Annotated in this window: 56 protein-coding genes, 3 tRNA genes, 1 other RNA gene and 1 riboswitch (1 of these 61 running past the window's edge); of the genes, 46 read left to right on the top strand and 14 right to left on the bottom strand. The window is 46.0% G+C overall.

Going from position 1 to position 57,671, the window contains the following annotated elements:
- Nucleotides 1–1,960 carry the 5' portion of a PAS domain S-box protein gene (locus L7E55_RS12205; RefSeq protein WP_277444543.1) on the bottom strand. The gene continues 1,145 nt to the left of window position 1, outside the view, so only the first 1,960 of its 3,105 coding nucleotides appear in the window; it begins with the start codon at nucleotides 1,958–1,960; its stop codon lies off the left edge, out of view.
- Between the two features lie 311 nt (nucleotides 1,961–2,271).
- Nucleotides 2,272–2,357: riboswitch (cyclic di-GMP riboswitch) on the top strand.
- A 195-nt stretch (nucleotides 2,358–2,552) separates the two neighbouring features.
- Here L7E55_RS12205 and L7E55_RS12200 point away from each other — a divergent pair.
- From L7E55_RS12200 to L7E55_RS12175, 6 genes are all read left to right on the top strand, one after another.
- Nucleotides 2,553–2,837, top strand: a complete 285-nt coding sequence (locus L7E55_RS12200) for a response regulator (RefSeq protein WP_277444540.1) — start codon at nucleotides 2,553–2,555, stop codon at nucleotides 2,835–2,837.
- A 47-nt stretch (nucleotides 2,838–2,884) separates the two neighbouring features.
- A complete protein-coding gene (locus L7E55_RS12195) occupies nucleotides 2,885–3,616 on the top strand; it encodes an HD-GYP domain-containing protein (RefSeq protein ID WP_277444538.1) in 732 nt (243 codons plus the stop codon).
- A 440-nt stretch (nucleotides 3,617–4,056) separates the two neighbouring features.
- A complete protein-coding gene (locus L7E55_RS12190) occupies nucleotides 4,057–4,983 on the top strand; it encodes an N-acetylmuramoyl-L-alanine amidase family protein (RefSeq protein WP_277444536.1) in 927 nt (308 codons plus the stop codon).
- Complete coding sequence (locus tag L7E55_RS12185) at nucleotides 4,980–5,630, top strand: coenzyme F420-0:L-glutamate ligase (RefSeq protein WP_277444534.1); 651 nt, start codon at nucleotides 4,980–4,982, stop codon at nucleotides 5,628–5,630. The genes L7E55_RS12190 and L7E55_RS12185 overlap by 4 nt, the downstream gene beginning before the upstream one ends.
- 36 nt (nucleotides 5,631–5,666) lie before the next feature.
- Nucleotides 5,667–7,112 (top strand): aminotransferase class I/II-fold pyridoxal phosphate-dependent enzyme, encoded by a 1,446-nt coding sequence (locus L7E55_RS12180; protein WP_338091221.1) that lies wholly within the window; start codon nucleotides 5,667–5,669, stop codon nucleotides 7,110–7,112.
- A gap of 70 nt (nucleotides 7,113–7,182) precedes the next feature.
- On the top strand, nucleotides 7,183–7,629 hold the full coding sequence (locus L7E55_RS12175) for an Hsp20/alpha crystallin family protein (RefSeq protein WP_277444530.1): 447 nt from the start codon (nucleotides 7,183–7,185) through the stop codon (nucleotides 7,627–7,629).
- Nucleotides 7,630–7,726: 97 nt separating this feature from the next.
- On the opposite strand, the gene L7E55_RS12170 is transcribed toward L7E55_RS12175, so the two are convergent.
- Nucleotides 7,727–8,734, bottom strand: a complete 1,008-nt coding sequence (locus tag L7E55_RS12170; protein WP_277444529.1) for an aldo/keto reductase — start codon at nucleotides 8,732–8,734, stop codon at nucleotides 7,727–7,729.
- Nucleotides 8,735–8,866: 132 nt separating this feature from the next.
- Here L7E55_RS12170 and L7E55_RS12165 point away from each other — a divergent pair, with 132 nt between their 5' ends.
- The 6 genes from L7E55_RS12165 (at nucleotide 8,867) to L7E55_RS12140 (ending at nucleotide 13,741) form a co-directional block, all read left to right on the top strand.
- Nucleotides 8,867–9,559: a tRNA (adenine(22)-N(1))-methyltransferase gene (locus tag L7E55_RS12165; RefSeq protein ID WP_277444528.1), complete on the top strand. Its 693-nt coding sequence runs from the start codon at nucleotides 8,867–8,869 to the stop codon at nucleotides 9,557–9,559.
- Nucleotides 9,550–10,668, top strand: a complete 1,119-nt coding sequence (locus L7E55_RS12160; RefSeq protein ID WP_277444527.1) for a Nif3-like dinuclear metal center hexameric protein — start codon at nucleotides 9,550–9,552, stop codon at nucleotides 10,666–10,668. Before L7E55_RS12165 ends, L7E55_RS12160 begins: the two co-directional genes overlap by 10 nt.
- An 84-nt stretch (nucleotides 10,669–10,752) precedes the next feature.
- Nucleotides 10,753–11,107, top strand: an RNA gene (rnpB, locus tag L7E55_RS12155) — RNase P RNA component class A.
- 226 nt (nucleotides 11,108–11,333) lie between these two features.
- The gene (gene trhA / locus L7E55_RS12150; protein ID WP_277444524.1) at nucleotides 11,334–11,984 is read left to right on the top strand and encodes a PAQR family membrane homeostasis protein TrhA; all 651 of its coding nucleotides are present in this window, start codon (nucleotides 11,334–11,336) and stop codon (nucleotides 11,982–11,984) included.
- Between the two features lie 80 nt (nucleotides 11,985–12,064).
- On the top strand, nucleotides 12,065–13,099 hold the full coding sequence (locus tag L7E55_RS12145) for an inorganic phosphate transporter (RefSeq protein ID WP_277444522.1): 1,035 nt from the start codon (nucleotides 12,065–12,067) through the stop codon (nucleotides 13,097–13,099).
- An 18-nt stretch (nucleotides 13,100–13,117) separates the two neighbouring features.
- Nucleotides 13,118–13,741 carry a DUF47 domain-containing protein gene (locus L7E55_RS12140; RefSeq protein ID WP_277444521.1) on the top strand — a complete coding sequence of 208 codons (624 nt, stop codon included), beginning with the start codon at nucleotides 13,118–13,120 and terminating at the stop codon, nucleotides 13,739–13,741.
- A 96-nt stretch (nucleotides 13,742–13,837) separates the two neighbouring features.
- On the opposite strand, the gene comA is transcribed toward L7E55_RS12140, so the two are convergent.
- Both comA and L7E55_RS12130 read right to left on the bottom strand, forming a co-directional pair.
- A complete protein-coding gene (gene comA, locus L7E55_RS12135) occupies nucleotides 13,838–14,638 on the bottom strand; it encodes a phosphosulfolactate synthase (RefSeq protein ID WP_277444519.1) in 801 nt (266 codons plus the stop codon).
- 76 nt (nucleotides 14,639–14,714) lie between these two features.
- A complete protein-coding gene (locus tag L7E55_RS12130) occupies nucleotides 14,715–16,013 on the bottom strand; it encodes an MFS transporter (protein WP_277444518.1) in 1,299 nt (432 codons plus the stop codon).
- An 81-nt stretch (nucleotides 16,014–16,094) separates the two neighbouring features.
- Here L7E55_RS12130 and L7E55_RS12125 point away from each other — a divergent pair, with 81 nt between their 5' ends.
- The 4 genes from L7E55_RS12125 to L7E55_RS12110 all read left to right on the top strand — a co-directional run bounded on the left by L7E55_RS12125 (nucleotide 16,095) and on the right by L7E55_RS12110 (nucleotide 21,442).
- Nucleotides 16,095–17,198: a Gfo/Idh/MocA family protein gene (locus L7E55_RS12125; protein ID WP_277444517.1), complete on the top strand. Its 1,104-nt coding sequence runs from the start codon at nucleotides 16,095–16,097 to the stop codon at nucleotides 17,196–17,198.
- A gap of 139 nt (nucleotides 17,199–17,337) precedes the next feature.
- Nucleotides 17,338–17,973, top strand: coding sequence for a methionine synthase (locus L7E55_RS12120; protein ID WP_277444516.1), 636 nt, complete (start codon nucleotides 17,338–17,340; stop codon nucleotides 17,971–17,973).
- Nucleotides 17,966–20,383, top strand: a complete 2,418-nt coding sequence (locus tag L7E55_RS12115) for a homocysteine S-methyltransferase family protein (protein WP_277444515.1) — start codon at nucleotides 17,966–17,968, stop codon at nucleotides 20,381–20,383. Before L7E55_RS12120 ends, L7E55_RS12115 begins: the two co-directional genes overlap by 8 nt.
- 15 nt (nucleotides 20,384–20,398) lie before the next feature.
- The gene (locus tag L7E55_RS12110) at nucleotides 20,399–21,442 is read left to right on the top strand and encodes a hypothetical protein (RefSeq protein ID WP_277444514.1); all 1,044 of its coding nucleotides are present in this window, start codon (nucleotides 20,399–20,401) and stop codon (nucleotides 21,440–21,442) included.
- Nucleotides 21,443–21,511: 69 nt separating this feature from the next.
- Here the strand turns inward: L7E55_RS12110 and L7E55_RS12105 are convergent, their stop codons facing one another.
- Nucleotides 21,512–22,066: a hypothetical protein gene (locus L7E55_RS12105; protein ID WP_277444512.1), complete on the bottom strand. Its 555-nt coding sequence runs from the start codon at nucleotides 22,064–22,066 to the stop codon at nucleotides 21,512–21,514.
- A gap of 195 nt (nucleotides 22,067–22,261) precedes the next feature.
- On the opposite strand from L7E55_RS12105, the gene L7E55_RS12100 reads away from it, so the two are divergent.
- A complete protein-coding gene (locus L7E55_RS12100) occupies nucleotides 22,262–24,427 on the top strand; it encodes a transglycosylase domain-containing protein (protein WP_277444511.1) in 2,166 nt (721 codons plus the stop codon).
- A gap of 160 nt (nucleotides 24,428–24,587) precedes the next feature.
- On the opposite strand, the gene L7E55_RS12095 is transcribed toward L7E55_RS12100, so the two are convergent.
- On the bottom strand, nucleotides 24,588–25,289 hold the full coding sequence (locus tag L7E55_RS12095) for a metal-dependent hydrolase (RefSeq protein ID WP_277444510.1): 702 nt from the start codon (nucleotides 25,287–25,289) through the stop codon (nucleotides 24,588–24,590).
- A 168-nt stretch (nucleotides 25,290–25,457) separates the two neighbouring features.
- Here L7E55_RS12095 and L7E55_RS12090 point away from each other — a divergent pair, with 168 nt between their 5' ends.
- From L7E55_RS12090 to L7E55_RS17750, 10 genes are all read left to right on the top strand, one after another.
- Nucleotides 25,458–26,714 carry a nickel pincer cofactor-dependent isomerase, group 22 gene (locus L7E55_RS12090; RefSeq protein ID WP_277444509.1) on the top strand — a complete coding sequence of 419 codons (1,257 nt, stop codon included), beginning with the start codon at nucleotides 25,458–25,460 and terminating at the stop codon, nucleotides 26,712–26,714.
- Nucleotides 26,715–26,830: 116 nt separating this feature from the next.
- Nucleotides 26,831–28,126, top strand: coding sequence for a glutamate-5-semialdehyde dehydrogenase (locus L7E55_RS12085; protein WP_277444508.1), 1,296 nt, complete (start codon nucleotides 26,831–26,833; stop codon nucleotides 28,124–28,126).
- A 16-nt stretch (nucleotides 28,127–28,142) separates the two neighbouring features.
- Nucleotides 28,143–28,931 carry an enoyl-CoA hydratase/isomerase family protein gene (locus tag L7E55_RS12080; RefSeq protein WP_277444507.1) on the top strand — a complete coding sequence of 263 codons (789 nt, stop codon included), beginning with the start codon at nucleotides 28,143–28,145 and terminating at the stop codon, nucleotides 28,929–28,931.
- 6 nt (nucleotides 28,932–28,937) lie between these two features.
- Nucleotides 28,938–29,825: an MBL fold metallo-hydrolase gene (locus L7E55_RS12075; RefSeq protein ID WP_277444506.1), complete on the top strand. Its 888-nt coding sequence runs from the start codon at nucleotides 28,938–28,940 to the stop codon at nucleotides 29,823–29,825.
- Between the two features lie 133 nt (nucleotides 29,826–29,958).
- A complete protein-coding gene (gene gltX, locus L7E55_RS12070) occupies nucleotides 29,959–31,440 on the top strand; it encodes a glutamate--tRNA ligase (RefSeq protein ID WP_277444505.1) in 1,482 nt (493 codons plus the stop codon).
- 71 nt (nucleotides 31,441–31,511) lie between these two features.
- A tRNA-Gln gene (locus L7E55_RS12065) sits at nucleotides 31,512–31,585 on the top strand.
- Between the two features lies 1 nt (nucleotide 31,586).
- Nucleotides 31,587–31,661 (top strand) — tRNA-Glu (locus L7E55_RS12060).
- 148 nt (nucleotides 31,662–31,809) lie between these two features.
- Nucleotides 31,810–32,256 (top strand): CGGC domain-containing protein, encoded by a 447-nt coding sequence (locus L7E55_RS12055; RefSeq protein WP_277444504.1) that lies wholly within the window; start codon nucleotides 31,810–31,812, stop codon nucleotides 32,254–32,256.
- 71 nt (nucleotides 32,257–32,327) lie between these two features.
- Nucleotides 32,328–32,570, top strand: a complete 243-nt coding sequence (locus tag L7E55_RS12050; protein ID WP_277444503.1) for a DUF3795 domain-containing protein — start codon at nucleotides 32,328–32,330, stop codon at nucleotides 32,568–32,570.
- On the top strand, nucleotides 32,530–32,910 hold the full coding sequence (locus L7E55_RS17750; RefSeq protein WP_420852043.1) for a DUF7670 domain-containing protein: 381 nt from the start codon (nucleotides 32,530–32,532) through the stop codon (nucleotides 32,908–32,910). Before L7E55_RS12050 ends, L7E55_RS17750 begins: the two co-directional genes overlap by 41 nt.
- A 16-nt stretch (nucleotides 32,911–32,926) precedes the next feature.
- On the opposite strand, the gene L7E55_RS12045 is transcribed toward L7E55_RS17750, so the two are convergent.
- Nucleotides 32,927–34,060, bottom strand: coding sequence for a radical SAM protein (locus L7E55_RS12045; protein ID WP_277444502.1), 1,134 nt, complete (start codon nucleotides 34,058–34,060; stop codon nucleotides 32,927–32,929).
- Nucleotides 34,061–34,221: 161 nt separating this feature from the next.
- Here L7E55_RS12045 and L7E55_RS12040 point away from each other — a divergent pair, with 161 nt between their 5' ends.
- Genes L7E55_RS12040 through L7E55_RS12020 form a run of 4 tightly spaced genes read left to right on the top strand, consistent with a single transcriptional unit; the run spans nucleotide 34,222 to nucleotide 36,526 of the window.
- Nucleotides 34,222–34,575 (top strand): hypothetical protein, encoded by a 354-nt coding sequence (locus L7E55_RS12040; protein WP_277444501.1) that lies wholly within the window; start codon nucleotides 34,222–34,224, stop codon nucleotides 34,573–34,575.
- A complete protein-coding gene (locus L7E55_RS17605; protein WP_338091220.1) occupies nucleotides 34,568–35,428 on the top strand; it encodes a CBS domain-containing protein in 861 nt (286 codons plus the stop codon). Before L7E55_RS12040 ends, L7E55_RS17605 begins: the two co-directional genes overlap by 8 nt.
- An 8-nt stretch (nucleotides 35,429–35,436) precedes the next feature.
- The gene (locus L7E55_RS12025) at nucleotides 35,437–35,778 is read left to right on the top strand and encodes a DRTGG domain-containing protein (RefSeq protein WP_277444500.1); all 342 of its coding nucleotides are present in this window, start codon (nucleotides 35,437–35,439) and stop codon (nucleotides 35,776–35,778) included.
- A gap of 4 nt (nucleotides 35,779–35,782) precedes the next feature.
- Entirely contained in the window at nucleotides 35,783–36,526 is a 744-nt protein-coding gene (locus tag L7E55_RS12020; RefSeq protein WP_277444499.1) for a PHP domain-containing protein, read from the top strand.
- 43 nt (nucleotides 36,527–36,569) lie between these two features.
- Here the strand turns inward: L7E55_RS12020 and L7E55_RS12015 are convergent, their stop codons facing one another.
- From L7E55_RS12015 to L7E55_RS12005, 3 genes are all read right to left on the bottom strand, one after another.
- Complete coding sequence (locus tag L7E55_RS12015; protein WP_420852042.1) at nucleotides 36,570–36,734, bottom strand: asparagine synthase; 165 nt, start codon at nucleotides 36,732–36,734, stop codon at nucleotides 36,570–36,572.
- Nucleotides 36,735–36,811: 77 nt separating this feature from the next.
- Nucleotides 36,812–37,402 (bottom strand): aldolase, encoded by a 591-nt coding sequence (locus L7E55_RS12010; protein ID WP_277444497.1) that lies wholly within the window; start codon nucleotides 37,400–37,402, stop codon nucleotides 36,812–36,814.
- Nucleotides 37,396–39,189: an aldehyde ferredoxin oxidoreductase family protein gene (locus L7E55_RS12005; RefSeq protein ID WP_277444496.1), complete on the bottom strand. Its 1,794-nt coding sequence runs from the start codon at nucleotides 39,187–39,189 to the stop codon at nucleotides 37,396–37,398. Before L7E55_RS12005 ends, L7E55_RS12010 begins: the two co-directional genes overlap by 7 nt.
- A 235-nt stretch (nucleotides 39,190–39,424) precedes the next feature.
- Here L7E55_RS12005 and murI point away from each other — a divergent pair, with 235 nt between their 5' ends.
- The 4 genes from murI to fni all read left to right on the top strand — a co-directional run bounded on the left by murI (nucleotide 39,425) and on the right by fni (nucleotide 44,463).
- Nucleotides 39,425–40,240, top strand: coding sequence for a glutamate racemase (gene murI / locus L7E55_RS12000; protein WP_338091219.1), 816 nt, complete (start codon nucleotides 39,425–39,427; stop codon nucleotides 40,238–40,240).
- Between the two features lie 78 nt (nucleotides 40,241–40,318).
- On the top strand, nucleotides 40,319–42,154 hold the full coding sequence (locus tag L7E55_RS11995; RefSeq protein WP_277444494.1) for a polysaccharide deacetylase family protein: 1,836 nt from the start codon (nucleotides 40,319–40,321) through the stop codon (nucleotides 42,152–42,154).
- A gap of 103 nt (nucleotides 42,155–42,257) precedes the next feature.
- Nucleotides 42,258–43,358 carry a redox-regulated ATPase YchF gene (gene ychF, locus L7E55_RS11990; protein WP_277444493.1) on the top strand — a complete coding sequence of 367 codons (1,101 nt, stop codon included), beginning with the start codon at nucleotides 42,258–42,260 and terminating at the stop codon, nucleotides 43,356–43,358.
- Nucleotides 43,359–43,404: 46 nt separating this feature from the next.
- A complete protein-coding gene (gene fni / locus L7E55_RS11985; RefSeq protein ID WP_277444492.1) occupies nucleotides 43,405–44,463 on the top strand; it encodes a type 2 isopentenyl-diphosphate Delta-isomerase in 1,059 nt (352 codons plus the stop codon).
- A gap of 100 nt (nucleotides 44,464–44,563) precedes the next feature.
- Here fni and fbp read toward each other — a convergent pair whose 3' ends face one another.
- Nucleotides 44,564–45,658, bottom strand: coding sequence for a fructose-1,6-bisphosphate aldolase/phosphatase (gene fbp, locus L7E55_RS11980; protein WP_277444491.1), 1,095 nt, complete (start codon nucleotides 45,656–45,658; stop codon nucleotides 44,564–44,566).
- A 269-nt stretch (nucleotides 45,659–45,927) separates the two neighbouring features.
- Here fbp and L7E55_RS11975 point away from each other — a divergent pair.
- Nucleotides 45,928–46,003: transfer RNA gene (locus L7E55_RS11975), tRNA-Ala, on the top strand.
- A 135-nt stretch (nucleotides 46,004–46,138) separates the two neighbouring features.
- Here the strand turns inward: L7E55_RS11975 and L7E55_RS11970 are convergent.
- Together L7E55_RS11970 and L7E55_RS11965 are read right to left on the bottom strand one after the other, a co-directional pair.
- A complete protein-coding gene (locus L7E55_RS11970) occupies nucleotides 46,139–47,323 on the bottom strand; it encodes a tyrosine-type recombinase/integrase (RefSeq protein WP_277444490.1) in 1,185 nt (394 codons plus the stop codon).
- A gap of 32 nt (nucleotides 47,324–47,355) precedes the next feature.
- Nucleotides 47,356–48,273 (bottom strand): hypothetical protein, encoded by a 918-nt coding sequence (locus tag L7E55_RS11965; protein WP_277444489.1) that lies wholly within the window; start codon nucleotides 48,271–48,273, stop codon nucleotides 47,356–47,358.
- Between the two features lie 148 nt (nucleotides 48,274–48,421).
- Between L7E55_RS11965 and L7E55_RS11960 the strand changes: the two genes are divergently transcribed.
- The 10 genes from L7E55_RS11960 (at nucleotide 48,422) to L7E55_RS11915 (ending at nucleotide 56,583) form a co-directional block, all read left to right on the top strand.
- Nucleotides 48,422–48,628 carry a helix-turn-helix domain-containing protein gene (locus L7E55_RS11960; protein ID WP_277444487.1) on the top strand — a complete coding sequence of 69 codons (207 nt, stop codon included), beginning with the start codon at nucleotides 48,422–48,424 and terminating at the stop codon, nucleotides 48,626–48,628.
- Nucleotides 48,629–48,776: 148 nt separating this feature from the next.
- Nucleotides 48,777–51,197, top strand: coding sequence for a DNA primase family protein (locus tag L7E55_RS11955; protein ID WP_277444485.1), 2,421 nt, complete (start codon nucleotides 48,777–48,779; stop codon nucleotides 51,195–51,197).
- Nucleotides 51,197–51,697: a hypothetical protein gene (locus L7E55_RS11950; RefSeq protein ID WP_277444484.1), complete on the top strand. Its 501-nt coding sequence runs from the start codon at nucleotides 51,197–51,199 to the stop codon at nucleotides 51,695–51,697. Before L7E55_RS11955 ends, L7E55_RS11950 begins: the two co-directional genes overlap by 1 nt.
- 559 nt (nucleotides 51,698–52,256) lie before the next feature.
- Nucleotides 52,257–52,661 (top strand): hypothetical protein, encoded by a 405-nt coding sequence (locus L7E55_RS11945; protein WP_277444482.1) that lies wholly within the window; start codon nucleotides 52,257–52,259, stop codon nucleotides 52,659–52,661.
- A 136-nt stretch (nucleotides 52,662–52,797) separates the two neighbouring features.
- Nucleotides 52,798–53,292 (top strand): hypothetical protein, encoded by a 495-nt coding sequence (locus L7E55_RS11940; protein WP_277444481.1) that lies wholly within the window; start codon nucleotides 52,798–52,800, stop codon nucleotides 53,290–53,292.
- Between the two features lie 190 nt (nucleotides 53,293–53,482).
- Nucleotides 53,483–53,959 (top strand): helix-turn-helix domain-containing protein, encoded by a 477-nt coding sequence (locus L7E55_RS11935; RefSeq protein WP_277444480.1) that lies wholly within the window; start codon nucleotides 53,483–53,485, stop codon nucleotides 53,957–53,959.
- 2 nt (nucleotides 53,960–53,961) lie between these two features.
- Complete coding sequence (locus L7E55_RS11930; protein ID WP_277444479.1) at nucleotides 53,962–54,219, top strand: hypothetical protein; 258 nt, start codon at nucleotides 53,962–53,964, stop codon at nucleotides 54,217–54,219.
- A gap of 129 nt (nucleotides 54,220–54,348) precedes the next feature.
- Entirely contained in the window at nucleotides 54,349–54,606 is a 258-nt protein-coding gene (locus L7E55_RS11925) for a hypothetical protein (protein WP_277444478.1), read from the top strand.
- Nucleotides 54,607–54,718: 112 nt separating this feature from the next.
- Nucleotides 54,719–55,423: a hypothetical protein gene (locus tag L7E55_RS11920; protein WP_277444477.1), complete on the top strand. Its 705-nt coding sequence runs from the start codon at nucleotides 54,719–54,721 to the stop codon at nucleotides 55,421–55,423.
- Nucleotides 55,420–56,583 carry a hypothetical protein gene (locus L7E55_RS11915; protein WP_277444476.1) on the top strand — a complete coding sequence of 388 codons (1,164 nt, stop codon included), beginning with the start codon at nucleotides 55,420–55,422 and terminating at the stop codon, nucleotides 56,581–56,583. The genes L7E55_RS11920 and L7E55_RS11915 overlap by 4 nt, the downstream gene beginning before the upstream one ends.
- 27 nt (nucleotides 56,584–56,610) lie before the next feature.
- Here L7E55_RS11915 and L7E55_RS11910 read toward each other — a convergent pair whose 3' ends face one another.
- Nucleotides 56,611–57,537 (bottom strand): copper amine oxidase N-terminal domain-containing protein, encoded by a 927-nt coding sequence (locus L7E55_RS11910; protein ID WP_277444475.1) that lies wholly within the window; start codon nucleotides 57,535–57,537, stop codon nucleotides 56,611–56,613.
- Between the last annotated feature and the right edge of the window lie 134 nt (nucleotides 57,538–57,671).

Genomic DNA, 57,671 nt, shown 5'->3' with positions numbered 1-57,671 from the left:
TTAATAATGGCCGTGACTCTCCGTAAATCTTAACAGCGAAAGTGCTGTCATCCTTACCAAGAACCTCTGCTTTGCTAATCCCCGTGCACTCTTCAATAGCTTTGTTCCAGGCGATTATTTTTTTCTCCTTGTCGACTACAAAGATTTGATCGGGAAGAAACTCAATAACGGCTTTGAGTTGCTGATGAGCTTCGCGTAACTTCTCTTCGGCCAGCTTGCGCCCCGTTATATCCCGTTTAATCATGATAGCGCCGGTAGCCTCGCCGTATTCATTAAAAAGAACGTTTCCCGTGGTCTCAAGCCAGATATAATGGCCATCAGCGTGTCTTAAGCGGTACTCCGCTTTGCCCGATGATGATAGTTTTATCAAAGTCTCGTAGGTAGTCATTACTCTGTCTAAATCATCAGGATGAATTAATTCAAAAGCGGATCTTTCCAATCTTTCCTCAGGAGCATACCCTGTGATATTTTTAATAGACGGGCTTAGATATTCAAACTTCCCGCTCTTACCTATTTTGGCAATTGCGTCCTGTGAATTTTCAATAATTAGGCGTAACTGTTCTTCGCTTTCTTTGAGAGCGTTTTCTGTCTTTTTTCGCAATGTGATATCCGTTAACATGCCTAAGTCGCCTATGAAACATCCGTCATGGTCATATAAACGTGATGACGATATAATAACCCATAATTCCGTACCATCTTTGCGCTGATATTTCGCTTCGGTGATTTTAGATTGACTATTGCCATCTTCAATCTCTCGCTTGATTTTATATCGGTATTCGTCGTCCATAAGAGATTTTATCGATCGGCCAATCATTTCTTCGTTGGTATATCCGAACAATTCATTTAACTTTTTATTTGTAAAGGTTATTTCTTCGTTAGAATCTATAATCCAAATGCCTTCGTTGGCAGTTTCAACTATTTGTTGGTAGCGCTCCTCTGTTAGCTGTAATGCAGTAAAAAGTTCTTTTCTTTCAACCTCGATTAAGTCTTTTACCAGTCTTCGCTCCGTAATATCTGTAGCGATTTCCAGACGGACCATTCGACCGTCTATCCATCTGATCGCCTGATTACGGCATTCAATCCATTTACCGCTAATCGTGTTTTGAAATTCCCAGATGTGTAGTCCGGTGGGTTCACCTTCGGGTGTAAGCAATTTATTATTAGTGCAGAAATCACATGGTCCGGATTGACCAGCATTAATACTTTTCCAACATATTTCTCCTTCAACAGCGCCCAGGTGCTTTCTAGTATATTCATTGGTGAAAATAATCTCATGGGTTTCTATATCAATAACATAAACTCCTGTATCAAGGCTGTCCAATACAGTCACAAATCTATCGTGAGATTCTTTCAACGCTTTCTCTGCTTGTTTACGCTCGGTGATATCGCGGACGACTGCTAATATTTTGGGTTTACCTTGAAAAGTTAAAGGAGCAGTCATGACTTCTATATCTATAACTGTACCATCAAACTGAATTAGCTTTTCTTCTTTTGAGGGGACTCTTTTTCCCTCTTCTTGCACCAGCCTCCACTTTTCGCTAACGATTTCCCGGTAGTCTGGTTCAATTAAATCAATCATTGGCATACCGATAGCTTCTTCAGGGCTTTCCGCACCTATAAGCTTTGCTGCCGCTTCGTTTATAAAGTCAAGCCTGTCTTTGCTGTGAAGAAAAATTGCATCGGGTGAAAGCTCAACAAGTTGCCGGTAGCGTTCTTCACTCTCACGTAAAGCTTCCTCTATCTGCTTCCGCTCAGTAATTTCCTGTTGAAGACGTTCATTGGTCGTTCTTAATTCTATTACCAGTTTCTCAAGGTGGTTACGGTATTGTCTTATTTCCTGCTCCTCATGCTTATGTTTAGTAATATCACGAATGGATTTGATAGCTCCAACCAGATTACCATCGTTGTCATCAACCGACTCATTGATTAGTTCTTTTTTTGTTTTAATTATGGTGTCCATTCTGTTCACCTCGGATGATCGTTAATAAAAAATATGTTATCTAAATGGTTTGAATATTAAAATAATTTTATAATACGACACAAGCAATAATTATCCTTTGATAATTACTGGAAATTAGTATAGTATTTATTTATTAACTTTCTCAACAATAGGCAATTCTGTAAAGCATGTGTTAACTTAACTCAAATATTTTTGCAGATATCTGAATAAGTTGTCGAGGCGGCTAGAAATGGGACGTTGGTCCTATTTGAATTTAGGACCATGAAGTATATAATCAAAAAAACCTAATATTCTGACATTGTCTGCTATAATCTTATATTTGGCAAAGTATCCGAAAGGATACTTACGCAAAGCCACGGGTCTAAGGTAAGTTTACTATGACAGCCGGGTTGCCACGATAACAATATTGGTTCGTGTTAAAACCCGCTGATTTATTAGCGGGTTTTAGTTTTATAATAACTCACATTTTATATAGTGAGTAAATTTATTCAGTTAATTGGAAATCGTAGAATACATAAAAAAATGGATATTTCCTAAATAGATTTCCTGAACAGCCATTATATATATCAATTATCAGCCGAAAGGAGAAGCTATGGGAAAAAACATAAGTATATTAGTGGTAGAAGACAGTCCGGTTCAAGCTTTGAAACTAAAAAATGTCCTTCAAAAAAATAATTATCACGTTGCTGTCGCCAATAGTGGCGAGGAAGCGCTGAACTATTTATATAACAGCAAGCCAAATATTGTTATTAGTGACATCATTATGCCCGGTATGGACGGCTATCAACTTTGCCGGCAAATAAAAATTAATGAAAGTCTTAAAGACATACCAGTAATACTGTTAACCCAGCTTTCAACTCCAATCATCTTACTTTAGAAAATAAGCAAATTCTTGATTTTCTTCTTTCTACCTATGAAAACGCTGTGCAGAAAAACCTTGATCTGCTAAAAGCGCGTGATGAATTAAGAAATTTAAATAAGAACTTAGAAACAATCGTGCGGGAAAGAACATTTTCTCTCCAAACAGAAGTCAAGGAACGTAAGTCAATAGAGGAAGATCTCAAAAAAAGCTTCAATAAATTAAAGAGGACTATGGAGGGAACCGTAAAGGCTATCGCTTTGATGATAGAGATGAGAGACCCTTACACAGCTGGTCACGAGCGACGTGTAGCAAAACTTGCTACTGCTATTGCTAATGAAATGGGTCTTTCCAAAGAGCAAATTGATGAAATCCGTATGGCGGGCTTTCTGCATGATATTGGCAAAATAGTTGTACCAGCTGAGATCCTATGCAAACCGGGTTGTTTGAATGAAAACGAGTTTGGAATTATTAAGACCCATCCACGGCTTGGCTATGAGATTATTAAAGATATAGAATTTCCCTGCACAGTTGCTAAAGCTATCTTGCAACATCATGAGCGGCTGGATGGAACAGGCTACCCGGGAGGTCTAATGGGTGAAGATATCATCCTGGAAGCTAAAATTATTTCCGTTGCTGATGTTGTGGAAGCAATATCTTCTCACCGGCCTTACCGGCCGGCTATGGGTTTTAAAAATGCTATTAGCGAGATCATTGAGAAGAAAAACGTTCTTTATGATCCGCATGTAGTTGATGCTTGTGTAAGACTTATTAACGAAAAAAACTTCCAATTGTAAAGCAACGGTAAAACTTATTTCATTGCATATACGAATTGACTTAAGGCTTCAAGCACGTTGTTATCGACAAAAGATATATGAGCAATAGGAGGATGAGATTTTGATGGGTCGCCTTTGACGGGCGGCCCTTTTTTAGCGCCTTCTCTCATATATTGCAGGAAATACCCTTCCTCTTGCCGAATATTTTTTATTCGAAGGGTGCTATATTAATGGACAAGAATAAAGTTACAATTGTTACTTAAATAAGAAAAATATGGAGTAAGCAACTATTAACTCTGTTAATTTAATGGGTGGCGGAAGAATAGTTGTCAAGGATTCGGACGCGGAGAGAGCAAAAACAATTATTCAATAAACAGGAAAACTACTTTGATTAAAGAATCTTATTAGGTGGTAGTTGGTTAAATGGTTCTGGTTCCAAAATGTGGCGAGGAGGGGCCATTTTGTCTAAACAAAAAGCACCGAGAATAACCAACATGTGGTCAAAAATTGTAGATGAAGAAAAAGGCGAATGGCTTACCAAAGTGGTTCTCGAGTCGACGAAGCCATATAAGCATGGTGCCAGAAATGCTGACGGAAGGGTTATTTTCGAAGGTGAAGGCGTTATTTTGAATATGCCGGGGGGAACGACAGAGGTAAACGACGGACTTTTACGCGAGTTAATTGTAAAGCAGAACGGTAAAAAAACTGTTTCAGTGGAAATGATGCTGGAACACCCGGCGGAGTTTAGGTTGACAGATCTTAAAGGTTTTCCCTTCCGGGTGGAAATCGCTTTGAACCGCTCGTCTATTACCAAATTGTTCAGCGGGAAAAAGATTGTTATTGACCCCGGTCACGGAGGTGAAGACACCGGTGGGAAAGGACCTGTAAGCCTTCAGGAAAAAGACGTGGTTATACCCATCGCAAAAAAACTGGAAAACATTCTGCGCCGGGTAAACGCAGATGTTGTGCTTACCAGGAACGGTGATGAAAATATTACCAGGGAAAAAAGATTTGCTCTGGTTAAACAAACAGGCGCCGACGTATACATCGGCGTCCACAATCGCTCCTGTGACGATAGTAATGAAGACGGAGTTGCCACGCTATATGCTCCCGCTAATAAACAGAGCGCTATTTTAGCGCGTTACGTCCAGGAAGGTTTGGTCAATAAGCTCAAGGCCGCTGACAGAGGGACGGCGGAACAGGCGGAGTTGGCCGCGATTGGTGGAGTACCGGCGATAGAGGCGGAAGTGCTGACAATAACCAACTTAGTGGAGGAAGTATTCCTGCGCGGCCTGACAGTTCAAAAGAGAGCCGCGGAAGGGATTTTCAACGGTCTAATAAAATACTTTGCCCAAAACGGCGCGAATTCTAAAGGTGATTATTCATGATATCCGGAAAAATATCAATTAAAACACACATTATTACAGAGAAAGACGATATTGTGGATGTGTCGAAAAAATACGTCGGTGAGATAGTCTCCCCGGGCGATATTATTGCCGTGGCTGAAAGTGTGGTAGCCATTAGTCAGGGACGAGCCATCCGGCCGGAAACGGTGAAGCCAGGTTTGCTTGCTCGCATCTTAAGCAACTTCCCCGGTAAAGAAGGTAGCCTCGCCGCTCCGCCATCCATGCAGGTAGCCATACAAGAGACCGGTCTGCCGCGTTTTCTCCTGGGTGTGTTGGCAGCGGGACTGGGCAGGCTGGTTGGGCGAAGGGGAGATTTCTACCGGGTGGCCGGCCGGCATCTAGCCCAGATAGACGACTTTGCAGGTACGATGTATCCCTTTGACAGGCATATCGTTCTCGGTCCGAAGGACCCGCAAAAAGTCGTGGACAGGATCAAGCAGGCAACCGGAGCCGAGGCGGTTATTACAGATGTGAACGATATTGGGAAGGTAGACATTCTGGCTGCCACCGACGGAGTCGCCCAGGATATGTTGTTTGATTATCTTAAAGATAACCCGCATGGCAATGACGACCAGCAGACACCGATCGTGGTGCTGATAGCTGAACAAAATATGAGACATTTTGCTTGAAACGCGGTAATGTCAATAGAAGGATGGGAAAAGTTATTGGATCAGTTTAGAACGCCTCTTTTTGACGCTGTTAAATATCACGTGAAAAGAAATGCTGTTCCGTTGCAGATACCGGGCCATAAACATGGAAACGGACTGGTAGAATATAAGGAATTTGTCGGCGAGAATGTATTAAGAATGGACTTGAACCAAACAAGGGGCATCGATATAATTTGGGACCCGACTTCTGTAATTACAGAGGCTGAAAAACTTCTTGCCGAGACATTTCAAGCGAGTGCCGCTTATTTCTTGATCAACGGCACTACATCGGGTGTTCAAACAATGATTATGAGCACCTGCAAACCCGGAGACCAGATAATACTGCCTAGAAACGTCCATAAATCGATTTTTAACGCTCTTATACTAAGCGGTGCGAAACCAGTCTACGTACTCCCTGAGATAAGCAGCGAACTTGGTATCGTGCTTAGTATCACGGAAAGCAATCTCCGTATTGTCGTGGAAAAGAATCCCACTGCTAAAGCGGTTCTGGCGATAAATCCTTCCTATTATGGAGTAACATCAAACCTCAAGTCAATTGTGGAAGCGGCACATCACAACGGTATGCCGGTATTAGTAGACGAAGCCCATGGTACCCACATGCACTTCCATGACCATTTTCCGGTATCCGCTATGGAAGCCGGGGCTGATATAAGCGCGGTCAGTCTTCATAAGACGGGTGGCTCAATGACCCAGAGTTCGGCGCTTCTGATCGGGAACAGCGGCATTGATCCGCTCTACATAAAGCAAGTGCTCAATCTCGCATATACTACCAGTCCGTCTTATATACTTCTGTGCTCCCTGGATGTCGCCAGAAAGCAACTGGCTACCAGGGGCAGGCAAATACTGGATCAGCTCTTGGAATTGTTGAAATGGTCCAGAGAAGAGATTAACAAAATTGGCGGGTACTTCGCACCGGACAAAGTATTTTTTGAGGAATCCGGGAACTTTAGTTTTGACGAAACAAAGTTGTTGATAAATGTCCGGAAAATCGGGCTTACCGGTTACGAAGTCGAAGAAATGCTGGCCAGAGATTACAACATACTTATAGAGCTTGCCGATATGTATAATATCCTGGCTATTACCGGTTTGGGAGAACGAAAGGAATACCTGGAAGCTCTGATTAATGCCCTGACAGATATTGCCCGGCACACCGATAGAAGTGAAATTAAAAAAATTGATGCCATACAATTTAATCCGGAAATTGTCATGCAACCAAGAGAAGCTTTCTATAGCCCCAAAAGATCCGTTCCCCTTGAACAGTGCGCCGGAGAAATATCAGGTGAAATGATTATGGTTTATCCTCCGGGAATTCCCCTGGTCAGCATGGGAGAAGTTATAACTCATGAAATTATCGAATACGTAAAACAACTCAAACTTGAAAAGTGCACGCTGCAGGGCACTTCTGACCCATGTGTCAATTTTGTGATGGTTTTGGATAGATAATCAGTAAAAGCCGATGCATAATAATGTCACCTCCAGGTAAACTAATTTTAAAAAGGAGGTGTTATTTATTATGGATCTTGTTAAGTGGGATCCTTTTCATGAACTGACAGGATTGCAGTCATCTATCAACAGGCTTTTTGATGAAAACTTTCGATATCCGAGGATGTACCCGGGTACACTTGCGCACGGTTGGGCGTTTCCGGTAGACATCAAGGATACTCCCAACGCTGTTTTGGTCAAAGCGGAAATTCCAGGCGCCAACAAGGAAGATATTCAAGTTACTTTTAACGACAATCTTCTGACCATCCGCGGTGAGCGCAGAAAAGAGGAGAAAGAGGAAGGGGCTAATTTCCTCAGGACTGAACGCAGTTACGGCTCTTTTAGCAGGTCTTTCACCGTGGATGTACCGGTGAAACAAGATGAGATGAAAGCGCGCTACCGGGACGGCATCCTGGAAATTGTCCTGCCCAAGGACACGGATGCGAAAAGAATGGGAAGAAACATCGAGATACAATAGTGAGCCGAAAATGAGCCGCGTTATATGCCCAAAGGTCACATAAGGCGAATTTGCTCATAACCGTGGCACCTGTAAAAATGGTGCCACAGTTTGCATATCAAGCCATTCTGGCAGCGGCGTTCTTAAGCATCTTACGTATGGGCAGGCTATAGGGGCACTTCTCTTCGCATTCACCGCACTCTAAGCAAGAATCCGCCTTCACCGGCAAGCCCCGGTAACGTTCCTTGGCCCAGCCCGGCAAATCGTATCTGGTAAAATAGCCGTCTAACAAAAAAATTGAGGGGATATCGATACCTTGGTGACAGGGCAAGCAGTACTCACAGCGGCGGCAAAAAACCGCGCCCAGTTTTGCAGCTTCTTCTTCCAAAATACGCATTTCATCGGCCGATAATGAATAAGGATTATTTCCCGCGGAGGCATTTTCCTCTACTTGTTCGAGAAAATCCATACCTGGTATAACGGTGGAAACAGGATATCCCAGGATATAACGTAAAGCCAGGCCGGCATTTTTTAAAACGCCCCCGGCAAGCGGCTTCATTATAATGACGCCGGCACCCGTTCTCTCTGTCTCGTTTAATAATACTTTAACTCCCGTTGTTTCAACCGCGTTAAAAGGAAACTGCACAGTTTCTATTTCTTCAGTTTTAATCGCTTCCAACAAATGGCTCTTAATATGCCCCGTTATTCCTATGTGCCCTATTAAACCGTCATTTTTTGCCTCAATTAAGGCGGCAAGAGCGCCATTCTCACTTAATACTTGCTCTAACGTTATTTCATCCTTGACATTATGCATCTGGTATATGTCTATGAAATCTGTTCTCAACGTTTCCAGGCTTTTTTGAATGTCCGCGGCCATGCCTTCCTTGGTCCTGGACAAGGATTTAGTCGCAATTACCGCTTCTTTTCTCCTCTTTTTTAAAGCGGCGCCCAATTTTGCTTCACTGTCGGTATATCCCCTGGCTGTGTCAAAAAAATTTATTCCGAGGTTTAATGCCTTGTCTACGATTATACAGGCGTCTTCTCCTGAAACCCGCTGGATGGGGATGCCCCCAAAACCAATAACAGACACTTTTATTCCTGTCCTGCCAAGTTTTCTGTATTTCACGAACCTCACCTCAGGAAACATTATAACATTAGAGTGAATTATTAATAAAATGCTTGCGTATTATGGATCGTTTGTCTTTTCGTGAAAAGTAAATTATACTGGTTTTTGATAGAAAAAAGCGGGAGGTGTGCCATGGGACTGGCAAAACGCCTGGCCGCCCTGGCCGCGTATGTGCCGGCGGGTGGTGTCGTGGCCGACATCGGGACCGATCATGCCTACCTGCCTATTTTTCTGATTGAGGCGGGTATTAGTAAGAAAGTTATTGCCTCTGATTTGCGTCCCGGTCCGCTTGAATCCGCGACGCGGGCGGTTGAGGAGCGCCATCTAAAAGACCGCATAGACCTCCGCCTCGGAGACGGCTTGCAGACACTGGGACCGGGTGAGGCTGAAGTTTTGGTGCTGGCCGGTATTGGTGGCAATACAATAAAAGAGATCCTGGCCGCTAAGCCGGATGTTCTTAAAAGTGTGAACAGGCTGATTATGCAACCGATGGCGGATGCCGGTGACTTAAGAATCTGGCTTGCCGGAAACGGCTGGAAAATTATCAGCGAGAGATTGATTAATGAAGACGGCAGGTTATACCAGATAGTTGTTGCCGAGCCCGGCCGGGAATTGTTTGATGATGAACTATACCTTGAACTGGGTCCCCGCTTAATTGAGAGGAGAGACCCGTTGCTCAACGTTTATCTTGGTAGAATAATTGATCAGTACGAGCGGGCGCTTAACGGAGTGGCTGCCGGGAAGAACAATGCCGCCCGTGAAAAAGCAAGGCGGCTCAAGGCCAAACTTGAGCGCGTCAGGGAGGTGGCGAAAAGATGTCTGTAAAATGCCGGGATATATTTAACCTTATTGAAAAACTGGCGCCAACATCCATAGCCGAGGGATGGGACAACCCCGGTTTGCAGGTTGGTGACCCGCATGCGGAAATTGAAACGGTTATGTTGACTTTAGATATTAATATCGATGTCGTTAAGGAAGCAAAGTTAAAAGGCGCCGGATTGATTATCAGCCATCACCCTTTGATTTTTAAACCGCTTAAATCACTGCGCCTTGATCAACCCAGCGGAAAACTTGTGGAGTATATCATAAAAAACAACATTACAGTGTATGCCGCCCATACCAACCTGGACGTCGCGTCAGGCGGGGTCAACTCTGTTTTAGCGGAAAAACTGGGGCTGAGTGAAACTACAGTTCTGGAACCGGCCGGCCGGGAACAGTACGTGAAGCTTGTGGTATTTATTCCGGCCGGACATGTGGAAGATGTGCATCAAGCCATATCCGGAGCCGGGGCCGGGTGGATCGGCAACTACAGCCATTGCGCTTTTCAGACCGAAGGGACAGGAATGTTTCAACCCCTTGCCGGTACAAAACCATACATTGGCGAACAAGGCAAGTTGGAGCAGGTCAAGGAGGTAAGGCTGGAAACAATTGTGCCGACAAACAGATTAGATGCCGTCATCCAGGCCATGTTAAAAACTCATCCTTACGAGGAAGTGGCTTATGACCTGTATTCACTGGAAAACCCCGGCCCGGCTTACGGGTTGGGAAGAGTAGGCGGCTTGGCCTGTCCGGTATCTTTCCTTGAATTTGCGCAGGCAGTAAAGAAAGCGCTTGGCCTGCCGGCGGTCAGACTGGGTGGCGAAGCTGAAAGCAAGGTCAAAAAAGTCGCTGTCTGCGGGGGAGCGGGAGCCAAACTTTGGCCCGCGGCCCTCCGCGCCGGCGCGGACACATTTGTCACCGGGGATATCAATCATCATGAAGCCCAGGATATGTTGGCAGCCGGCCTGAATTTTATTGACGCGGGGCATCATGGCAGCGAATCAGTGGTTTTGCCTGCGCTTAAAGAATACCTCGAAAGACAATGCATCTCAAGCGGGTTGAATGTCAAAGTGACTTTGTCTGATATTAATACCAATCCTTTTTCCTTTATTTGAAACTCGAAATTGCCTTGAAGTATTGTAATAGCGTTTCTTTGCATATTGTTCGTCCGGATGTTATAATGGATACAGTTAATTAAGTGAGTAAATCAGGTGGTCGCGGGCGCCAGGCCGAAAGGTGGCGTCTGAGGAAAGTCCGAGCTCCGCAGGGCAGGGTGCTGGGTAATACCCAGTGGGGGCGACCCTAAGGAAAGTGCCACAGAAATGTAGACCGCCACTTCTCAAGTGGTAAGGATGGAACGGTGCGGTAAGAGCGCACCAGCGGCCGGGTGACCGGCCGGCTAGGTAAACCCCACCCGGAGCAAGACCGAATAGGGGAACATTTGCGGCGGCCCGTCGTTGATTCCCGGGTAAGGTCGCTTGAGGCGCGCTGGCAACAGCCGTCCCAGATAGATGATCATCCACGACAGAACTCGGCTTACGATTTGCTCACTAATCAGTTCAAAATTGGCTTTGGTTAGCTCATTGGGTAAAATTGCAGTTACTCAATGAGCTAAACTTTTCTCATCTTGTTGCTTTGTGTTTTTGGTGCTAAAATATTGGTAACTTATTAAATCAGCGCCTGCCTGAAGGCGTTTTTTTGTAGGGCCGAACACGCGCCGCGTTATATGCCTAAAGGTTATCAAAGTTGAGTTTGTTATAGTTATAAGGTGGTAGTGTTTATGAAGGATTTTTTCAAAATGAGGGAACCGGTGAACGCTTGCACGCATTTTGTAACTTTCATCGCGGCTCTGGCGGGCTTGGTGCTGCTCATAATTTTAGCCAAGAATAACGTCTCAAAGTTGGTCACCCTGACGATTTACGGAATCAGCGTGATTATGTTATATGGAGCAAGCTCTTTGTATCATTGGATAAAAACGGCGCCGCGCAAAATTTTGATGCTGAAAAAAGTAGATCACGTGGCGATATACTTGCTGATAGCGGGATCATATACCCCGGTGCTTTATTACGGGCTGACGGGAGCATGGAGATTGGTAATGCTCATCGCAGTCTGGGTACTGGCAATAGCCGGTATTCTTCTGAAAATGTGGTTCATTCTGGCGCCCCGTTATATATCAGCGGCTTTTTACCTGCTGTTAGGCTGGATAGCCTTAATTCCGATGATCCAACTGTTGATTAATCTCCCGTCCGGCGCGATTGTGTTAATGTTTACAGGTGGAATACTCTATACCATAGGGGCAATCATCTATGCCGTCAAATGCTTTGACTTTTTCCCGAACCTTTTTGGGTTTCATGAGATTTTTCATTTGTTTATCATGGCCGGGAGCATCGTCCACTTTGTTATGATAGTGCGATACATTGTGCCGCTGTAAATTACCCGGTGCGGTTATTTGATTATTAAGCAATCATTGGTTATTCTTAAAGTAGTGGATTACAGGAGTATACTAATGTTATGCCTTCAGACATTATTATTTTAGTAATCGTGGTAGTTGTGGCGGCGCTTGTTTTCGCGCTGACAAATGGTTTGCATGACGCAAGCTCGGTTGTGGCTACGTTTATCGCCTGCGGCGCGGGGACGCCTTTACAGGCCGTGGGATTGGCGTCCGTCTGTGGCTTGCTGGGCGCGCTGTTTAGCGGCAGCGCGGTCGCGGATACTGTCGCCAAGATTGTCAGCCTGCCGGTTCAGCCACAATTGCTTGGCGTGCTTATGGCAGCTTTATTAGGCGCGGTTGTATGGAATCTAATCACTTGGTATCTCGGCCTGCCGTCCAGTTCCACACATGCTCTGGTGGGGGGGATCGTCGGCGCGGTTTGGGTTTCAAGCGGTTATGAACATATCTTGTGGGGGTGGAGGGAACTTATTTACACACATCAGTTGACTGGAATTGTGAAAGTATTTACAGCTCTGTTAATTTCACCTCTTCTGGGTTTTGCTATAGCTTATTGCTTGCAAAAAACAGTTAGCTTTTCATTGAGAAACGCCAAGTTTACCGTCAACAAACACCTGAAAAGGCTGCAATGGCTCATGGCTGCCTTGCTGGCATATAGCCATGGCGCTAATGACACCCAAAAAATTATGGGACTAATCACACTGGCTTTAATGGCCGGCAATCTGCTGCAGCAGCAGATTACCCCCGAATGGGTAAAATTAGCCGGTGGGATGGTCATGTTTGCAGGTACAATGTTCGGCGGCTGGTCCATTATGAAAACATTAGGGCAGGGTATCTTCGTTATCCGGCCTATTCATAGTTTAAATTCACAAGTATCTTCAGGCGGGGCGATTATGCTCGCAACCGTGCTAGGAGTACCCATATCAACCACGCATGTGGTCGCGGGCAGCGTAATCGGCGTGGGGGCGGCAGACGAATATCGCATGGTTAACTGGAATATCGGCAAGGAAATGATCGCCGCCTGGTTTGTGACAATCCCAGCTTCAGCTGTTGTAGCAGCGATGTTGTATTACCCGATAAACTGGTTGGCTGGATAATTGAAGGGGAGATGTGACATGCGAAAAAAGAACTTTTTAGACAGGTTGTTTCCCGCTAAGTACGATTTTTATGGAATGCTGCGCGAACAGGCCGAAGTAACGGCGCGGGGAGTTAAAACTATATTAGCCTGGCTGGAAGACCCTTCAACTAAAAATTTCGATCAGGTTATTAATTTGACCCGGCAAGCAGATACAATCCGCATGGGAATGGAAGAAAAACTAATTGAGGCTTTCACCACGCCCTTTGACAGGCAGGATATCTATTATATTTCAGTTCGCATGGACCGGATTATCGAACATGCCCGGCTTGCCCTGCAATCTATGAAAGAATATGACGTTCAGCCGGATGAGTTAATTGTTAAAATGGTACAGGAATTAAGTGAAGGAACATTTACATTTGCGCGGGCGGTGGCTTTATTGGAATGCGATCCGATTCAGGCACAAAATCAGATACAGATGATACGTATTGCTCATACGGCTGTGGAAGATTATTTCCATAAGGGTATGGTTGCTATATTTAAAACGGCAGATACTATGAACGCGATAAAACATTACGAAATAAACTGTCAGCTGAGAGACGCGGCGAATTATTTAAGCCATTCTGTGGACATTTTGCACCGGATCGTCGTGCGCTTGGCATAAATAATCAGCAGATCCCGGCGACGTGACCGGGCAAATCGCAACAAACCGTGGCACCCGGAATCTTTGTATTCCGATCGCCACGGTTTATTGATAAATTTATATTACCGACCTCAAAGTGTCGCCCCGCAAGCCAACGCGCAGCGCTTCCAGCGCTATTACCTCGCGGGGGGGGATGTTTCCCAGATTGACGTTGGGACCGAAGCGTAGGATCAGTTCTTGTTGCTGTTCTTTTAACGGCGCTTCCCAGATCAACAATTCCGGGTTGTCCACGGCGGACAGGATCAGGTCCAAATGTTCTTTTGTGAAATGTCCGTCATTATCGTAAAACCCGGTATTTTTACCGGATTCCCTGCCTTCGACAATTACCTTGTAAGCGCCGTTTTTTAAGTCAAGTTGAATTTGTTTAACAGATTCTTCGATAGGTACTCTGTCCAGAGGGTTCTTTTTGCCGATTTCAGTTAAGACTTTAAAACCTTTTTCCGCAGCCAGGGAAATCGTACGGGCTCTCACCTCCGGAGAAATATTCAACGTGCCGTCCGAGACTTCAACCGCCGTATACCCCAAAACTTTCGCCAACATCAAAAATTCCTTCAGCTTATCCTGCATAATGGCAATTTCCAGGAAAGTCCCACCGGGATAAATATCTACGTCGAATTGTTTAGCCAGGCTGATTTTTTCTTCAAGCGCCTTTTGTGGATACAATGCTGAAGTGCCGAAACCTAGCTTTAAAAAATCAATGTAATCACCCGCTGCTTGGAACAAGTCCTTTGTTTCCTCCTGCCCCAGGCCTTTATCCAGGAGCATGGTCAGACCTTTTTGACGCGGTTTTTTGCTGCGGCCGCCGAGGGGGAAACGCAGTATTTCCATCCATGCGTTACTAGTGGAATGCTCGCCCATAATTTCACTCCTTTTAGGTCATATATGCTCTTCTATAGTATTCTTGCGGAGTGAAAAGGTTCTCTTAAGTGAGCGCTTATTTCACCGGTTTTTTTGCAGGACTTATTTTTAAGCCGATAGTTTCCCGAAAGCTTTTTTTAGCTTTGGGGGCGGCTTGTTTTTGGGTTTCCGCGCTGCCCGTGTCTTTGATAAAAATCAGAGTTGTCACGGCAGTCAGCAGGGCAAGCGCGGCTGAACTCCAAAACATCAAATTGGTGCTCTTAGCCATCAGAAAACCGTAAAGGGGAGGTCCGAAAGCCACCCCGAAAAACCGCACGCTGCCGTAAAGCGAAGTGACCAGGCCGCGCTCTTCCATAGAAGCGGCACTAGTAATCAAGTTGTTCAGACACGGGAGCGCCATACCGGTACTGAGGCCGACAATGGAAATGGCGACGAAATAGATGATCACTCCTTTGGCCAGCGGCAGGAACGCGAGCGCGGCGGCCATTATCGCCAGGCCGGCTACCACCAGGAACTTCATTAGTTTCTTCTTCTTTTTGATAATAAAGCCGGTCGCGAATGAAGCGGCGCTCATAAACAATACCGGAATGGCCAGGGCGAGGCCTTTCATTATCCCATCCAAGCCAAACTGTTGCTCCAGGTATTCAGAAAGGTAGAATAGAATTCCGAAGAGAACTATCAGCACGACCGCTCCGGCCAGGTAGGACGACAAAAGTAAGCTTGCCTTGTTATTAAAAACTTTCTTTACGGAGTTTAAGTATTCCGACAGTTTTTGTTGCGCGCGGTTGGCCGCAGGTTCTTTAACCAACAGCCACATCCCGATAACAACCGGTACGACAATAATGGGAAAGAAAATAAAAGCGGCGTACCAGGCAATCAAACCGACAGCCGAACCAAGGACGGGGCTGATTACTTTGCCCAGGCCGTTGGAAGACTCGATAGCCCCCAGAGAGCGGCTGCGTTCATTTCCCTGGAAAAGGTCGCTGCAAAGAGCCATGGCTATCGGCGCGGTTCCGGCCGCCCCGGCCCCCTGCAATATTCTCCCCGCCAGGATGACGGAAAAAGCTTGCTGTTTCAAAAAAATGGAGGCAAGGGCGGCAATTAGCCCTCCAAGTCCATAAATGATCATAGCGGGAATGATCACCACTTTTCTGCCGTAACGGTCCGACAAAAAGCCGGCTGCCGGAATAATTATGCCGGCCGGTAATGAAAACAGGGTGATTAATAAACTGGCGCTGACAGTAGTCAAATTTAAAGCGTTCCTGATGTCGGGCAAGACAGGAATAAGCATTGAATTGCCCAGGACCATGATAAACGGTACACCTGCCAGCGCTGTGACAGAAAGCCAAAAATTATTTCCCGTATTGTTTGCCAAGAGAGTCCCTCCCAAATGTTTTAATATGATTTTATTGTTGGGGAACAATAATAATTGAGACTAACAAACGAGGTGGTTAATATGAAAAAAATAAGAGTCGGGATTATCGGCGCCGGGATGGCTTTTGAACAGCTGCATTACCCGGCTTACCGGGAACTTTCGGATAAATTCGAAATAGCCGCCATATGTGATCTGGATCCCCAAAAGGCTAATTATTGGGTGAAAAAATTGAATCTCGTTCAACAAAAAGATTACTCCGAATACCGGAGCATGGTAGTCAGGGACGATCTTGATGTCATTGATATTATGGTCCCGATCGAGCTAAATTATAAAATTACTGAGGAAGTCGCGTCATTGATAACCGGTTCCCGGAAGTGGATTATTTGTGAAAAACCGCTTGCCGCAACCCCTGAGGAAGCCAAATCGGCCATGCAGTTGCCGGAAAAATACCATGTGCCAATCATGATTACAGAGAACTATAGATATAATGAGGAGATTAATATAATCAGGGATTATATTAACGGGGGAAGAATTGGCGATGTTTTATATTTCATGCAAAACAGGGTGGTTAATTTTCTGGAAGATATGAATATGAACAAGTTCCCCGCCACAGAATGGCGTCAGCACCCGGAATTTCCCGGCGGCGCCATCTTGGATACCGGTGTTCATGATATCGCCGCGTTAAGACATATTTTGGGCGCGATTGAAAAGGTGCAGGGGTTTGGAGTTCCCCAGGAATATGATTTTTCTCCTTATTCAGTTATTTGTGTCAATATGCTTTTTAAGAGTGGTCTGATTGGCCAGTTTTCGTTTTTCTGTAGGGGAAAGGAAATGCAAAGACCATGGTTAGGGTTGCGGATATTTGGCACCAAAGGAATGATTTATTTAGAGGAAAGAGATTGCGGAACAGTAAATATCGCTTATAACGATGGCCATGTGGAACAAATACCGTACCGGAAGCAGCGGGGTTATTACAACGAACTCCTTAATTTGTACCAAGCTATAACTGGAAATGAACCGATTTCTGTCACACCCGAACTGGAATTCGGCGATACTTACACGATATTCCAAATTCTTGAAGCAATTCGCGAAGGCGAAACAATGTTTGTCGACCGGCAAGCCGATTTTATCCCGTCCTATGACCATGAACGCAAAATGCATGCGGACTATAACCTTTATCATTAGAACAGGCGGATACCTTTTTAACTCTCCAACTGATTATTTTTAACATTATTGCCATAGTTGAATATTGATTATAGCAGGAAAATTGGATTAAGGCTGCGAAATATACAACATTATTATAAACGGTGGTGTAAGTATATATTTGAAAGCCCCGGACGTTAAATATTTTGAACATATTCCTGTTGAGCCCAACCGGAATTTAATACTTGCCAGGTTAGGATACAGGAAAGGAATAACAGCAATCAGTGAAAAAGATAACATGTTCATAGATGCTGCGGTAAAAAGAGCGCTCCTTCTATGTAATGCGAGGGGAGCTTTTTGCCGTAGCAAAATTAATAAGCGTTCAGCGAATAAGGTCGTATTAGAAAACGGCATTGAACTAATCAGTGAAAAGCTATCGGCTTTTTTATATCATAGTAGTGAAGTTGTTTTTATGTCATCCACCTTGGGGAGAGAAATCAGCGATACAATTACCGGAGCGATGAATAACGGCAACGCGTCTTCGGGCCTTGTCTTTGACGCGGTGGCATCCCAGGTTGTGGATACGGCCTTAGACTGGATGATGAGCTTTATAAACAAAACAATAAAAATAAAAGGGAAAGCCCTGACAAAACGCAGGTTCAGCCCTGGTTACGGAGATTTAAACCTTTATCATCAAAAGGTTATTTACGATATTCTAGATCTTAAAAGAATTGATATTTCTATAACAGAAAAATTTATGCTTGAACCGGAAAAATCAGTTATAGCGATTGCGGGGATTGAGGTGTCATATGAATAAAGATTCATTCAGACAAATGGTGGAAGGGAAAATTGTATTATTAGACGGCGCGACGGGAACCGAGCTTCATAAAAGAGGTATACCGAAGGAGGCGTGCCCCGAACAGTGGGTGTTGGAACATCCTGATGTCCTTAGAGAAATTCAGAGTGAATATATTGCGGCGGGCGCTGATATCATTCTGGCCTGCACCTTCGGCGGAAACAGGATTAAATTAAAAGAATTCGGACTTCAGGACAGGGTTTTGGAATTTAACAGGGAACTTGCCAGGATATCTAAAGAAACAGCCGGCGCAAAATGTTTGGTCGCGGGTGACCTCGCGCCGACAGGACAATTTGTGGAGCCATTTGGCGATGTGAAATTTAATGATATTGTGGATGTCTATAAAGAGCAGGTTCAGGGGCTGTTGGAAGGCGGCGTTGATCTTTTTGTTATCGAAACCATGATCGATCTGCAAGAAACCAGGGCCGCCGTGCTGGCTGTCAAGGAAACTTGTGACCTGCCGGTTATCGCCAGCATGACTTTTGATACCAGTGCCAAAACCCTGACTGAGAGCGATCCTGTTACGGTGCTTATTACTCTGCAAAGCTTGGGCGCCGATGCCGTTGGCGCTAATTGCTCTACCGGGCCCAAGGATATGTTGAAGGTAGTTGAGCTCATGATGCCGTACGCAAAGGTTCCGATTATGGTGAAACCCAACGCGGGATTGCCGAAACTGGTGGACGGGTGCACGGTTTTTGACATGGAACCTGCGGAATTCGGCCAATATGCGGTTGATTTCGTCGCTAAAGGAGCGGGGTTGATCGGGGGATGCTGCGGGACCACTCCCCAGCATATAAAAAGAGCAAAAGAAAATATTGCGGGGCTAAAGCCCGTCGGGCGGGAGCCTAAACCTTACCGGGCGCTGACTTCTTCCAGAAGAACTGTTTTTTTTGGAGAAACTTATCCGGTGACGGTTGTGGGAGAAAGGATCAATCCAACCGGCAAAAAGAAGCTCAGTGAAGAGCTGCGGAACGGCAAGTATACCGAAGTCAGGCGTTTAGCCGCGGAGCAGGTGGAAAACGGCGCGGAGATCCTGGATGTTAACGTGGGAATGCCCGGCATTGACGAGAAAAAAACCATGGTGGAAGTTGTCAAGTTATTGAGCAATGTTGTGGAGTGCCCTTTATGTCTGGATTCTTCCTCTCCCGACGTTCTCGAGGCCGCCCTGAGAATATATCCCGGCAGAGCTTTGATTAATTCGATATCGGCGGAAAAATCGAAGATCCAACGAATGCTGCCTATCGCGCGCAAATATGGAGCCATGTTTATATTGCTTCCTTTAAACGACGAGGGTGTTCCGGAGCAAGCGCGGGAAAGGTATGAAATAATTCAAAACATTATCAGTGAAGCTAAAAAGTATGACTTTGAAAATAGTGACATCGTGGTGGATGGACTGGTTATGTCGGTTTCTTCAAATCAGAACGCGGCGGAAGAAACATTAAAAGTTATCAGGTGGTGTGCCGGGACGCTTGGTTGCGCCACCATCGCCGGGCTGTCCAACGTTTCCTTTGGTTTGCCTGAGAGAGGTTACATCAACTCGGCATTTCTAGCCATGGGGATTGGTAATGGATTATCTATGGCCATAGCTAATCCCTCCAGTGAAATGATTATGGGTATTAAGGCGGCTAGCGACGTTTTAACCGCTCGGGATAAAAACAGCTTGACATATATTGGCAGGTACAGTGACGGCAGCGTGGAAAAGCCAAAAAAAGTCGAGCCAAAAAACAATTTGAAAACAGTGGATAAAATCAATCAGTCCATACTTGAGGGAGACAGGGAGAATATTGTTGATTTAATCAAGGAGGCGCTGGCGGAAGGCGCCAAACCCGGCACGATCATTGATGGCTATATGATACCTGCCATTACCAGGGTGGGTCATCTTTACGAAGAGAGAAAATATTTCCTGCCGCAGCTTATCCAAAGCGCCGAGGCGATGAAAACAGCTTTTGACTACTTGGCGCCCTTCCTTGCCGGAGACCGGGAGAGCAGCGGCAAAAACAGTCCGGTTATCGTTCTCGCGACAGTAAAAGGTGACATTCATGATATCGGGAAAAACATCGTGGGGTTGATGCTGAGAAACAATGGGTTTACGGTGCATGATTTGGGTAAGAATGTGAGCGCCGAAAGGATTATCAGCGAGTCAAGAGATTTGAAGGCGCAAATCATCGGACTTTCCGCCTTGCTGACAACCACCATGGTTGAAATGAGAACTGTGGTGGAGCTTGCCAGGAGTGAAGGGCTGGACGTGAAATTTATGATTGGCGGAGCGGTGGTCAATGATAGTTACGCGAGGGAAATCGGGGCGGACGGCTACGCGAAGGACGCTTATGAGGCGGTTAAGCTCGCGAAAAAATTAACCGGGCAGGAATAAGAGAGGGGGATCGGGGTGGCCTCAAAAATTGCTTTTCAAATTACTAATGTGGAAAACACATTCCTTGACCCGCGCGCGGATTTTCAGCCAACAACAATAAAATCACAGGTGCGTATTGATCCTCTTACCGGTAGAACGGGTCACTTTTCGCACTTTGGGGCGATAAAGCCGCAGAAACTGGATATAGAAAAATACTTGGAGCCGCAGATTAAAGGCTTTTGTCCATTTTGTGGCGACAAGAAGAACCATGTCACACCCATGTTCCCTGAGGGATTGTTTCAAGAGGGCCGCCTGGCCATGGGAGAGGCTTTGCTTGTTCCCAATCTGTTTCCATATGATGTTTACAGTTCAGTTGTCATTATGACCAACGACCATGTTGTTTCTTTAAAAAACTTTGATGACGAAAAATTATATAACTCGTTTTATCTTGGGATTGATTTTCTTAAAAAAGTTAAGGGGAAAAGCCCCTCAATACCATATCAGGTGATGGCCTGGAATTACATGCCGCCTTCAGGGGGCGGGCTGGTTCACCCGCACCAGCAATATTTTGCCACGGAACGCCCGGGAAATCAGTTTACAGATGAGTACAGGGCGGCGGAGTTATTTTATAATAACCATCAGGTAGATTACTGGACTGAATTGATAGAAGAGGAACATAAGCATAAAGACAGGTATATCGGTCAAGTCGGAGACGCACACTGGCTGGCGTCTTTTGTTTCACTAGGTGTTCTCGGTGAAATCATATGTGTCTTTCCAGGTGTCTTTTGTATAGAAGATTTTACGGATGCACAAGTCCGGCACCTTGTTTCAGGTGTCCAAAAAGTATTTTGTTATTATCTTGAAAACGGCATTTACAGTTTTAACGCTTCGTTATTTTGGGGCGCCGCAGGTCAAAAGTTTTTTCCCGCCCACTTCCGGATCGTGCCGAGGACTTACCTCAATACCAGGGATTACGCGCCTGATATAAATTTCTTCCAGACAGTATTACAAGAACCTGTGTCAGTTGTTTTGCCGGAAGATTTGGGCAAAGAGGTCAGGCCATATTTTATTAAAAAGTAATCTTTAAAAAGGTATAAAATATTGATTGTGATAAAGTTGCTTCACAGGTTAATTATGGGGGCGTAATCATCATTGCGGTAATATTGTGCGGACAATAAAAGGATGTTTTCCTTCTTTCTCACGTTCCCGTGAGTCCATTTTCACCAAATCACGTACTCGTTGATCTTTCAGCAATTCTTGCCAGCAATGGGCCACTGTGTCGATGAAATCTTTTCTTAACGGGATTTTTCTTTTTATTAAAGGGCATTTGTAAGGCAAACGCAATGTTTCATAGATTAATAAAAGAGTGTTATCTTTTAATAAATGAGGCGCTAAGGGAAAAAAGCGGCAATTTAACGGACGATGTTTCCTCGGGCAGGGTTTGGTACAGCGGATAAAATATACCGGGTTGCTCCATGATGCTGGAAAGTCATCTTCCACAGGGTTTCGCTGTTCCCAACACAACCAGTCTTCTTCCTTGGTAAACATGTCTTCTTCCCCCGGGTATAAATAAACTCCCAGAGTATTGTTCTTATCCGGGCGGCAACATATTTTGCCGCACAACTTGCCGCAATCATCTTCTAGTGGTGTCTGCATATCTGTTATATTATACAGTTTTTGATAATCAATAGTTTTCACCGGCATATGTTCATTATATCATCTTGCTTAGGGACATGCAGCATTCCCTTGTTGCTTAGGGCCGAACAAGGGCCGCGTTATATGCTTAAAGGTCACTGCAAGCGAATTTGTTGACAGGTAAGGGTATGAAAAAACACCGCATATATTGATTTAGGTTGTTATAATTATTATGTATATTGAAAACAGAGGGGTACAAAAAATATGTCCGGAAGTTGGCGCAACGTTGTAAAGATTATTGCTTTTATTCCCGCGCTGTTCATTCTGGCGATCACACCGGTTTTAATTTGGGGTTACTGTTACGCGAATTGGGTTTTGGCCGGTTTCTCAAGTACAAAAGCCATATCGACGGTATTTGACCAGAATTCTTTTCTTTATGAGGATAATGGCAACCTGCTCTGTGAAATTCACGGTGAGATAAACCGTACACCGGTTACGTTGAGCCAGGTCCCGGATCTTATTCAAAAAGCTTTTGTGGCCATTGAAGATGAAAGGTTTTACAGCCACAGCGGAATAGATCTCAAAGCTATTTTACGCGCAACGTTCAGTTACTATAAATCAGGCCGGATTACTGAAGGGGCCAGCACGATTACCCAGCAGGTCATCAAGTTGTACTTTTTATCGCCGGAACAAACTCTGCAGCGAAAAATGAGAGAGGCTGTCCTTGCTCTGGAATTTGAAAGACGCTTTAGCAAAGACCAGATTCTGGAGTTTTACTTAAACAGAGTATATTTCGGTGAAGGCGCTTATGGTATCCAGAGTGCGTCAAGGGCCTATTTTAATAAAAATTCCAGTGAACTTACACTGGCTGAAGGCGCGCTGCTGGCCGCCCTGGTTCAGGCGCCCAGTGCCAACGATCCTTATCTGAATCCGGATAGCGCTCAACGGCGGCGGAATGTTGTGCTGGATAAGATGGTTGAACAAGGCTACATTAATAAGTACCAGTGGCAGGAAGCGCAGCAACAACCTGTCCAACTGAGCAGTGATGTAAGTCTGGAGAATTACCATTCCTATTTCATTGATTACGTCATGGATGAAGCAGTGGATGTGATTGGCAACGATAAGATATTCAGAGGTGGATTAAAAATCTACACTACCCTGGAACCGGATATTCAAAAGAAAGCCGAACAAGTATGCGCGCAAACTGATTTATTCCCTTCCGACAGGGTTGAAGCGGCTGTAGCCATGGTAGAGAACGGCACCGGGGCTATAAAGGCTCTAGTAGGAGGCAGACAATACGGCGCAAATCGCGGGTTTAACCGGGCTACCCAGTTAGCCAGGCAGCCTGGTTCGGCATTTAAGCCGATTGCTGTCTATGCGCCGGCTTTTGAAATCGGTTACAGCCCGGATTCAGTGATTTCGGACTCGCCGTTCAAGGTCGGCAGCTACGAGCCGCATAATTCCGGCGGCGGTTATTACGGGCCGATCACCATCCGTACAGCCGTGCAGTGGTCCCGAAATGTTGCCGCAGTCCGGCTTTTGAACCAAATCGGGGTTGACCGGGGTTTTGAGATGGCCAAGAAAATGGGTTTTGATCTGGTGGAAGATGACCGCTGCCTTCCATTAGCCCTGGGAGGACTGACCAAGGGGGTTTCACCCTTGCAAATGGCCGCGGCATATGCCACTTTTCCAGCTAGAGGTATTTTTAACAAGCCATATGCAATTAAACGCATCGAAGACGGACAAGGGCAAACAGTTTACAGCCATCCCCAGGGTACTCAGGTGATAAAAGCATCGACAGCTGATTTTATCAAAGATGTCTTGCGTACGGTTGTAGATTCGGGAACCGGGACCAGGGCGGGCATTCGCGGCGCTCAAGTAGCCGGGAAGACGGGTACCACCGAGTTGCCGGACACGGCCGAGTTCCGTGGCTTATCAGGCAACAAGGACGCATGGTTTGTTGGCTTTACGGACCGGTACACTACCGCGGTATGGATAGGCTACGATGAGAGAAACATGGACAGACAACATTACCTGACTTCCTACGGCGGCAATCAACCGGCAGAAATATTCAGACTGGTGATGGCGAACGTCATGGGACTTGACAATAGGGCAACCGGAGGTTATGCTGTTCAACCGTTAACTGAAGAACAAAAAGAAGAGCAAAAGAAACTTGATGAGTTGAAGAACCAAGATGAACAAAAGAAAGCAGATGATCAAAAGAAACCGGGCAATTCAACAAAGCAGGTTGAACCGGGCAAGCAAGGGGAAGAGAACAAAGAGGAAACAAAACAACAACAAAATGATGCTAAAAGTAAAAATGATGCCAAGGATAAGGAGGATAAAAAAGAACCTGCAAAATCTATGACGCCAACACCGCAGGTTGAGGAACAAAAGGTACCGAATCAACCAGTTAAATCATCTCCCTAAGTAAATAAGCCGTGCTTTTCCTTTCCGAACAGCACGGCTTTACAGGTTTTATTCAGGTGTTCAGATTTTAAACATCCATGGAGCTTTGTTTTACTAACTATTCTCTCATTCTGAATCCTGACTACTGGCTACTGGCTACTGACAACTGACTACTGAGTTCTTATAGAAGTATTTCCTGTCCCGGCTTGATTGCTTCAACTTTTACTTCAGGCGCCTTTTTCGAGGATAAATCAATAAATTCTCCCGCGTCCTGGGTCAGGACGGGAAATGTCTGGTAATGAATAGGGATGGCGACTTTCGGTTTAATCAAGGAAAGGCTCACCGCCGCCTGGAGTGGGTTCATGGTAAAGACGCTCCCGATTGGTACAAGGGCTAGGTCGATATTGTATATTTCGCCAAAAAGCCTCATGCTATCGAAAACACCGGTGTCCCCGGTGTGGTATATGGTTTTTCCGTCTTCCAGAATAATGATGTATCCCGCCGGGCTTCCGGCGGCGCAGGAGTGAAACGCATGGGTCATGATCACTTTGACGCCCGCTATTTCCGCTTGGGCGCCGATATTCATTCCCATGCCGTAATGTATGATATTATCAGCGCTGACTCCGGCTTTTTGGAGTGGCTCCACCAGCTCAGGCTGTATTATTAATGTGGCGCCGGTGGCTTTTACCAGATCCGGCACATCAGTTCCAAGATGATCGAAGTGGTCATGGGTGAGCAGTATTAGATCAGCCCGTTTGATATCCTCCTTTTTTATTGGACAGCTTGGGTTACCGGTAATCCAGGGGTCTATTAAAATAACTACTCCTTTTTCCGTGGTGATCTGACAGGCGGCGTGTCCCAGCCACCTTACGCTGTGGGCCATTTTTTTTCCTCCTTTAATGTATGAAAATTTATATCTATGATAAAGTGTTCTGTATTACTAGCTTTTTTCCTGCTTATTTATGAAAATTTATTGAAAAGCGCAAGAGATAATGATTTGCAGGCAATAACCGGCGTTTGCCGGATTTAAAGAAAACAGGTGCTGTTGACATTGTTGGAACATCTTAACTTCATTAAAATAAGGCAGGTTTTTCCCAGACCGGTAATTGACGATCCTTACGACAAGGTTCTAAAAGAAATGGAACGGATTAACCTTGGAGCGAAAGTCAAGCCCGGCTGGCGGGTCGCCATTACGGCGGGAAGCCGGGGTATTAAGAATATCGGCGCCATCCTGGGCGCCATGGTGGAATCAGTTAGAATGGCCGGGGCGGAGCCATTCATCATTGGCGCCATGGGCAGCCACGGTGGCGGCACAGCCGGGGGACAAAGAGCCGTGTTGGACAGCCTGGGCGTCACGCAGGAAAAATTGGGCTGCCCGGTGCTGACTTCAGAGGAAGTTGTGGAGATAGGCGCTACTCCGGATGGAATGAAAGTTTTTTGTGACATAAACGCATGGCGTGCCGACGGGATTATCGTCTGTAACAGGATCAAGCCCCATACCACTTTTCACGGGCCGGTCGAGAGCGGTCTTATGAAAATGATGGCTGTCGGCCTGGGAAAAACGCGGGGCGCTACTTGTTTCCACCGCCTGGAGCCGCGGCGGATGGCCCGGGCCCTGGTTGAAATAGGAGAAGTTTTTACGCGTTCGGGAAAAATTATCGGCGCTGTCGGCATCGTTGAAAACGCTTATGAGGACACTGCCATTATTAAAGCTCTTTCTCCGGACAAGCTGGCAGAGGTTGAAGAACGGTTGCTGGCAGAGGCTTACCGGTTTATGCCGCGCCTGCCGGCGGATAGACTGGACTTCCTGATTGTCAGGCAAATGGGAAAGAATTTTAGCGGAACAGGAATGGACACGAATGTGATCGGCCGGATGAGAATAGCCGGGGTGCCGGAGCCGGTAACACCGTTTATCGCCAGAATTGTCGTGTTGGATTTAAGCGGGGCGTCCCACGGGAACGCTACCGGTGTCGGCTTGGCGGATATCACGACAAGACGTCTGGTAGATAAAATGGATTCCCGGACAACCTACCTCAATTGTATTACCAGCGGCAATGTCCAGCGCGCCATGCTGCCGCTTATTATGCCTGACGACCGGGCTGCGATAGAAGCAGCGGTCCGCAGCCTTTCCGCGGATGAGCCGGTGAACCTGAAAGGCGCGGTAATTAACAACACACTTGAACTGGAATATATGTGGGTTACCGGCAGCGTGGCAGATGAGTTGAAGGGGAAGAGCAATGTAGAGATTATCGGAGCGCCGCGCCGGTTGTCCTTCAACGACGGATTAATGGCGCTTGAAGAGGATTAACATTTATGTGATTTTCTTATGAGTAAGTTAAGTATATAATATTAAGCAGGGCAAGAAGTTTACGTTGTTGCGATATGGAATATTTCAGAAAATAGCTTTATTAAGGAGATGTCAGTATGGAAATCAATGAAATTGCCCGCCAGGTAAAAGAAGCGTCCATAAAGATGGCTGCAATGAGCGCTGACTTGAAAAACCGGGCTTTAGAGCAAATAGCCGGGTCGTTGATTGACCGGCAGTCTGAAATCATTAAAGCAAATGATGAAGACTTAAACAGGAGCGCAAAGGAGAACCTGCCTGAGCCCCTGTTGAAAAGGTTGAAGTTTGACGAAACAAAGATAGCCGATGTGGTCGATGGGATTAACAGCTTGATAAACCTGCCAGACCCGGTCGGCAAGACACTGCTTGCGACTGAATTGGACGAGGGTTTGGAGCTTTATAAAACCACCTGCCCGATCGGTGTCATTGGTGTGATATTTGAGTCCAGGCCCGACGCCCTGGTGCAGATTTCCACTCTGTGCCTGAAAAGCGGCAACTGCGTGCTGTTAAAAGGCGGCTCCGAGGCGAAAGAAACCAACCGCGTTCTGGCGGATATCATTATCGAGGCGACTAAAGAAGCGGGAATTCCGGCTGACTGGCTGAAGCTCCTGGAAACCAGGGCGGAAGTCGATGAAATGTTAAAGCTGGATGAGCATATTGACCTGATCATTCCCAGAGGTTCGAACGATTTTGTCAGGTATATCATGGACCACTCAAGCATCCCGGTAATGGGGCACGCGGACGGCATATGTCACTGTTACGTCGATGAGGATGCCGACCTGGAAATGGCGGTAAGGATTGTGGATGATTCCAAAACCCAGTATGTCGCCGTGTGCAATGCCACGGAGACGTTGCTGGTGCACGAAAAAGCCGCTCCCGGGTTTTTGCCCTTGCTGAAAGAAGCCCTGGAAAAGAAAGATGTCGCGATTTCCGGCTGCCCCAGGACGATGGAAATAATTCCGGTGTCTTTAGCCACGGAAGAAGACTGGGGGACGGAATACCTGGATTACAAGCTGTCAATTAAAATAGTGAAAGACATTGATGAAGCGATAAATCATATCAATCATTACGGCTCCGGCCATACGGACAGCGTTATTACCGGCAGCAAAGAGAAAGCGGCCAGGTTTATGGCTCTGGTGGATTCGGGGAATGTGTTCTGGAATTGTTCCACGCGCTTTAGCGACGGTTTTCGCTATGGTTTTGGCGCGGAAGTGGGAATCAGTACAAGCAAGATCCACGCCAGAGGCCCGGTGGGTCTGGAAGGACTGGTTATTTACAAATATAATTTAATAGGAAATGGCCACATTGTGGCGGAATACGCGAACAGGGACAAAACATTCAAGCATAAAAAAATGAATAAGGAGTTTCCTTTATAAACTGGAGGTTATCAATTTGTTCAGCAACATTATTTTTAAAGTAAATGATGGTGTAGCCAACATTACCTTGAACAGGCCTGATGCCATGAACGCGTTAAACTATGAAATAATAGCGGAGTTGACCGAAGTCTTGAAGATCTGTCAAAGGGATGAAACAGTGCGTGCGCTGGTAATTGCCGGTGCCGGCAAGGCGTTTTGCGCCGGCGGCGACGTAAAATGGATGCTCTCCGCCCGTGATGAGAACTGGAAATCCGCTTTTGACAGTTTGGTTGACAATTTTAATAAGGTTATTCTATTGATTAGAGATATTGAAAAGCCGGTGATTGCCGCTGTGAACGGGTTTGCCAGCGGGGCCGGATTCAGCCTGGCGATGGCCTGCGATATCCGGATTATCAGTGATAAGGCTAAATTCAACCAGGCTTATGTCAACCTGGGGTTGACCCCTGATGGCGGTTCCACCTATTTCCTGACATTAATGCTGGGAGCCGCCCGGGTTATGGATCTAGTTTTTACCGGCAGGGTGATTGATGCGAAAGAGGCGCTGTCTTTGGGCCTGGCCAGTGAGTTGATCCCGGCTGAATCTTTTGCGGAAAGAGTGGAACAGTGGGCGAGACAATTCGCCGGTGGCCCTTCAATAGCGTTTAAACAGGCGAAAACGCTGATTAACGAAGCCCACAGGCGGACTCTGGAGGCGCAGCTTGACCTTGAGCGGGAGTCCATTGTCGGCGCGAGTTTAAGCAACGACTTTGAGGAAGGGCTGAAGGCTTTCTCGCAAAAAAGAAAGCCTGTCTTTAAGGGGAATTAATTTAACTTGAAAAGAATAAGCATAGCCGAAGGTGTTGAATTCCTGGAAGCGCCCCAGCAGGAATCATGGTTGATGAACAATGGTTTGTTGATTTCCGGTGAAGAAGTAATCATGATCGACGGCAGGTTTGGTGAAGAGGAAACTCTGGCGTTTATCCGGGAAAATAACGTAAGCCGCTATTTTATCTCTCATTTTCATATCGACCACGCCTCCGACGCCTGGCGGATCGCCGGCGAGACAGATTGCCGCCCGGCTTTGAACAGGACTGAATATCAATATCTTCAATCAAGTGAGAATATGTCGCGGGCAACGGGCTACGGCCAGGCGGGAGTGCACAAACTGGTTGAAGAGATTCTTATGCCGAGAATGGGTTTGCAGTATGTCCCCAGCATAGGTTCATATGAATTGGCGGAAATTGAGGCTATTTCAAAAGGACAGTTGCTTGCTGTTCCCGCTCCGGGACATTCGCCCGGCCATTATTGCCTTTACGCCCCCCAGAGCAATTCCCTTTATACCTGCGACCTGGGCCTGGACCGCTTTGGCCCCTGGTATGGCTTCCCACACTGCAACTTGAACGATTTCCTGACGTCAATTGAGAAAGCGCGCGAATTGAATGCCAAGCAGCTTTTTTCCAGCCACCGTCCGGTTATTCGTGAAGGAACGGGTGAGGCTATCGACAGGATTAAAACGATCATCGAAAAACGTCATGAGCAAGTATTAAACGCCTGGAAAAAAGGGAGAAAAACAGTAAAAGAAATCGCTCAGGAAGGGATCTTTTATCAGAGGACAGATACTCATGGAAAGCGAGCTGTTCCGGTAATGTGTTATTGGCAGGAGTCAATGGTAAGGTGCCACTTGGAGTACGCGGGACTACACGCCGAAGACAGTGAATAGAAAAAAACTTTGAATCTATTAGGTTTCTCGAAATATTTAACAAGGCGCCGGCGATTGATGGCCGGCTTCCTGTTGTTTTTTGACATCTTGTGGTAAACTCAATAGATGGGTATTATCTACAGGAGGATTGTATATGAGCAAGATACGAGTGAGATTCGCGCCCAGTCCCACCGGCAACTTGCATATCGGGGGAGCCAGGACCGCTCTCTTTAATTGGCTCTTTGCCCGGCATAACGGCGGCGTGCTGGTGCTGCGCATAGACGACACTGACACTGAACGCTCCACTGAAGCTTCGCGCCGGCAGATTCTATCCGCCCTCAAGTGGCTGGGGATCGACTGGGATGAAGGGCCGGAAGTGGGAGGTCCCTACGCGCCTTATTACCAGTCCCAACGCTTCGACCTTTACCAAAAATTCACCGCGCAGTTGATGGCCGAGGGGAAGGCTTACTACTGCTACTGCACGCCGGAAGAACTTGATTTGCGGAGAAAAGAGGCGGTGGCGGCGGGGAAAGCTCCGCGTTACGACGGACGCTGCCGCTGTTTGACCCCTGATGAGCGGAGCCGGTTGGAAGCCGAGGGGCGTAAACCCGTAGTTAGATTGCAAATTCCCGACAGCGGCGAGACAGTGGTTCACGACTACTTCAGGGGAGATGTCTCCTTTGTTAACGAGTTTCTCGATGACTTTATCATCATGAAGTCAAACGGCGTGCCCACTTACAACTTTGCCACAGTTGTGGATGACTTGGAGATGAAGATTACTCATATCCTGCGGGCTGAGGAGCATCTCTCCAATACCCCGCGGCAGGTCCTGGTCTACCAGGCTTTGGACAAGCCCACACCGGTCTTTGCTCATGTCCCCATGATTCTGGCTCCGGACAGGAGCAAGTTATCAAAGCGTCATGGCGCTACATCGGTGGAAGAGTTCAGGGATCAGGGCTATCTGCCCGAGGCCCTTGTCAACTACCTGGCCCTGCTCGGCTGGTCGCCCGGCAATGATGAGGAGATTCTGTCGTTGGAGGAGATGGTGCGGCAGTTCTCACTGGAACATGTGGGGAAGAACGCGGCTATCTATGATTTGAAAAAACTAACCTGGCTCAACGGCCATTACCTGAACGAAGCCGATCTGGGTCAGGTGACCGACCGTGTAATTCCTATACTTAAAGAGCAGAAGCTGATTCTGGAGGAGTTCTCCCATGACTTCTATCTGTATGTTAAAAATGTGGTAGGTACCGTGCGCACCAGGGTTAAAACCATCAACGAGGTCGTGGATGCCTCTACCTATTTCTTTGATGATGATTACACCTATGATGAGAAGGGAGTCAAGAAATATTTCAGCAAACCAGGTGTGGCGGAGGTGTTGTACAAAGCCCGTGAGGTCCTGGAGCAATTGGAACCCTTTAACCTGGAGACGACTGAGAATGCCTACCGGAAATTAACAGAGGAACTGGAGATTAAAACAGGAGATCTCTTTCACCCAACCAGGCTGGCCCTCTCTGGGCGGACTATGACACCCGGTCTTTTTGATATTATTGTTACTATGGGGAAAGGGAAAACACTACAGCGGCTGGACAGGGCGATCGCCTATATTGAGCGGCTGGGGGCTGATGTTGTATAGTTTTTGCTTGCATTACAACTTAGCCTATTATATAATAATTAAGTGCGCTTGATAGGTAACAACAATAATGTTGCGGGATGGTGTAGTGGTAGCACAGGTGACTCTGGATCATCTAGCCTAGGTTCGAGCCCTGGTCCCGCAGCCATGGCCCTATCGTCTAGTGGTGAGGACATCACCCTCTCAAGGTGGAGACATGGGTTCGAATCCCGTTAGGGCTACCAATGATATCTAAAACGCCTTCAGAATTAACCTGTGGGCGTTTTTTATTTCTTGGGAAATTACGCTTTTGGAGAATCCATTATTGCTACAGGAATAATCTTAAAAATATAGAAATATAACATAAATGTTTTAACTCGTTAGGAGGTTTCCATGCCGAGGATAGGAATATTAACGTGTTGGAACTGCACCCAGGAACTAAATTGCGCTTCGGCGGTATGTCTTGCCGATATGCGTAAAAAGAGAGGTTTCTTTGAAAAATACAAGGATCAGGAAACTGTTCTTGTCGGTATAATATCTTGTGCCGGTTGTCCGACAATTGGAGCCCCTGAAAAAATCTTAAAACGAGTAAAATCCCTTGCCAGCTTTAAGGTTGATGCTATCCATCTCTCATATTGCATGACGTCTGTTTGCCCGTTCGTTAACAAGTATCTTGACGTTATTAAGGAGAAATATCCTGACATAGAAATTGTTGAAGGCACACATAAACCCCGTGATAAAACAATATTCCGGGGTGAGGTATGTGAATTATTGAGTGTTAGAACTAAAGATATGACAGATTTAATTTTAACTCATATGTCGGCTAAAAAGCCAGAATAGAGCCAGAAGGAACGTCCAGGGCTTTCATTATTATTTGAGCCCCCAGTGGTAGCGGCAGAATGGAGGTTTATATGAAAATAGGTGTATGTGGAATCGCTTGTGAAAAATGTCCGAGAATGGTAAAAGGTATGTGCCCTAGTGGTGATGAAGGCTGCAAGCCTAAAGATAACAAATTCTGCATGATTTCAAAATGCGCATTCAATAAAAACGTTTCGTTATGTTTCGAATGTCCTGAGTTTCCCTGCGAAACTACCAAAAAAGGCCCAATCAGTTATGGTTACTGTACATATATTTCAGGTAAAACCAATGAGTAACAAACTTGTTTGGGTTTCAAGAGTGCTTGCGATTATATTTATACTATTTATATCAATTTTTGCCTTAGACGCGTTTTCAGATGAAGTATCATTTATTGATAACTTAATAGGTTTCTTAATGCATCTGATACCGACATTTATTTTTCTTACAGCTCTAATTATCTTCTGGAAATATCCTCAATTTAGCGGCTTAGCTTTTATTATACTTGGCATGTTATTCACATTTTATTTTAAGACCTATAGGAATATTGAATATTTTCTATTTCTTTCAATTCCACAATTTGTTATCGGCGGGTTGTTTATTATTTCTCATGTTTTACAGAGGAGTAAGTCATCCTAGTCTTACTTCGTGTTTGTTAGATTACCTGGTTTTTCAGGTAAGACAAGGTGGCATGGTACTTACCCTCTTTTTCCAGTTTATCAAGGGCGTCGGCAACCCTGGCATGGTTTGACGCGTCACGCAGATCATCCAGCACGCGGTAAACCCCCCAGCGCTTGCCCAGGATGAAATTTTGTTTTTCCCTTTCCGGCAGGGCGAGAAAGCGGTCAATTATTCCTATCATGGCCGGCTTATCTTCCGGCAGTTTGCCGTTGACTTCTTCCAGCAAATTCATGGAATGGTCGCTGACCAGATTGCTTTGAATACCGTCGAGACGTTCAATGAGCAGCTTTTCGCCGGCGACTACTTCTTCCTCGGTTTCTTCCGCGAATTCACCGTTTCGCGCTTTTTGGCTGAGCGGTGTGCCTTCAGCCACTGTCAGACTGCGCATACGGATAAAATCAGGGTTGATCATGTTCAGAACCCTGGCCGTTTCAAGCGCGTGTTCCTTAGACCACCGCTTGCCCCCCATCCCTAAAATAACGTACTCTGAAAGTGATATCCCTGATTCCTTCACCCGCCTGCCGGCCTCAATATGCTGCTGCGCGGTGGCGCCTTTATTGATTAGTTTAAGAACATCGTCGGACCCTGACTCCATTCCCACGTGGATGCGGGATAAACCGGCCTGTTTCAGCGCCGTCAGTTCCTCAACGCTCTTACGCGCCAGTGTGCTCGACCGGGCGTAGGTTGTAACACGTTCAACTGAAGGCAGGCTTTCTTTTAAGTATCTCAGGATTTCCACCACGTCATCGGTCTTCATGACCAGTGAATTGGCGTCTTGCAGAAAAACCGTCTTACCGCCGTTATACAGCCAGGAAGCGACGTGGAACAATTGGTAATCACCAGTATTATATAGCTTTACCATCACATCCATATTCAGCAAGCCGCCAAATCCGCTTTTCCGGGATATCTCCTGCACCGACCGGCACATTTTAACCACCGTGTCGATGTCATTTTTGATCTCTTCCACACTGCGCCTGGAAAAAGTTGCCCCCTTGTAAGACCTGCAGAATGCGCACTTGTTCCATGGACAGTTGCGCGTAAGCCTGAGCAAAAGACTGGCCGCTTCGCTTGGAGGTCTGATGGGGCCTTGTTCAAAAGATAATTCCATATTTTATTCACCTTTTACATAATATTATCCGGTATCTAGATATGAACATTATAACTGTTTTTTTTATAAAAAAACAATTGCCCATACCTCAGTTTCTTTGCCTAAGCGTAGGAGAAATATGATACTATAATAATGGAATCAGAAAATCAAAGAAGGTGTTAGTGTTGACGCTTTCGGAAATACAGAAAGTGTTGAAAGCAACTTGCTTTACCCATCACTGCCTGGATGACAAAAACGCGGATACAGCTTGCGGCGCTGATTTGTTGAGCGACGTCCTGGCTCACAGTAAGGAAAAGACTGTTCTTCTTACAGGATTGATTAACCCGCAGGTAATTCGTACAGCGGAAATAATCGATTTGATTGGTGTGATATTTATCCGTGGCAAGGTGCCTTCCCAGGAAATAGTAGATTTGGCTGAAGCAAAGGATATTCCCCTTCTATGCACCGTGTATCCGATGTACGAATCTTGCGGTCTCCTCTATCAAGCCGGTTTAGGAGTGATTTGCCATGAATGACAAGCAGTCCTTGCCCGGGGTACAGGATGTTATGACTAGGGATGTTATCTCTATTACCTCCGATTTAACAGTCCGGCAGGCCAAAGAACTGATGCGCGATAAAGGCATTTCGGGTATGCCGGTTGTTGACCGGGAAAATGCTCTCTTAGGTGTTATTAGTGTGGCCGATATCATTCAAGCTATGGAAAATAACAATTTGAACGCTTTTATCTCGGAAGTTATGACCGTTAACCCCGTATTTTTACATGAGCAGGATACGGTCGGACATGCCTTAAATGCGTGCCGCCGTTATGGGTTTGGAAGATTTCCCGTTATTAATGAACAATCAAAGGTTGTGGGGATTTTAACGACCAGTGATATTGTAACCCGGTTGGCCCAGTTGTTAAGAATTGATCAGGTGGATGAACCTGAAGAAAAAAAAGAGCCCAAAGATTTTACGACACAAACATATGAATGCTCGATCCAGAGTATGAATTTTGACCTGGCAGGTGTAGCGGCCAGTAACATCAAAAAAATGCTTACTGAATTGGGATTGGAAGGTACAATTATCCGGCGCGCCGCAATCGCGGCTTATGACGCTGAAATGAATGTGGTGATTCATGCCCATGAGGGAAAGCTTTCAGCCAAGGTAACACCCCATGATATAACCATTATTGTTGAAGACAGCGGCCCGGGTATAGAAGATGTTTCTTTAGCCATGCAGCCGGGATATTCCACAGCTTCCGACCGGATTAGGGAAATGGGCTTCGGGGCGGGTATGGGACTGCCCAACATAAAAAAATCAGCTGACGAATTAGCTATAGAATCTTCTCCCAAAGGCACTACATTGGTGATAAAAATTTTCATTGACTGAGGTGTTTTATGAAGCTGGTGAATTTATTAAAGGAATTGGATGCCGCCCTGTTGACACCGGATGAGATTGATCCGTCCCTGGAAGTAACCGGCTGCTACTGCGGAGACTTATTAAGCAATGTCATGGCTCACGCTAAAGACGGTGATATCTGGCTGACCATCCAAACCCACCAAAATATCATCGCCGTCGCCGTGCTTTTAAATTTGCATTGCATTATATTGGTTGAAGGTAATTTACCCCAGGATGACACCTTGCAGAAAGCGAAAAAAGAAGGGATAGTAATTTTGAGTTCACAAGAAACGGCTTATCAAGTTGCCGGACGTTTACATGACTTGGGCCTGGGAAGGTGAAAATATGCGGGAGTGGGTGTTAGACCTGCATGTTCATACCATCCTGTCACCCTGCGCGAGTGACGACATGGTGCCTCCCCTTGTTTTGAGCCGGGTCAGGCAGCTCGGTGTTGAAGTGATAGCGATAACCGACCATAATTCGGCGGAAAATGTCCCGGCCTTTATGGCAAAAGGTAAAGAGATGGGGATTGAAATTCTGCCCGGTATGGAAGTGCAGACCAGAGAAGACATCCATATGGTTTGCCTTTTTGACACTCTGGAACAGGTGCTTGACTGGCAAAGAATAATTTACAATCACTTGCCTGACCTAAAAAACAAGAAAAAAAGTTTCGGTGAGCAATGGGTTGTTGATCACGAGGGAAATAAGTTGAGAGAAGTGGAAAGGCTGCTTCTGATGGGTACGGATCTAACCGTTGAAGAAGTTGTCAGAGGCGTTCATCATTTGGGGGGTCTGTGCATAGCGGCTCATATCGACCGGAAAGCTTTCAGCTTATGGGGAAGCCTGGGTTTTATCCCCGATGATTTGCCTATAGACGGTGTGGAATTGACACCGCACCTGTCCCGCGACCAGGCTCAGCTTGACCAATTAAAAGAAAGAAGCTTTTATTACCTCGTTTCTTCGGACGCGCACTGGTTAGACGGTATATCTCCTCCCCAGTGTTTTGCGGCTATGGAATCATGCACCATTAAAGAATTGAAATTGGCCTTGTTGAAGAAAGACGGCCGTCATATCCGCACAATCCGTTAGCGCAAATAAAAGAGAGGAGTGTGCGCTCCTCTCTAAACTCTCATTACTCCGGCGGGTGTTCCATCAGGTCTATGGCGCCAAGTAAAATATGCGCCAAACCAAAACCGGCGACTCCCCATCCGATTACGGGATTTGCTTTGCGCAACGCAAGTCCTGCGGTGGTAACGGCGGTACCAAGGACAGTCGGAATCAACCCTTCGCGTGGCAACAGAATTCCCCCTTTTCTGAGAGTTAATAATATTCTTCGGGAAAAAGTTGTTTTATATGTCTGTAAAATATATGCTGTTACCACTCTTTGTATTTAGACGAGCGTTTGTCTTTTACTTCTCCTTTTAAAGCGCGGGTGATATGGATAATCCGGCAGATGTTCTCCAAACTGGAAGTCCACTGGTAGGCTTCCTCCAATAATTGTCCGGTAGCGAAACTCCCGTGTCCGCGGACCATCACAATTTTATATTCTTTTAAAAGCGAGGGCAGTTTTTCCTCTAATTCCTGGGAGCCAATGGTGTGCTCCGCGCTCAGGACGGGAATTTTATGCAGCAGGTAAGCCCCTTCAGAATCCAGCGGTATAATTTCATCTTCCAGGAGGGATAAGGCAATGGCATGAACCGGGTGGGCATGTACAACGGCCAGGGCCGCGGTCCCTTTGTAGATCGCCCGGTGCACCCTAATCTCCGTGGAGGCCAGGATGATGTTGCTGTCGTTTTTATCCAGACCTGTTTCGATGAGATCCCGTTCCTCCAGGTGACCGAGCATAGCCCCCCTTCTGGTGATGACGATACGGTCACCGCAGCGTACGCTAAGGTTGCCGCTATGCGAGCTGTTCAGCCCGGCCAGGAAAAGGTCCCGCCCGAATGTTTGAAAGTCCTTTAGCATTTGAAATCCTCCAGTCCCAATTCCCGCAGTTTCCCCGGCGAAGGAACGCCTGATTCGTTCCACCCCCTGAAACGGTAATACTCTTCGAGCATTGGTTTGAGTTCAACCACACTTCCGCTGGATGGTCCCTCTTGAATAGGCTCCTCCAGCAGCCTGGGCGGCAAAGTGTCATGGGAGCAGTCAAAACCTTCCCGCAGATTGAACAAACGCTCTAAATTCCAAATTCGTTCGCCGATCCGGTGCAGGTCCTGGGTTTGGTAATCAACACCGGTGACAGCCGATAAAATTCTGGCGAAATATTCCTCGGAAACAGCCAGATTGATAAAACGGCAGGCGATCAAGCTGTCAATAGCCGCGCTGACGTTCTGCTGGGTGATGGTCAGCCCGGCTTTACCGCCGGCGCTGAACCGGTCCACCATCTTGGGCACGCCAAGCGCCTCAGGTCCGGCCATATATGCCCGCAGGTGACAGCCGCCCCGGTTTGAGGTGGCAAAACCCAGGCCCATCCCCTGCAAGCCGCGCGGGTCGTAGGCAGTCAGTTCCAGTCCTTTTACCTGCATGGCGTATTGGCCGGCCCCGCATCTTTCAGCCAGGCGGCGCGAGCCTTCAGCCAGCAGGTCTCCATCGCCTTCCCTGTATGCGATTTGTTTGATGGCCCGGAGCATTCCCGTGGTGTCTCCGAACGAAAGCCCTGTGTTAAATATGCCTTTTTCTTCCAGTTCCATGGTGCAGCCGATGGTTACGCCGGTAGATACGGTATCCAAACCCAATTGATTGCAGAGGTGATTGGCCTCGACAATTGTGTCCAGGTCACCGATTCCGCATTCCGGACCTAGCGCCCAGATAGATTCATATTCCGGCCCCAAGGTGGTTCCTGTTTTCGTTTTAAGCAGCCTGGCGCACTGGACCGGGCAGCCGTAACAGCCTTTGCGGCCTGCGGTCATGAGTTCGGCAATGGTCTCGCCGGAAATGTTCAGCGCGTCAGGATATTGTGAACCCTGGAAATTACGGGTTGGAAAGACACCCAGTGCGTTAAAAAGTTTGACCAGAACCGGAGTGCCGAATTCAGGAAGTCCCTGGGAGGTGATCGGGTTGGCTTTGAGCCATTTGCCGGCTTCGTAGATCATGAAATCAAATTTTTCTTTGTTGGCGACTTCCACCTTCCGCGAACCTTTTGCGGCGACAGCCTTTAGTTTTTTCGCTCCCATCACCGCGCCCAAACCGCCCCGTCCCAGGGCGCGGTGCCCATCGTTCATTACGGAAGCGAATTTCACCAGATTTTCCCCGGCCGGGCCAATACACGCTATGCTTGTTTCATTCCCCAGTTTATCCTTTAGCTTGTCGTTTGTTTCCCGGACATCGGCGCCCCAAAGATCCCCCGCTTCATGCAGTGACGCCGTTCCTTCTTCTATCTTCAGGTAAACCGGCCCGGCTGAAGTGCCCTCAATAATCAGCATATCATAACCGTTCTTTTTTAACCGGATACCCCACCTGCCACCGGCGTTTGAATCCAGGATAGTGCCGGTGAGCGGCGACTTGGCCGAAGCGCTGAAGCGCCCGGCGCCGGGAACTCCGGCCCCGGTCAGCGGGCCGGTCGCGAAAACCAGTTTGTTTTCTTCCCCGAGCGGGTCGCAGCATGCCGGCACTTCCCCGGCAACTACCCAAGCTCCTATCCCGCGACCGCCAATCCAGTCTGAAAGCACTTTTTGCCCGATATTTTCCTCAGTGATTATGCCGGTACTTAAATTGACCCGGAGCGTCTTGCCGAACCAACCGCAAAAACCCATTTAGTAATAAGCCTCCTCAGTCAAAAGCGTAACAAATTATTTCTCCTCGATAATGAGTATTTCCTTTGAAGTCGTTCTTATATTTTACTGATCCCAGAAAAAACTCACCTATAATTCTATATTCGTGCTAATATTAATATTGGAACAAAGGAATCTGAACAAATTAAATTCAATATTGGTATAATATTACATATAGGTTTATTATTATTTGCAATATATATTTGTCAATGAGGTTATGTCTGTGATGTCTTGTGACAGGCCAATCGGGCTTTTTGACTCAGGAATGGGAGGGCTTTCGGTGATGCGTGAGGTGCGTTGCCTGCTTCCGGCGGAAGACCTGCTGTATTTTGCCGATTCGGCTTACTGCCCTTACGGTTCCAAACCACCGGAGGTGATTCGCGCCCGCGCTTTTGCAATTGGTGATTTCCTGATAGCAAAAGGTGTAAAGATGATTGTTATAGCCAGCAACACTACGACGGTTGCCAGTCTTGACGCCGCCCGGAAACGTTTTCACATTCCTGTCGTCGGGGTTGAGCCCGCGGTAAAACCGGCGGTTTCAGCTACTTGCAACGGTAATATTGGTGTGCTTGCCACAGGCGTCACGTTAGCGGGTGAGCGATTCAGCCACCTGTTGGAGAAATTCGGGGACGGTGTAAATGTATATACACAACCATGTCCGGGGTTAGTGGAACTTGTCGAGGCGGGTAAGCATGAAAGCCCCGAAGCGGAGGCCTTGATCAGCCGTTACCTGGACCCTATGCTGGCGAGGGAAGTTGATACAATTGTACTTGGTTGTACTCATTATCCGTTCTTGCGCCCACTGGTGGAAAAGCAGGCCGGCTCAGGCATCAAGGTTATCGACACCGGCGAGGCGGTTGCCAAGCAGGTAGCGCGCGTTTTAAAAGAGATGGAAATTGCAGCAAAAAATAATAAGCCGGGCAGGGAGAGTTTTTATACCAGTGGCGACCCGTCTGTAGTTGAGCCGGTGGTTCGCTTTTTATGGGGGGATTCCCAATTGACAGTAAAAAAATGGTCTGTCAATAAATCATAATATTTTACTATATTGGAAGTATGGGGTAAAATAAGCGCTAGTGCGGGGGTAATAATCACCGTTGGTTAGAAAAAAGACATGAACAGTAAAAAATATATCAGCATTTTGCTTATTATTTGCATATTTACTTCCTTACCGGTCACGACGGCCCTCCTTAATACTGCCACCGCCGAACCGTCCGGTGTTGTTCAAATAGGCCTTTTGGCCGGTGACCGCCAGTCTGAACAAGGAAAGTTGATCCTGTCGGTTTACGAGCAGTTACTAAGGGAAGAAGGTTTTCCATATCAGGTTGTTTCGCCGGGCGACCTAGCCGGATTAGGCGGCGCAGGTCTTAAAGAACGCTATGAGGCGCTGCTGGTGCCGGAATTTGTCAATTCGTCCATGCCGCCTGATGCGGCAGGAGTTATTAACTCTTATGTAAGGGATAACGGTGGACAAGTTCTCCTAATTTTTGACCCCGCCACGAAGGATTTAGGGGATTCGCCAAACCAGACTCCGCGGTTGGCCAACCTGGCCGGGGTCAGATATTTCATGCCCGCGCCCGGGGATCAGAGTTCCACTTACCTGGGTTATTGGTGTTTCACCTCGGCGGATAAAGGACGGGAGTGGGGAATTTCTCCGGGCAAGCTGGAGAAAGATAACGTGGTATGCAGTTACTCATACGGAAGGGTGCAGTTTGAACATTCCTGGGCAGTTAATGATGACGCCAAGGTAATTGCTTACGACAGCGGCGAGAATTTTAACAATCCCGTTATTACGGAAAAAAATTATGAAAGCGGGGGCGCGGCGGTTTATGTCAACATGCCCCTGGGGAAATATGAGCTGCGTTCAGACGACCTGGCACTCCGGTCGGTGCTGCGGACGTTCCTGATTCGTTACGCTAAAGTACCGCGATTGGTTAACAGCCCCGGCGGCAAGGGGGGTATAGTTTTTAACCTGCACATTTGCAGCGGCGCTTACTTTCGGGCATTAATGGTAATGATGATGCAGGGTTTATTCCGGAAAGACGTTCCTTTGTCAATACACATAACAGCCGGCCCTGATACCTATAAGCTTGGAGACAACGCCGGGTTTTTCGCCGAGAACAAGTTCAAGGGCAAGCCTGTTTTGGAAGTGCTTCAGAACTACGGGGAAATTGGTTCGCATGGCGGCTGGATGCATAACTTCTTCGCCTATAATCTGCAATATATGCCGGTACAGAAAGCCGCCCAGTTTATTAATTGGAATTTTGACGCCCTGGAGACCGTAACCGGTAGAAAAGTCCGGGAATACAGCGATCCCGGCGGCAACCATCCATTATGGATAGATTCTTATCTTGAAGAACTTGGGGTTAACTCCTACTATTACGCGGGTGATTCCGGTTCCAGCCCGACTCACCCCCGTCTTGACGGAAAATATGCCAGTCAAAACATTTGGGCGTTTCCAATTTCACCTTACCATGAATTTGCTTCCTTTGAAGAAATGCAGCGAGGGGGCGTTTCTTCCGGGGAAGTAAAACAGTGGCTGGATGATTTGGTTGACTTTACAGCCGGGGAAAGGACGATCCGGATGGTTTATACCCACCCGTCAGACGCACGTTTTTGTCTGGACGCCATTCGGAACCTGGAAGATAAAGCCGCGGCGGAACAAAATAACGGCAGGATTACTATAGCGCCGATGAGCTGGTTCGCTGATTTTTTAAACCGCAACGCCCAGACTCGCTGGCAGGTAAAGAAACAAGAAAGCGGGGGCTATGTCATCGATCTGGAAAACCCTGAGGGGCTGAAAGATATTACCGTGGCGGTCTATGTGGGTGATAGCCAGGATTATGTTATCCGGGGCGGCAATGTAAAAAGTGTACAGGAAGATGGATGGCTTTATCTGACCATTACTACAAACCGTCAAAAAAAACACCTGGAGGTGCGCCGGGCTTAAACATAATTCTTCGTAAACCGAACAAACTCCTGCAGCCGGGCGCCACATGATTTTAAAAGGGTTTGTAAAACATTTGGCATGATGATAAACTACTATTTGGGTGATGAACATGAGTTTGAATTGCGGTCTGGTAGGACTGCCCATGGTGGGAAAAACCACTATATTTAACTTGCTCACGGGAGCGAGTATGGAAACCTCCAACTTTTTAACCGGAAAAACCGAAACAAATGTGGGAATAGCCAAGGTGCCGGACAGCAGGGTGGATTACCTGAGCGGTTTGTATCGGCCCCGCAAGACCACTTACGCCCAGATCCAGTTTAGCGACGTGCCGGGTTTGGTGCGCGGTTCCAGTCAGGGTAAAGGAGTCGGCAACCAGTTCTTGAACACGATCCGGAACGTGGACATGCTTGCTCATATAGTCAGAGCATTCAGCGATCCGGATCTCCCGCATGTGGACGGCAGTCTCAACCCCTTGCGGGATGTTGAGACAATAAATATGGAGCTCCTGTTTGCCGATATGGAGATAATCGAAAAAAGGATTGGAAGAATAAAAAAAGGAAAAAAAGTTAAAAAAGAAAACGCGCTGGAGCTTGAAATTTTAGAAAAATGCCTTGAAGCTTTGGAAAATGAAATATCCATCGCCCGTCTGGAATTAACTGATGAAGAAAAATTCGTGTTGAAAAATTTCAGTTTTTTGACAGAGAAACCGTTATTGCTGGTAGTTAACACAGATGAGCAGCAGTTTAAGTCAAAGTCTTACCCGGGCAGGGATGATTTGGAAGCATACGCTGCCGGACATGGTCTTCCGGTTCTGGAGATCTGTGGTAGAATGGAAATGGAAATTAGCATGTTGCCGGACGAGGATAAAGAAATGTTTTTAACCGACCTTGGTGTCGCCGAGTCGGGAATAGATCGTTTAGCGCGTGCAACATATGATTATCTCGGTCTGATTTCTTTCTTTACTGTTGGAGACGATGAAGTGAAAGCATGGACGATTATGAAGGAAACTGATGCCAAGCGGGCGGCCGGTAAAATTCACTCCGACCTGGAGCGGGGTTTTATTAAAGCAGAAGTAGTGAAATACCGTGATTTATCGGATTTAGGGAGTATGGCCAAAGTAAAAGAAAAGGGACTGTACCGTCTTGAAGGCAAGGAATATATCGTGGAAGACGGTGACGTGATAAATTTCAGGTTTAACGTTTAGTTGAAAATATTTATTTCGACCGGCCGGAAAGGAGTAGTATAACAAAATGACGAAACAAAGACAAAAACGCAAACTGGATCACATAGAATATGCCCTACGACTGGGAAAGCCGGAAACTTCCAGTGGTTTCGAGGAAATCCGTTTAATTAATGATTCCCTGCCTGGTTTTAGTCTGGGTGACGTTGATACCACTTGCGTTTTTATGGGCAAGAGACTTGCAGCGCCGTTGTTGATCAATGCCATAACGGGCGGGCACCCGGCAGTGGCAAACATAAATAAGAGCCTGGCCAGAGTGGCGCGGCAAACCGGTGTGGCGATGGCGGTGGGATCGCAGATGGCCGGGCTGGAAGACCCCGGATTGAGGCAAACCTACGAGGTGGCACGCCAGGAAAACCCTGATGGCGTTCTCCTGGCCAACCTGAGTGCCGGGGCGCCGCCTGAACAGGCGGCGGCAGCGGTGGAAATGATCTCAGCCAACGGGTTGCAGCTTTACTTGAATGTCCCTCAGGAGTTGGCAATGCGGGAAGGGGACAGGGATTTTAACGGAGTAATAGATAATATCAGAGAGGTTACTTCCAGACTTAGTGTTCCCGTAGTAGTTAAAGAAGTGGGGTTTGGTCTTTCCAGAGAAACCATATCTGCCCTTTACAATGCCGGTGTCCGGTATGTGGACGTGGGGGGGCAGGGAGGCACTAACTTTATTGAAATAGAAGACATGCGTTCAGGGCAAAAAAGCAGCGAAGGTGTCCGGAACTGGGGAATTCCCACGGCGGTCAGCTTGTTAGAAGGACTTAGCCTCGAACTACCCATTTTAATAATCGCCTCCGGGGGGTTGGAAACCGGTGTTGACGTGGCTAAAGCGCTGGCATTGGGCACGGGTATGGCCGGAATGGCGAAGATCTTTCTTAAAGAGTTAACAGATAAGTCGGAAGAGGGACTAATAAATAAAATAACCGGAATAATTAATGAACTGCGCCTGGTCATGTTAATGTCAGGGGCGAAGAATCTGGCGCAATTAGTAAAAAAACCTGTGCTGGTAACAGGTTCTGTGGCGGAGTGGATGATAAGAAGGGGTATTGATATAGACAAATACGCCAGGAGATAGATGACCTTTGGGTATAAAACGCGGCTCATGTTCGGCCCCTTTCCCAAGCAAAAATGCCGGGCAATAACCCGGCATTAATTGATTAATCATCTGGTTTATATTACTCAACTTTTTCAAAACGATCCTTTAAACGCTTGCTGACATCAGGCATAGTGGTGTATTCCATTTCATCCAAATGCAGGCGGTGCGGTTCAAACGGTCCCATGCTGCGGATGTAGTTTGCTATCTCATTGGCCTTTTGCCTGGCGAGATCATAGGATACATCAGCAAAGAAGTCTTGTGGCCCGTGCAGTTTGCCGTCGGCTAATTGGAACCCCAGGGCTACTACTCTGGGCGGGCCGTCAAAACGAGTGGGTGATGATGTGTTTACAGAAACAGGCATAAGCGGGCCGCTGTGCGAGCCCCGCATCCATCCCGAAACCATGTGAGGATTGGCAAATGGCTCAAGCGCTTCGCCTACAGCCGGGAAACCGCTTTGACACCGTACAATTAGTACCGGATCATCCTTGCCCACATAACGTCCGGCCATCAGGTTCAGACGCTGAGTACTGGAGGTAGCCGCTATCTCGTTAGTACCTTTCTGATAAACCGACTTAATGCAATAACGTCCGGGAGCGCCGATAAAAACCAGCATGTCGTAAATCTCTTCCGGACAAGAGAAAGTTACCTTTTTGTTGTCAATCAAGTCGCGTACTTCAAATAAAAAGCCACCATGCATTTTAGGATCAATAATCAGACCGATAGTGTTGAACGGATCTGCAAACATTTTGTATATAGGATAGTTCCAAGCGCCGGGTTCGGTTTTGTCGGCCATATAAACAATTACAGGTTCGCTAGTGCGCTCCTCAAATTCCATTTCGGCCACGCCCGGGCCCATACCTTTGACATTTCCTGAAAAAGAGTCAGCCAGCAAGTCCTGTCCGGCTCCGTATAATTTTAACTTTTTTGCCACTGCGGTACAAGACAAGAATGTATTCCAGGCCAATTCGTGTATCTCACCACTGTTTTTGCCTAATTCGTGTGTCATAATTAAATTAATATCATCACCAACATGAGTTACGTGGTAATCTATCAGAAGAGGACTCCCTGCCAGAATGCCCCCGGCTGTTTCCAAGCATTCAGGGTGTACATTTGAGTGACCGACGAAGCCGCCAATGTCAGCTTTGATAACAGATAGTGTAATCTTCTTACCCAATTTATTTACCTCCTAAAAGTTAATATGCTATATAATTCTATACTATGTGGGTTTTCCCTGCATAATTCTTATTATTTTTTTAAAAATGTGCTATCTTTATTGCTTGAAATTATTAATATGTGTTATGCTATTTGCATATAGTTAGAATTATTAAAATATTGGCATGACCCTACTCTTCCTATATTTTTTAGAGCCATTATTATCTTGGGAGAATATTGACCAAACGATCCATACATGCTATAATAACTCCCGTGAAATTAAGGATGCGTGGGGATATAGCTCAGCTGGGAGAGCGCTAGAATCGCACTCTAGAGGTCAGGGGTTCGAGCCCCCTTATCTCCACCAGAAAAATCATATGTTAAAACAGGCTTTATGCCAATAGTTATGCCAATAGACTTTAAAACAACCTAAAAAAGTAAAAGCCAGGGCGCAGCCCTGGCGTGTAATACCTCTAGGTCCCTGCTTATATGGCAGGGATTTTTACATTAATTCTTCAAGTAGAGCGTCTATCTTCTCAGCAGTTTTATCTTTCTCTTCTTCCGGCATAAACTCTGCATATATATCCATCGTTGTACCGTACCGCTCATGTCCTAATAGTTCCTGCACGTTCTTTACCTTTTCCCCGGCCTGGATAAGGAGGACTGCTACAGTATGCCGCAGGGCATGGAAGCTAGTCTTGGGAATGCCGGCTTTAGTAAGAATGTATTCATATCGTTTAGTAAAAGCTCTAGGGTCGAGCGGCCTACCTTTCTTATTGCTGAACACCAGTGCGTCAGGATTATCACGGTTGCCGGTAGCAAGTTGATGTGCCTTCAAAGTCTTAATCACGTTGTTTTTCAGCTTGATAACTCGCTTGCCTTTCTCAGTCTTGGGAGCCTGGAACATAAGCTGTGTCTTTTTGTCCTTATCGGGTAGGGCTACCCTGCTTAATGCCTGGTTAACTGTAAGAGTACCCTTATCAAGATCAATATCTTTCCAACGCAGGGCCAGGAGTTCGCCGCGCCTTAAGCCGGTCCCAATCTCCAAAACGAAAGCAGGATAATACTTGCTTTTCTTGGCTACTTCAAGGAATTTTTTCGCATCATCCTTTGACATGGGCGCAACCTTCTTTTTCTCACCCTTCGGCAGTTCTACGGCATCGGCCACATTCCGGAAAACTTTCTGCTCTTTTACCGCCTGCTTTAAGGCTCCACTGATAATAAGGTGAACATGCTTTATATGGGAGACCGACTTACCTTCTTTACGCATGGTATTAATTATCTTCTGGATGTCTTTTGTCTCCAGCTTTTGGAGCGGTATGTCACCAATATTGGGAATGATGTGGGTTTTAGTAATGTTGTCGTACAGTGCGAAGGTTGAAGCCCGTACACGGATCTTTTTATACTGTGTCAGCCAAACGGTAAGCCATGTTCCAAAGTGATCCTTTTGAGGGACAACAAAGCTGCCTATCCTGATCTCATTTTGTGCCTTGATTAGCTTGTCGCGCGCCTCAATTTTAGATTTGCCGTAATAGGCGTATCTCTTTAAATCGCCTGTAATCGGATCCCGTACGCTCATGCGCGCCTGCCATAAACCATTCTTTAACTGAGTGATCCCGCCTTCGCCGTTTGCATTGCGGGGCTTTCTGGGTTTCTTCCCGTCCGTGTTCTTGGTTTTCTTTGCCATTTTTGACACCTTCCTTTAATATATTCGGGGTTTTATTCTTCCCCTAAAATCTCTTTAATCCTGTTCAGGGGAATACCGGTATCTTTAGCGATTTCCTCCCCGGTTTTCTTTTTGGACTGCCTAATAACTTTTCGTTTTTCCTTTTCCCGTTCACGTACCGGGTTCATAGCACAATCTTTATTACAATATAATTTTCGATGCTGTTTATCATCAGCCCAAAAATATTTCCCACAGGTAGGACATTGACGAATAGGGTAGCTATTTTGAATCATCCAAAAAAGAAAACTGTATAGTGCAGTTAGTAAAGAATTTACGGGCATTACCCATACCGGCAATCCGTTTGGTAAATATGATAGTGTAATTGATAATGGACCTGTTTTTTGAGTGATCCAGCGTAATTCAGTGAACTCCTCACTTTGATAAAAGCCTGCCGGATTTTCTTTTGATACTCTCTCGACTGCAACCAATACGGAAACAATTTCTTGAAACCAGGCAACCACGTTTTGAAACACTTCTAATGGTTCACGGTAATAATCCCAAAAAGGGTGTTTAGCAGAACTGGACAATCCATTAGTGAACGGGGTTGATATTTTTGATGGTTCATCTATTCCTAGTAATTTATACCAATCGAAATCCGTGTGATGTGTTTTCCAAAAATAAGCCCCTTTACCTTCTTCTAAGAAATGAACAAGCCCTAAAAAGCCATATTTTTTAACAATTGAGATGATTTCTTTATTATCTAAAATGTTTAGATTTGCGAAATCAATAACTGCACTTTTTAGATCTGGGGTATACGATTGTACGTTGTTTATTGAAAGAAACTCTATTCCCTCGACTTCCCGCAAAACGCTTTTACCCCGATACCATGTAAAACCTTCACTTGGAAGTCTGTTTGAATTATAAAGATAAAGTTTATTATTTTTGGTGATATTTATAACTTGATTTTCCATAATTTTAATATTCCTTTAATGCCTTGATATGTCTAGCTTTTTTATTGAATGGCGATATGTGAATCGTTTTCTATATCGCTATTTTTCTTATATAATAACACACAAAGGGACGAAATAGCAATATTTAAAATCAAAAGGGGGGAAAAAGTTGAATCAAATTATTAACTGGGATGACTTACCTATTAACTTACTTCCAGACGATATTTGGCGAAACAAGATCATTCCTATCGGGAAGCAGGGAGTTTATAACTTATGCCACCGACCGGACTTTCCATCCATAAGAATTGGAAAGAAATTTATTATTCCTAAAGAAGGGTTAAAAAATTGGTTGGAAAAGGAAGCAGCAAGCAGATAGGCAAAATAAAACCCCCGGCGGGGGCGAGGCCGGGAGGCGGTGGAAGGAGGAAACAAGAGGTTGTATTTATATCAATATTGTAACAACTGTCGAATAAATGTTCAAGATGTTTACAGCAAGGGCAAGGGCCTGTTACTGGAGGCAAGTCATGGATTTGGATTTCAAACTCCAAAATCTCCTGAGTAAACTTTCAGGTGTAAAGCCTAGCGGTAATGGTCATGTTGCTCATTGTCCCGGTGATGGACATGCCCATGGAGATAAAAATAGAAGCCTTTCCGTTACCGTAGTAGATAATAAGATTTTATTGAACTGTTTTACGGGTTGTGACCCGAAAGAGATTCTTAATAAATTAGATATGACGTGGGCTGATCTATTTCCTGATTCAGAGCAAAAAACTATTACGGCTACGGGTGGCTTAACAATTGATGCGTTAGCTAAGGACAAGGGGTTTCCGACTGATTTTCTCACGAGCCTGGGGGTGAGCCAAGGAAGGAACCATGTGAAAATTAGGTATTCACTTGAGGATGGGACTCCAGCACCACGGCAGCGAATCAGAGTTGCGCTGAAGGCAAAGGACGGTAGCAAGTGGGCAAGGGGCAAAGGGGCAGTTATACCGTATGGCTTATGGAAACTTCCTGAAGCACGGGAAAAAGGATTTATCGTCTTTGTGGAGGGTGAATCCGATAGTTGGACATTATGGTATCATGATTTTCCAGCGCTAGGGTTTCCTGGTGCGGATATGGCCGGCAAGCTCAAGCTTAAACATGTTGATGGAATCCCAAAAATTTATGCTGTTCGAGAACCAGATCAAGGCGGCGAAGCATTTATTGCCGGTATAACAAAACAATTTTCCAGTTGGAAAACATGGCAGGGAGAGCTTTTCGAGGTCCGGTTGAGTGAATTAACCGGTGCTAAAGATCCTAATGACCTGCACAAAAGAGAACAGAGTAAATTTAAGGAAATATTTCAAAATGCACTCGACACCGCTATGCGCATTGAAATCAAGTACGAAGAAAAGAAATCAGAAAAAAAAGCCGTACAGGATATCATAGCACAGGGTAATTTTCTCACGGATTTGGGAAATGCCGCCCGCCTAGTTTCCAATTATGGGCAGAATATAAGATATTGCTACCAATGGGGCAAATGGCTTCTATGGGATGGTAAAAGGTGGGTGAAGGATAATACTGGGGGTATTTACCGGCTAGCTAAAGAAACCGTTAGACGAATGTATGCTGAAGCGAGCGACATCCCCGATGAAGATACGCGCAGAGCACTCGTAAACCATGCGCTGAAATCTGAATCTGAAGCGCGATTAAGGGCGATGGTCAATTTGGCACAAAGTGAGCCGGGAATACCGGTGACGACAGAGGAATTAGATAAGGATCAATGGTTGCTAAACTGCTTAAATGGCACTTTGGATTTAAGGACGGGGGAATTAAGACCACACAAGCGCGAAGATTTGAGCACGAAGATTATACCTGTCGAGTATAACCCTGAAGCGAAGTGTCCAATGTTCGAGAAGTTTCTTAATGATATATTTGCAGAGAATGAAAATTTGATCACCTTTATGAGGAAGGCCATTGGATATAGTCTTACGGGCAGCACGAGAGAACAGGTAGTCTTTATTTTGTACGGAACTGGCGCGAACGGTAAAAGTGTGCTAATTGCTTTGATCATGTCGTTATTAGGTGATTATGCGCTGCAGACTCCTACCGAAACACTAATGGTCCAAAAAAACGAGGGTATCCGCAATGACCTTGCCCGGTTAAAAGGTGCTAGATTCGTTTCTGCTGTAGAATCAGACGAAGGCAGGCGGCTTTCCGAAAGTGTAATTAAACAATTAACTGGTCAGGATACCATTTCAGCAAGATTCCTTCACCAAGAATTTTTTGATTTTGTACCTGAGTGTAAAATATTCCTCGCAACAAACCATCGGCCAGAAATCCGGGGTAGCGATCACGGCATCTGGCGAAGGATTAGGCTAATTCCCTTTAATGTAAAATTTGAAGATGTGAAACAGGGTGATGATAGTTTTAAGGGTAAACGGCAGGACAAGGACCTGTTGAACAAGCTTAAAAGAGAACTGCCTGGAATATTGGCTTGGGCTGTCAAAGGTTGTCTGAAATGGCAGAGGGAAGGTTTAGAACAGCCGGAGGAAGTTAAAGCGGCGACAATGGCTTATCAAACAGAGATGGATTCGATTATGAACTTTATTAGCGAGTGCTGCAATGTGAATATTCAGGATGTGAAAACGGCATCAGGTGTACTACACAACGTTTACACAAAATGGTGCTTAACGAACGGAGAGAGAGCCGTAAGCAATAAAAAGTTTTCACAACGATTGGAGCTTGCTGGATACACAAAGGAACGTGGATCGGATGGACGGGTTTACTGGTACGGCATAGGGATTCTAGCGTCAGAGCGTAATCCCGAAGGTTATGAAGGGTCTGAAGGCAGACTACCATTTTCGCCTATACGAGAAAAAAATATAGAAAAAAGGGTAGTTGGACTTCAGACCCTTCAGACCCTCCAGTCAACATCAAATGATGACGAAGATAGGTGGGAATAGTGAGCAATAAAATCATTCCTCACGAAATTTTTCGTGAAAAACAAGCATTAAAAGAAGCCAATAAAGCCTGGGACGAAAGCGAAAGCATTTCTTACGATTATACGCAATGCGAATATATTTTTTCCGACGGAACAAAAACGAAATATAATTTTTCTTCAAGAAAGGATCTGCTAATTAAAATCTTTTTACCTGCGTGCCGGGATGAATTTCTAACAGGTTTTGGCGAGAGCGTTAAATGCCTGGTTGACCAGGAGACAAAAAAATTAATTGATAAAAACATCACTGGTCGTGTAGCACTTGCCATGCTGCAAAACGATTCTCTATATTATCCTGGCTTGATCGCTGGGGAGGTTGTCGCAGTTGAGCTTAGAGGACCAGGACCGCCAATTGCTATATTTGAAGAACTTGTATGGAGATTTGGTGGCGTGGCTAAACAAGCGAGAGAATACTATTTCAATCGCTACCGGAGGTATAACGATGAATTACTGCGATTCACGTAAAATAAATGATTTCAACAGGCACTATAACAACTGCTGTAGACAGCAGTTACTATTCATTCAGCTCAAGAACAAAGCCAAATACTCCCTATAAACCGTGATCTTTCCTTAGACTGGGACAGCGACGAAAGAGCCATTGATAAGCAGATCGCGGACTGGATTAAAGAAATAAAGCAGATCCCGAATTTAATAGAGGAATCGCGGAAAACGGAAAAGCTGAGAATACCCCTTATTCAATGGGGTTGGAATGTAACCGGTGACGTGCTGGTCAAGGTGTCTGCAGAAGAAAATAAAATAACATAAAAAACCCGTCCGTCCCGTCCTGTCAGCGCGCATCAAGGCAGGGTGGCATCATATAGATAAGCGGTATGCCCGGATAACCGGCGCAGGGGTACACTGCGATTGACATAGATATTACCATCACAGGAGATGAACAAGCAACCGCAAATACGCGGATTTAAGGGGTTTTAAAATAAATAGGGGGCTAGATAAATGATAACCAATAACAAAAAAGCCGCTACATTGAGGCGAATGTGCGGCAGACAAAGGAGAATGCGTAAAAATGAAAACAAAAGCGACGAAAGCGATTGCGACTCGATGCGAAATCTGCGGGTACGGTTATGTCTTCCCGCAGGACCGCAAAGAACATGCGGCTTATTGCCGTAAATTACAACGCGCACGGCAGTTTTTCGGAGATGATCTTGTATTGACCTACCATCAAAGAGAGGAACTTAAAAAGCTTGGCCGGTCCATCTGGCAAAACGAAGCTCTACCTTTAGGTGAACGGGTTGATGGTGCATTAATGGAAATTACTGGTTGGTATGCCAGGTCGTTAGCAGAGTCAGGCTATAATCGGAAATTCGAATCGTTCGGCAAATACGCGATAAAACTCTTAAGAAGCTCGCCGCGGCTATATCCAACGGAAATATATACCGAACTTTGGAAGCGTTACAGTGTAGCGAGTTAGTTGGTATATATTATTTTACCAAAGTAGGCACTTAACAGCAAGGGTCAAGGGGAGCGGTTAAACCCCGCTCCCGGCCCGGCAAGTCTTTTTGTGTGCAGTATCGTTTAAGCAGAGCAAAATAAAGAAGGTGTGCCACATGCGGCCAGGACCGAAACCAAAATACTCAGCTTCAAAGATTCTAACCAGTGTCGAGCTTGCCGGCATAGTGGGCACACGCCAGGCGGGTAAGCTTACAGGGATACCCTGGAGCAATATTCACCTTTGGAAATCAATGGACAAGAAAGGAGAATTAGTTAATATGTTAGCGGAAAAATGTTCTGATGGTGGCGAATTGCAGGAGCGCAGGGACGAAAAACGGCAGGAGTTTATTAACGAAGCATGGTCATTAATCATGACCGGCGTAACCAAGATGGCTCAACTTATTCCGGAATCCGACGATCTGAAAAGCGTGGCCACGGCAACCGGGATAATTATGGACAAACTTCTATTAATTTCCGGCGAGGCCACAAGCCGCAGTGAACATTTATCCTCGGCACCGGTGAGCAGGGAAGCCCTTATTGAAGCTGCTCAGGCAATTCAGGCAGAAGCCGGGAAGGTAAAGCGGCTACCCCGACAGCATGAGGCAAAGTAACCTTTTTCTTATTTAGTGTTTGCCGGCACTAACTCATGTTATTAAAGCAAAATAACCAATAATTTCCTAAACTTATATTATACGAATTAACCACTGTCAAGTCAATCAGCTTGACACCAAGAAGGAAAGTAACCACTGTCAAGTCAATCAGCTTGACGCCATCACCAACCAGAAAGGAGGAACCCTAAACTTGGAAACCAATAATACAAACGATGCCACTATTGAAATCCTGGACCCGCTGCCAAGTCCACATGAAGGCCGATCCCCTCACAATAAATTTCCGGAGGAGCTGCGTCAGCAGGTAGTTCAGGAAACCTTGACAACTCGAAACATAAGCAAAATTGCCGAGAAGTTTTCTATCTCCCGGCAAACGGTAAGTGTGATTCTACGGGAATACCTTGGGGAGCACAAAGAACTAATAGACTTCGAGTTTATTAACAGTATCGACGAAGTTACCCGGAAGGTATTGACGAGGCTGAAAAACGAGATCGACAGCATACCCCCGTCGCAATTGGTGATCGCTGCCGGCGTCCTACTGGACAAGCGCGAAGGCTTGTTTAAAGGCAAGGTAACAGGCGGCAACCAGGTTCTTAACCTTCGCGTTGCCTGGAAGGACGCCGGCAGCGGCGCCGTGGAACTGAGCACCGGGACCGGCCAGGGGGAATAAAAGTGCCGAGCTACTACCCCGCCGTCACGTTCGACCGTCTTCAGTCACCGCACAAGCGCCGGCAGGCACGCCGGCAGTTAATTGATTATGAAAACAGATTTAAGCTGGTACAAAGTCAAAACTACCAAATATTAGAAGGGAGTATTAATATTATGTCTAACAACAAAATCAACCAGATTCAAGAAAAAATTAACAATCTCAAGGAAAAACAAGTTGACCTCGCTACCCAACAGCAAAACCTTGCTGCCGACATCCTCTAGGCGGAAGAATCCCTTGCCGCCGCCATTGAGGAGCAGCAGGCCGAGGAAGCCAGACTTACAGAAGAACAGCGCCAACAACGCCAGCTATTAAAGCAAAAAGTCGCCGCCCGCTTGGAGGTTGCCGCTAAAGTGGACAAGGCCATTAAAAACCTGATGAGTAGCGCCGAGACAATCTTCCAACTTGCCGCCGAAGTGGAAATGTTGGCGGATCGGACGGGCCAACTCAATCCATCACTGACATTGGAAAAAGCGAAACTCGATTTTGCAGATTCAGTCAAGGAAGCCGCGAACTGCTTGGAAATTCCGACGCTGTTTAAGCACGTTCGGGCGAGCGAGAGAAAAACCTTCCTGAAAAAAGAAGAAGTCCGGCTTCAGATATTGGATTAATTATGCCTGGACCGCCGCTCCCTCACGCTGCGGCCAAGGCTGCCCGGAGCGGGGCCGTCTGGTCCCGCTCCAAAAAAATTATAATACACAAAAGAAAAAGGAGTGTTAAAAATTGACAATTATGGCAACAATGGCAATCAAAGGCGCATTCATTTTGGGATCGGAGTCCCGGCAGGTAATCGGTGGCGAAAGCTGGCGGAAGAGTTTTCAAGAAAAAGACTATAGTAATAAAAATTTTAGGATCCACCCCAGCGAGTTTCCCAAAACCTTCCTCCTTGGTGAACGGTACGGTCTCAACTACTCGGGTTTCGGATTTACCGACACATGGAGGTTTGAGGACACCCTGGAAGAATTGCAGCAAATGGCGCATAGCAATAAATACACTTTCTATGAACTGGCTATATGCTTAAATGACAAACTGAAGCATGCTCTTAACGGCCAGTCGTTCGAGTTTCATCTAGTAGGTTTTCCTGAAGGCCGTCCAGTATTGGGCGAATGTAATGACGGTGAACTCCTTTTTTACGAAGGAAAAGAAAGGAATACTGCCATGGACCGGCTAGTAATGGCTGGTATGGTAGACATCATAGAAAAGCTTTGTACAGGCGAGTTGCTTGATTATGAGCGGATGACGATAGAAAGGGCAGTAAACTTCCTATACCTGACGATAACCGCAGGTTGCAAATACCTGGAATACTTCACCAAATATCCGGAAGTAAGCGGAGGACCGATTAATATTCTAGTTATTACGCCGGATAAGTGCGAGTTTTATAAATTCCCCGAATTTAATGTTTTCCATAAAGGAGGGGTGTTGTCATGACAAGTGGACATTATGTTAAAAATGGCAAGATTGATTTGTCCGCGCCGCCGGCTAATGAAGGTATAAGAGTTTTTGACGAGTCCGGCAGTCTGCGGACCGTAATTGGTCAATATGGTGCGGGTAAATATGGTATAAAAGTAATAAATGGGGAAATCTACTCATCTACAGTCAGGACCGGTGATGAAGGCAGCGATACTTACATTGGACTGGTCCCTCCCAACGGATTGAAGGCGCGCTACGGCGGTCAAAAAACCATTGAAATGGTTGCTAACTCCCTGCAAGGCTGGTTGAAGCTGTATTATAACGGTGCTGAAATGGGCGAAATTATTGCCCGAAGTGACGCTAGTGGGGTAGACATCGACACGTCTTTCTACGGCAAGAAACTTTGTCTGCAAGGTTCGTCGATTGAAGCGTATTCAGGTGGAGCATCCGAATTCCATATGGAAACCGGCCAATTCTTCAACATGGTTGGTCGTTTTTGGAACAACTTCTTGCCATACATTGACGGCAGCGGTTATATCGGCAATGACACATACCGGTGGTATGGCGGAAACATTCAACATCTCACGCACGGTGACTTGTGTTTTATTGAAAGAACCTGCGCGATTTGCGAGCAGCCATTTAAAAGCGGCAACGCGATTGTCTTGCTGGTTCGCTGCATCCATGAAGTGCATGGAACCATGACGATTCCGATTCATATCGGGTGCGCAAATACTAAAAAAACGATAGAGGTAGAGATCCCGGAGGTTGAATACGTTTATCGGTTGCGAGATGACGGCGAGCTTGAAGCTCACCCGGTAGTCAAGTTTGAAGAGGTAGTGGAAGAAATTCACCGGGTAAAAGACGGCTACGCGCTGGACGAGTTGACGGGCAAATTCAAAAAGAACGCAGTCTTTGAAAGGAAGATTAAGGAAAACTGCTCAGCCAGGGAAAACGAGCACGGACTGAAATATTTCAACGATTTGACCGGGGAGGAAGTCAGTTTCCGAAATGCGCATGAAGCCGTGAAGATTTCTGACGAATGCCTCGTAAGTCAAGAAGAAGCCACGGAAAAGGTAATGGTCAGGCGGCGTCGACCGGTAACAAAGAAGGTCGTAGTGGAATTGAATGCGCCGAAAAAAACAACACTGGCAGACACGGCAGACGCGCCGGTGCGATAACGGATGCAGAGGAACAAAAAGCAGGGGTTAAGTCCCCTGCTTTATTACTACCTGCTGAGTAACTTCATCCCATGTAACCGTTGCGCCAAGTGCCTCACTTACCCACCGGGCGGGAAGCATTGTCCTGCCCGGATCAACCAATTCTGGTGCAACATCCATAATTATTGTTTCCTTGTTTTTTATAAGGACGGTACTGCCAATAGTTAATTTAATAGTGGTATCATCCTTAATAATAGTGACTGTCTGAGTAGCTTCATTCCATAAAACACCTTCTTCTGTGACTCCAAGAGCATAAGCCAGATAACGAACCGGTGTAAATGTTCTATTATCCTTCACGTATGGGACAACATCCATAGTTATTGGTGTGCCGCTAGTAGTTGTGATTAATTTCTCGCCAATTTTGAAAGAGGTTATAACTTTTGAGCTCATGGCTGCAGGTGAATAATTATTTACCCATGAAGAACCGCTGCTACTCCTTATGGGTGGATTACCAAGACAATCAACTATACCAGAAACAAAGGCATACATGAGTTGGTCTTTCTGTACTCCGTAAGTGTAGACATGAACCGTTAAGATGGGATTATCAAGGTTTAGAATACCAGATAACCCTATATCTGTTCCACCTGGATCATACTGATTATATAACTCAAAACAGAAACTTGTTATCCTATCCATTGCGGCATCATATGTTTGCGATACGACAGAAAAAGTGTTATCGGTCCTGGTTTGCTCTGCTCCAATATATGTTACAGAAGTTACGGTTCCGTTTGAAGTATTAGATAGATCAACAAGCGTTTGGTTAACGTCAGTATTACTATAAAGACCGCTGGCTTTTAGTTGATTTATGGCTTCGCCAGCACCTGGAACAAAAGCGCCCGCCACCCCAACCCAGCACCCCAGTACCAACGCAACGACGAGCAAAGCGGCAAGGTTACGTAGTTTTTGTTTTCGCATCACTCAAACCTCCTTTAATTATCTATATCTTTGAAATGCGTTAATCATAGAATCAGCTCTTTCAAAATAGTAATTTGCTTTATTTAAATATGTTGTTGCTTTTGTATTATCATTAAAATATATATACATGGCCC

This window comes from Pelotomaculum isophthalicicum JI (genome assembly GCF_029478095.1).
GTDB lineage: Bacteria > Bacillota > Desulfotomaculia > Desulfotomaculales > Pelotomaculaceae > Pelotomaculum_D > Pelotomaculum_D isophthalicicum.
This window is presented reverse-complemented; position numbering and strand designations above follow the sequence as displayed.

Bases quoted from the DNA above. Each gene is read 5' to 3' on its own strand.
- L7E55_RS12200 (WP_277444540.1), top strand. From the start codon at position 2,553: ATGGGAAAAAACATAAGTATATTAGTGGTAGAAGACAGTCCGGTTCAA.
- L7E55_RS12185 (WP_277444534.1), top strand. From the start codon at position 4,980: ATGATATCCGGAAAAATATCAATTAAAACACACATTATTACAGAGAAA.
- L7E55_RS12175 (WP_277444530.1), top strand. From the start codon at position 7,183: ATGGATCTTGTTAAGTGGGATCCTTTTCATGAACTGACAGGATTGCAG.
- L7E55_RS12165 (WP_277444528.1), top strand. From the start codon at position 8,867: ATGGGACTGGCAAAACGCCTGGCCGCCCTGGCCGCGTATGTGCCGGCG.
- L7E55_RS12160 (WP_277444527.1), top strand. From the start codon at position 9,550: ATGTCTGTAAAATGCCGGGATATATTTAACCTTATTGAAAAACTGGCG.
- trhA (WP_277444524.1), top strand. From the start codon at position 11,334: ATGAAGGATTTTTTCAAAATGAGGGAACCGGTGAACGCTTGCACGCAT.
- L7E55_RS12145 (WP_277444522.1), top strand. From the start codon at position 12,065: ATGCCTTCAGACATTATTATTTTAGTAATCGTGGTAGTTGTGGCGGCG.
- L7E55_RS12140 (WP_277444521.1), top strand. From the start codon at position 13,118: ATGCGAAAAAAGAACTTTTTAGACAGGTTGTTTCCCGCTAAGTACGAT.
- comA (WP_277444519.1), bottom strand. From the start codon at position 14,638: ATGGGCGAGCATTCCACTAGTAACGCATGGATGGAAATACTGCGTTTC.
- L7E55_RS12125 (WP_277444517.1), top strand. From the start codon at position 16,095: ATGAAAAAAATAAGAGTCGGGATTATCGGCGCCGGGATGGCTTTTGAA.
- L7E55_RS12115 (WP_277444515.1), top strand. From the start codon at position 17,966: ATGAATAAAGATTCATTCAGACAAATGGTGGAAGGGAAAATTGTATTA.
- L7E55_RS12105 (WP_277444512.1), bottom strand. From the start codon at position 22,066: ATGCCGGTGAAAACTATTGATTATCAAAAACTGTATAATATAACAGAT.
- L7E55_RS12100 (WP_277444511.1), top strand. From the start codon at position 22,262: ATGTCCGGAAGTTGGCGCAACGTTGTAAAGATTATTGCTTTTATTCCC.
- L7E55_RS12095 (WP_277444510.1), bottom strand. From the start codon at position 25,289: ATGGCCCACAGCGTAAGGTGGCTGGGACACGCCGCCTGTCAGATCACC.
- L7E55_RS12085 (WP_277444508.1), top strand. From the start codon at position 26,831: ATGGAAATCAATGAAATTGCCCGCCAGGTAAAAGAAGCGTCCATAAAG.
- gltX (WP_277444505.1), top strand. From the start codon at position 29,959: ATGAGCAAGATACGAGTGAGATTCGCGCCCAGTCCCACCGGCAACTTG.
- L7E55_RS12055 (WP_277444504.1), top strand. From the start codon at position 31,810: ATGCCGAGGATAGGAATATTAACGTGTTGGAACTGCACCCAGGAACTA.
- L7E55_RS12050 (WP_277444503.1), top strand. From the start codon at position 32,328: ATGAAAATAGGTGTATGTGGAATCGCTTGTGAAAAATGTCCGAGAATG.
- L7E55_RS17750 (WP_420852043.1), top strand. From the start codon at position 32,530: ATGGTTACTGTACATATATTTCAGGTAAAACCAATGAGTAACAAACTT.
- L7E55_RS12045 (WP_277444502.1), bottom strand. From the start codon at position 34,060: ATGGAATTATCTTTTGAACAAGGCCCCATCAGACCTCCAAGCGAAGCG.
- L7E55_RS17605 (WP_338091220.1), top strand. From the start codon at position 34,568: ATGAATGACAAGCAGTCCTTGCCCGGGGTACAGGATGTTATGACTAGG.
- L7E55_RS12025 (WP_277444500.1), top strand. From the start codon at position 35,437: ATGAAGCTGGTGAATTTATTAAAGGAATTGGATGCCGCCCTGTTGACA.
- L7E55_RS12020 (WP_277444499.1), top strand. From the start codon at position 35,783: ATGCGGGAGTGGGTGTTAGACCTGCATGTTCATACCATCCTGTCACCC.
- L7E55_RS12010 (WP_277444497.1), bottom strand. From the start codon at position 37,402: ATGCTAAAGGACTTTCAAACATTCGGGCGGGACCTTTTCCTGGCCGGG.
- L7E55_RS12005 (WP_277444496.1), bottom strand. From the start codon at position 39,189: ATGGGTTTTTGCGGTTGGTTCGGCAAGACGCTCCGGGTCAATTTAAGT.
- murI (WP_338091219.1), top strand. From the start codon at position 39,425: ATGTCTGTGATGTCTTGTGACAGGCCAATCGGGCTTTTTGACTCAGGA.
- L7E55_RS11995 (WP_277444494.1), top strand. From the start codon at position 40,319: ATGAACAGTAAAAAATATATCAGCATTTTGCTTATTATTTGCATATTT.
- ychF (WP_277444493.1), top strand. From the start codon at position 42,258: ATGAACATGAGTTTGAATTGCGGTCTGGTAGGACTGCCCATGGTGGGA.
- fni (WP_277444492.1), top strand. From the start codon at position 43,405: ATGACGAAACAAAGACAAAAACGCAAACTGGATCACATAGAATATGCC.
- L7E55_RS11970 (WP_277444490.1), bottom strand. From the start codon at position 47,323: ATGGCAAAGAAAACCAAGAACACGGACGGGAAGAAACCCAGAAAGCCC.
- L7E55_RS11965 (WP_277444489.1), bottom strand. From the start codon at position 48,273: ATGGAAAATCAAGTTATAAATATCACCAAAAATAATAAACTTTATCTT.
- L7E55_RS11955 (WP_277444485.1), top strand. From the start codon at position 48,777: ATGGATTTGGATTTCAAACTCCAAAATCTCCTGAGTAAACTTTCAGGT.
- L7E55_RS11945 (WP_277444482.1), top strand. From the start codon at position 52,257: ATGAAAACAAAAGCGACGAAAGCGATTGCGACTCGATGCGAAATCTGC.
- L7E55_RS11940 (WP_277444481.1), top strand. From the start codon at position 52,798: ATGCGGCCAGGACCGAAACCAAAATACTCAGCTTCAAAGATTCTAACC.
- L7E55_RS11915 (WP_277444476.1), top strand. From the start codon at position 55,420: ATGACAAGTGGACATTATGTTAAAAATGGCAAGATTGATTTGTCCGCG.
- L7E55_RS11910 (WP_277444475.1), bottom strand. From the start codon at position 57,537: ATGCGAAAACAAAAACTACGTAACCTTGCCGCTTTGCTCGTCGTTGCG.